This is a genomic window from Ensifer sp. GW821-FHT05G01 (genome assembly GCF_059419585.1).
Genome location: NZ_JBWKSC010000011.1, coordinates 56279 through 113949 on the forward strand (window position 1 = coordinate 56279; position 57671 = coordinate 113949).

Genomic DNA, 57671 nt, shown 5'->3' on the forward strand with positions numbered 1-57671 from the left:
AGGTGGGATGTGGAGCTGCCAATATCGATGCCGACTGTCAGAAGCTCGACCGACTCCTGCTTCCACAGCCAGTCAGCGATTTCCTGACGTTCGCTTTCAGAAATATCTTCGTGTTCGTGTTCAAAATCGAGATCGTGCACAGACCCCTCACCTCCCTTGATATCCCCGGCCCAACGCGTCGTTCAGCTCGCGGGGCCTGCAAGGACTGGCGTCTTGATGACACCAGTCAAGCTTTCCGGCGGCAGCGCCATCACCGCCTCCTCGTCGAAAAGATCCCCCATGGCAGAAGGAACACCGGTCTTCTTCAATTCCTCCAGGAACTTGCGATGAACGCGCGGATCCTGATCCTCATATTCAATCTGGCGACCACCGTCCTTGACCGACGTCGCCCCACCGCCTTCAGCGCTCTTGCGCCTCAGAGAAATGAACGGGTAGCGCCGACTACCCAGGCTGCAAGCTACATAGCGCGCAGGCTGGTCGCAGGTGTTGAAATGCTGATGATACATCCAAAATGGCGGCGTATACATGAAGCCATGTCGCCAGGGGATTTCCTTGAACTCGGAGTCACCCTCGTACCACATCAGCGAGTAACCCTCGCCATCGACGGCATGAACGTGGGTACCGGCGGCGTGGCGATGGGCCTTCTTGTAGCGACCGACCGGCATTTGCGACACGTGAGAGTGCATTGTGCCGTCGGCGAGCACGAAGTTGACGTTGAGCGATCCCTTGCCGCGCCCTTCGAACTCATAAAGCTTGAAGCTTGTGAGGTCATGGACGAAATTCGTTTCCCAGATGTTTTGCACCTTGCGGGCGGATTCCAGACCGTAGGAATAGAGCGAGCCGTCACCATCGAAGTGCTTGGTTCCGCCGACACGGTCCTGGAAGACGAAGTCGTTGGCAAAGACGAAGTCGAGGTTGTGATAGAGATTGATGGTGAGCGGCGCGTTGTTGGTGCAGGAAAGCCGCACCGTGTCGATGCCCGATCCGTTGTTGAACTGATATTTGCAGTTGAGCGGGATGGCAAACAGCGCCTTCGGCCCCCACTCGAACGTGCGGGTCTCACCGCTCGGCAGCCACACCGTTGTCGAGCCGTAGCCGGACAGAACATAGAAGAAGGCTTCATAGAGATGCTTGACCGGTCGGGTCTTCTTGCCGGGAAGAATCTCGATGACATAATTTGCCATGAAATCGCCCATGCCGTGGGTGTGGGCGAAGCATCCGCGCGCCTCGTAGCGATCCCATTCGGCGGTTTCGAGCGCCAACAAGTCGTGCCCGAGATCGAGATGGATCGGAATGCCCTCGTCATTCGACCAGTCCTTGTAGGGATCGACCAGGAACTTTCGGTTCTCCGGATCAGGCGTCACCGTCGGTTCGAGAGGTGATGTGCTGGGGATGCTGGTCATCTCGTTCACTTTCGCTATGTTGTTCGGCGCCGCGATCTTTTGGTTTGTTAGGCGATAGGACTATGGAATTTCGGGCGGGGTATCGGTAGCCCGTTTTCGGAAAAGACATTTTCCCGGAGAGAACTCCGCCGGAGCAAGGTCCCTTAGGCTAGACCGCCTTCGCTTGCCGCAAGCGGCCGCACCGTGCGGCCGAGATAGGTCGCTTCCGCGCCATAGAGCAATTCCTTCACGTCGGCCGCCTTCAAGGTCTTGATGATCTGGTCCACCTGACCGGACAGGGGCAGCATCAGCCCCGCCTTCTGGGCGAGGTCCATGGTCACGTCCATGTCCTTTTCCTGCCAGGTGAACCGCGTCGTGTCCCAGCGCGCGAGCGTGCCGTTGGTGCCGGGGCAAGCAAGCAGGATTTCGCGCATGCGCTGGGTATCGAGCCCGTAGCGCTTGGCGATCAAAAGCGCTTCGAAATTCGCGACGCAGTGGATCCAGTGCAGGAGATTGTTGCAGGATTTGGCGATCTGACCCGCGCCGAGCGGACCAACGTGCACCACGTCCCGGCTGTAGCAGGAAAGAACCGGGCGCACGCGCTCCACGTCCTCGCTGGCACCGCCGCAGAGCGAGAGCAGTGTCGCTTCACGTGCGCCCGATGCGCCGTAAACCACGGGCGCATCGACCAGATGCTGCCCACGCGCTTCGATGCGCGGTTTGAGTGCCAACATGGTCTCGGGACTGATCGTTGCAGCCACCACGATCGTCGCACCGGCAGCCTTCGAAAGCCCGTCGCAGACGTCGATTACCTGCTGGTCGTTGGCGACGACAAGCAGGAACGCGTCGGCGGAACTCGCGGCATCATCGAGACTTTCCTTCGGCAGGAGGCCTTGCTCGAACGCCTGTTGCAGACGTTCCTGGTTGATATCGAAGGCAGAAACCTCGAACCCGCCCTTCCTCCTGATGTGCCCCCCCATGGCGAGCCCCATCTCGCCCGCACCGATGATAGCAATCCTCATATTCACCTCGAAACCTCGCGGCCTAGCCGGGCGCAGTGTTTGATGCAGCCTGACCGGCAACTTCCAAAAGCAGATCGATAAAGAAGCGGCGGCCTCGCAAGAAGCCGCCGCTGTCATGAACGAAAAATCAGTCCTTCTTCAGCGTCTCCTGGAGAACGCTGACAATCTCCGGGGTTTGGTCGAGGGCAGCCTTGACCACCGTGGCGACATCGTCGCCGACCTTCGGGTCGACCGGCAAGCCGAGCGACTCCGCTTTCTTCAGGAATTCCGGATCAGTGGTCGCCTTGGCATAGGCGTCACGCAGGGCCTTGAGGCGATCTTCAGGAATGCCTGCCGGTCCGGCCGTCAGGCGCGAGATGTTGCTCTGCGAGGCAACGAGTGCGATGACTTTCTGGGCATCCGGCTTGTCACCGACGAGCGCCGAAAGCTGCGGCACGTCGGTTTCCGAGCCGCCGATCTGGGCAATGATCTTTGCGTTGCCTTCATTCACGAAGTCCTGGAACGAGGAACGCGAGGCGATGATACCCTGCACTTCGCCGCGACGCATGGCGAGCTGGTCGTCACCACCGTTGTAACCGGAGATGATTTCGACCGGCAGGTTGAGCGCCTTGACGAGCATGGTCGTCTCGATCGTGGAGGCACTGCCGACACCGGCGGATGCGAACTTCACCGGTTCCTTGCTGGCGGCAAGTTGTTCGAAACTGTCGATGCCCGAATCCTTTGTAACGACCATCACGCGTGGGTCGGACGCGACCTTGCCGATCCAGGACATGTTGCCGAGGTCGAACTTGATGGCGGGATCGCCGGCCAGCTGGCCATAAATGAGACCGGTGTTGAAAGTGCCGAAGGTCAGGCCATCCGGCTCGGAGGCGTACACGTAGTTGGCCCCGATCAAGTGGCCGGCGCCCGGCATGTTCTGGACGACGAAGGTCGAGCCGGGCAAGTATTTCTGCATGAACTCGGCCACGAGACGGGCATTGGTGTCATAGCCGCCGCCGGGCGCCGTCGCGACGATATAGTTGACCGTCTTGCCGTTGAAGAAATCGGCGCCCTCCTGCGCCATTGCCGGAGTTGCCGCGATCGCGGCGAATGTCGCTGCGCCGGCGACAGCCTTGCGGATGGAGTGCATGTTCATTGGGTTCCCTCCCTGTTGTAGTTTCGGTGAAGAGCGAGGCTCAGCCTTCGCTCAAAGCTTCTTTCAGTGCTTCGATAACGTCAGGCTTCTGGTCGAGGGCTTTCTCGACAAGCGCGCTGACATCGTTGCCGACGAGCGGATCGACCGGCAGGCCCAGAGTGCGGGCCTTTTCGATGAATTCCGGGTCGGATGTGGCGGCGACATAGGCGTCGCGGAGCGCCTTCAGGCGATCCTCCGATATACCTGCCGGGCCGGCCGTGAGCCGTGAAATCCCGCTCTGGGATTCGATCAGCGCCACGACTTGCCGGGCTGTGTCTCCGTCGATCATCGACGACAACTGCGGCACATCCGTATCGCTACCACCGACCTGGGCGAGGATTCGGCCCTTGCCCTCATCGATGAATTGCTGGAATTCCGAGCGCGAGCCGATCACGCCCTGCACCTCGCCACGCATCATGGCGAGTTGGTCTTCATTGCCATTATAGCCCGATACGACTTGGATCGGCAGTTTCAGCGCCTTCACGAACATCATCGCCTCGATCATCGAAGCGCTGCCTTTGCCGGCCGTGGCGAACTTGATCGGTTGCTGCAGCGACCGGAGCTGCTCGAAGCTTTCAATGCCCGATTCCTTGGTCACGATGAGGACCCGCGGGTCGGACGCGACCTTGCCAATCCAGGACATCTTCGTCAGGTCGAACTTGATGTTCTGATCGCCACTCAACTGGCCGTAGATCAAGCCGGTGTTGAAGGTGCCAAAGGTCAGTCCGTCCGGATCGGACGCATAAATGTAGTTGGTTCCGATCAGGTGGCCGGCGCCCGGCATGTTCTGGACGACGAACGTCGAGCCGGGCAGATGCTTCTGCATGTACTGGGCCACAAGCCGGCCATTGGTGTCGTAAACGCCACCCGGCGAAGTCGCGACGATATAGGTGACGGTCTTGCCGTCAAAAAAGGCCTTTCCATCCTCCGCCCGGAGGACCGCCGATCCCGCCATCAGAAACACGGCGGAAAGCGACAGTGCCGAAACCCGTCCCTTCATATTCATTCTCCTCCCAATTTGCTCGGCCGTCCGAATGGGCGGCAATCCCGGTTTTCCGGACAAGAGGCACACTTCACCGCTGGCCGAACCAGCCTGTGCCGCCATGCTTGCCTTTGCTTATTCTGTGGCGTCCCGGTTTTTCGGGACGCTCTTTTTTTAAAGATCAGCTTCAGACCACGCCGATGCCGACCGTCCTCAGGAGCCACGGCGTTACGAAACCGGGGAACAACTGGATGTGCAGCAGTGCGCCGAACAGCAGATAGAGGACGACGGTTGCACCGACCGCAAGCGAGAGGCTCATCCTCCACGAGCTTTCAGCCTGCCGGCGCAGGAAGGTCGCGAGCATGAACGGGATGCTCACGTAGAAGCCGAAAGCCAGTATGGCGGCCACGAAGGCCACGAAGTAGATCCACATAGTGATTTCCTGGCGCACCGTATGGGGACCGAATTCCGGCAGTTCCGGCTCCAGACCTGGCACTTCATGGGCGATGCCTGCGCGCGGCGCCCCGTGGAAGGCACTCTTTGGCGAATGGAAGAGATCGATTGCCAGCTGAACGAGACAGAGGCCAATGCCGGGGATGCCGACTACGAGCGGCATGAAACGCGCCTTTGCCGGAAATTCCATCGCCAGTCCGACCATCACGCAGAAGAAGACGAGCATGACGATGGTGAGCCAGGTGCTGAAGGAATAGTGTCTCATGTGTTGAGCTCCACGCTGGCATGGGACTTGCCCGGCCGGAAATTGCGGTAGAAGGCATAGGCCATCAGGCCGACGATCATGCTGATCAGGACAAGCGACAGCGGCCGCAGGAAGAAGGAATACCCCCAAAGCTGCAGCGCCTGATGAAGCGAAGCTTCCGCCTGTCCGCCGAGCACGAGACCGATGACGAAGGGCGAGCGGGGCCAGCCGGCGCGCTGGAAGCCATAGCCGAGGATGCTGAAGAGCACGAGGACGACCAGGTTCTGCCACTGCACGTCGCTGACGAAGCAGCCGATTGTCACGAAGATCAGAATGAACGGAACAAGGACACGGCCGTTCACGAACGTCAGCACCGCGATCCAGCGACAGGAAACCAGCAGAATGCCGACGGCGATCAGGTTGCCGACCACGAGAGCCCAGATCAAGGTCCAGACGAGGTCGAGATGCTTGGTCACCATCGTCGCGCCCGGCTGGATGCCGAGGATGAGGAAGGCGCCGAGCAGAACCGCCATGCCGGAGCTGCCGGGAATGCCAAAAAACAGGGTCGGAAGCAGCGAACCGCCTTCCTTGCCGTTGCTGGCGGTTTCAGGTGCAATGACACCTTCGATCGCGCCCTTGCCGAAGCGTTCCGGGGTCTTCGAACTCTGGACGGCGTGACCGTAGCAGAGCCAGGCCGCCGTCGAGCCGCCGAGGCCGGGGATCATGCCGATGATGGCGCCGATAACCGAGGTGCGGATAACCAGCCACCAGTGGCGCGGCACTTCCATGACACCCGACAGTAGCTGGCGATAGGAGAAAGCCTTGTCCATCGATACGGCGGAGATCGAGCCGCCCTTGGTGGCGAGCGACAGCATTTCCGGCACAGCGAACATGGCCAGCACCGCGGTCACGAGGCTGACGCCATCCCAGAGGAACAGCATGTCGCCTGCATAACGGGGCGTACCGGTGATCGGGTCCATGCCGATGGTCGACAGTATCAGGCCGTAGAAGCCGACGATGAGACCCTTCACGATCTTGCTGCCGCTGGCGAGGAAGGCGATGAAGCTGATGCCGAGCAGGGCGATCAGAAAGAATTCGGCCGGGCTGAACATCAGGATGACCGGCTCAAGCACAGGGATCATGATGGCGAAGACGACGGCACCGATGATGCCACCGACGCCCGATGCCGTGATGCTGGCGCCGAGCGCCCGGGCTGCCTGTCCTTGCTTGGCAAGAGGATATCCGTCGAGCGTCGTCGCGGCGTCATCGCCGTCGCCGGGAATGCCGAACATGATGCTGGATATCTGGCCACTGGTGCCGTTGACGGCGTGCAGGGTCAGCAGAAATACCGCACCAGCCACCATGTCCATACCGTAGACGAACGGGATTGCCATGGCGATGGAGAGCTTCCCACCGATGCCGGGCATCACGCCGACAAGCAAGCCGCACACGACCGCTATCAGCATTAGACCCATGATGTGGGGCGTGCTCACAAGATTGAAGAGCGCCCCGAACATAGTCTCGATCATTTCTGGTTCCAATCCTCCCGTAAGACGGGGAAGGCGCCGTCGGTGCGGCACCACCCATCGGGCAATCACTTGCGATCTCCTCCCGCAAGCTGGGCGATTGCCAATACTCTGCGTCGGCTCCCTGCCTTTCGCTTGTCTCAATTAGTGCCACCAGCCCGGTCTTTGTCCAAAGCAAAAAACTATGCTTAGTCCAGCAGTTTTTGCGCGGACAGACCCTTCAGGGCACTCAATGCTTACCCGCTCGCGTCATCCATCTTTTTGAATTTTCTATTATTCATGGGAGTCCGCCGGCCGATATGCATGAGTGGATTATATCGGCTTTGTTGGCCATTCCCGGCCTGATCGAACCTCGTTCTGATTCGAACTCCTGAGCACCGGCGATCTCGCATTAAGTTTTTCTTACTTCGGGGGTAAGCCGAAATGGCGTGGACTTCGTCCCTGCCCGCCCCCTAGCATCTCGCCAATTGCGCGGCGCACAGGATGCTCGCGTATTTCCGGCCACGTTCGCGCCGCTTTCGCCATCCGGCCGCGGCAGAAAGCCGTGCGCCACTCGGAGGAGAGATGGACAGCCCCATAAACAAGAACGAAACCGCCGAGATCCGACAGGTCCCGGCGCTGGACCTGCTGGCGTCCTTCCTGCGGCTCGGAGCTTCTTCGTTTGGAGGCGGCATGACTGGCTGGACGCACCGGGAGATCGTCGAGCGCCGACGCTGGCTGACGGACAGCGAATTCCTGCAGACCCTGACGATCGCGCAGATCATGCCTGGCGCAAATCCTGTCAATCTCGCTGTCTATATCGGGCTCAAGCTATCGGGTTTTCGCGGCGCAGCGCTGGCGCTGTTCGGCATGATCCTGCCTGCTTTCCTCGCCATCCTCGCACTCAGCTTCACCTACCAGCAGCTTCGCTCCTATCCGGAGGCGCAGGCAGTGCTGCGCGGCCTTGCGTGCGTCGGCATCGCTTCCAGCCTCACAATGGGCATCAAGACCGCGCGGAGGCTGAAAGCGCATGTGGTGCCGATCGGAATCGCTGCCCTGGTGTTCCTCACGGTCGGCGTGTTGCGCTGGCCGCTCGTGGCGGTGGTCATCGGGGCCATACCGCTCAGCGTCGCTGCCACCTTCTGGCTTGAAAGGAAGAAGACCCGTGGATGAAGGAAAACTCCTCAACCTGATCACGATGTGCATTCCGCTGTCGCTCGTCTCCTTTGGTGGCGGCCAGACGATCATCGCCAGCCTGCAGCACCAAACCGTCGATATCCAGCATATGCTGTCGGGTGCTCGCTTCACCGATCTCTATGCCATCTCGCGTGCCGCTCCCGGCCCCGGAACGATGATCGTCTCGCTCATCGGCTGGGAGGTGAGCGGCCTTCTCGGCGCGGTGCTGGCGACGCTGGCCATCTTCGTGCCCTCCTCCATTCTCATCTGCGCCGTCGGCAGCTACTGGCACCGCCATCGCGGTCAGCCCTGGGCGATGGCGGCAGAGAAGGGGCTGGCGCCAGTGGCGGTCGGACTGATTTTCGCCGGCGTCTTTGCCGTCGGCCGCTCCGCCCAGTTTTCGCCGATCGAACTCGCGACCACTCTTGTCGCCGGGACCATCCTACTGCGTACCAAGCTCGGCCCCTATCCGCTGCTGGCGGCGGCGGGCATGCTTTTTTACGCCTTGAGCATCACCGGGCAGGTCTGAGCGACCGCCCTCCTTTCGACGACATCGGACAAAATTGACGCGGCCTGATTGACCGCATGCCGATTCACAGTATGATACTTAAAGAAGAACATCGTTCCGTATAAAGGAACAATTTCTATCCCGGAGGAAAACGACATGGCCCACCCCTTGGTGCTGAGGACGGCGCTCGGAAAGCACGACCACGTCAAGCCGCTGAAGGACGGCCGTGTCCACTCAAGTCGGTTGGAGCTGAGGTTCGAAGAATTCGAACCCTTGCCCAAGGCGTTTCGCGCCATGGTTCGCGGCGGCGATCTCGATATCTCGGAGATGGCGATCGTCACCCATCTTTTGGCTCATCACTACCGCAAGCCGATCACCGGTCTTGCCATTCCGCTCTGGAGCCGCCTTCCCCACACCAACCTCGTCTGCCCGGTCGATTCTCCGGTCAGGGGGCCGCGCGATCTCGCGGGAACGCGGGTTGGCGTACGCGCCTATGCCCAGACCTCGGGCGTCTGGGTGCGCGGCTTCCTTCAGCATGAATACGGCCTTGATCTCGACGGCATCACGTGGGTCACCATGGAAGACGCCCATCTCAGCAAGTACCAGGACCCCGCCAATACCGAGCGCAATACGGGCGAACTGGCGCTCCGGCCCTTGATGATGTCGGGGGCGCTGTCGGCGATCATGGGCGAGCGCGAAGTTGATCCTGCGGGTATCCGCACTGTCATCTCCGATGCTCAGGCAACGGCAGAAGCCTGGATCGCCCGAACGGGCATCGTGCCGATCAATCACACGCTCACCGTCAGGACTGCGTTGATCGAGGACCATCCCTGGCTTTCAGGCGAACTCATGGAGATGTTCGAGGAGGCCCGCCGCATCGCCATCGAGGAGGACGGAGCGACGCCGCCTCCTGCGTATGGGTTGAAAGCCAATCTCGCCTCGCTGCAGCTCGCCTTCGCCTATTCGGCCGAGCAGCGCATCACGCCTGCCGTCTACGACGCCAACGAACTCTACCCCGCGATCTGAAGCCGCCGCCGGCCTTCGAGGATAAGACCATGATCATCGACATTCACGGACATTACACCACCGAGCCGCAGGCGCTGCACCAGTTCCGCGACAAGCAGCTTGCCGGCCTCGCCGATCCCATGCGCCGGCCGCTCACCACCGATCTCGGCATCACCGACGAGATGCTGCTGAAATCCGTCGAGCCGCAGCTTGCCTTCCAGAAGGAGCGCGGCAGCGACCTCACCATCTTCTCGCCGCGTGCCGCCGGCATGGCCCACCATGTCGGTACGGAAGCCGTCGGCATGCAGTGGGCGAGGATGTCCAACGACCTGATCCACCGCATCTGCACCCTGCTGCCGGACAATTTTGCCGCCGTCGGGCAATTGCCGCAGCATCCGGGCGCTCCGCCGAAGAACTGCATTCCCGAGCTCGAGCGCATCGTCAACGAACTCGGCTTCGTCGGCGTCAACCTCAATCCTGATCCGTCCGGCGGCTACTGGACCGATCCGCCGCTCACCGACCGGCAATGGTATCCGCTCTACGAAAAGCTCTGCGAGCTTGACGTGCCCGCGATGATCCACGTCACCTCGTCGTGCAATCCCTGCTTCCACCACACGGGCGCGCACTACATCAACGGCGACACCACCGCCTTCATGCAGCTGATCCAGGGTGATCTGTTCAAGGATTTCCCGACGCTGAAATTCGTCATCCCGCACGGCGGCGGCGCGGTGCCCTTTCATTGGGGCCGCTACCGGGGGCTCGCACAGGAAATGAAGAAGCCACTGCTGAGCGAGCACCTGCTCAACAACGTCTTCTTCGATACCTGCGTCTACCACTATCCCGGTATCGAGCTGATGGCCAAGGTGATCCCGGTCGACAACATCCTGTTTGCCTCGGAGATGCTCGGTGCGGTCAAGGGCATCGATCCGGAAACCGGCCATCACTACGACGACACCAAGCGCTACATCGACCAACTGACGACACTCGACGAGGGCAGCCGATACAAGGTGTTCGAGGGCAATGCCCGGCGCGTCTATCCACGTCTCGATGCGCAGCTTGCCAAGCGCGGCCGTCCCGGCCGGACAGGTCATTGATCATGCCCGCCTCAGCAGCAGGAGATATCGCCGTCCGACACGATTGCGTCCTTCATCCAGTAGGGTGGCAGGTCGTCCTCCACGACGTCGGCGACGCGCTTGAACACCTTGAACTGATGGCGGCGATCGGGGGCGGTCCAGAAGGCGACGACGGTTTCCAGCGGCGGGCATCCGGGCAGGCCGCAAGCGATCTCCGACACCATGACCGCAACGTCCTCGTCCAACGAAAAACGAGCGCGCGTAAAAGCCTTCACGCGGCGGATGGCGACGAGAGCTTCGGAACGGGCGGAGGGGGACTTGAGCATGTTTTCGATCCTGACCTGCGGGCAGCGCGGCCGGCAGCACACCAACAATTAAAGGCCGGGCGTCTGCCCTGTCAAAAACCAATTCGGAAAAACCGACCGGGCGAAAACGGCATGCCGGCACCGGCGCTTCACCACTTGAAAGGATAATGAGATGAGCCAATCGGTACTCGCGGCAGTCCGCACCGGCCCGGGCAAGATGGAAATGCGGGAGTTCCCGATGCCCGACATTCCCGAGGACGCAGCCCTCTTGAAGATGGAAGTCGCCGGCATCTGCGGCACAGACGTCAAGCTGTTCAAGAACCCGCCGAACAATGCCCCGACAATCATGGGCCACGAGAACATCGGCTACATCGCCAAGGCCGGCCGTGAATTCACGCGCCGAAAAGGCTTCAAGGAAGGCGATCTCGTCTTCGTCGAGCACTATGTCATGTGTGGCAAGTGCCAATGGTGTCACCAGGGCCAGTACCGCCATTGCGAAAACACAGACTGGCGCAACAATCCAGAAGGCATCCGCTACGGCTACACTTCGGCTGAGCGGGCGCCGCATTTGTGGGGCGGCTTCGCGCAATATGTCTACCTGCCATGGAATGCGGTTGTCCACCGCGTGCCGAAGGGTGTGTCGCCGGAGCTTGCCGGCCTCGTCACCCCCATGGCGAATGGCGTGGAATGGTCGCTGTTTGATGCAGGCGTCGGCTATAACTCCACTGTGTTGATCCAGGGGCCAGGCCAGCAGGGCCTGTCGCAGACAGTTGTCTGCAAGCAGGCCGGTGCTGCGCTCATCATCGTGACCGGCACGACCAAGGACGCCGCCCGGCTTGAAGTGGCAAAGCAACTCGGCGCCGACTATGTAATCGACGTACAGCAGGAAGACCCGCTCGCCCGGATCATGGAAATCACCGGCGGCAAGGGCGTCGATATCTCGCTCGACTGCACCGCGGGCGCGGGCACCATCCCGATCCTTCTCGGCGTGGAAGCGCTGAAGCGCAAGGCCGGCACCATTCTCGTGCAGGGTGAGATGAAGGAATTCCCGAACTTCCCGCTGGAAAGGGTCACCACCAAGGCTATCACCATCAAGAGTGCCCGGGGCCACAGTTACCTCGCCTGCGAGCTGGCACTCGAGCAAATCGCCTCCAACCGCTTCCCGCTGGAAAAGATCACCACCCACCGCTTCGGCCTTGCGGATGCCGACCTCGCCATCCGCTCCGTCGGCGGCCAGGGCGTGCCGGACGTGATCCACGCATCGCTGATGCCCTGGATGTAAGGAGGAGAGGACTGGTTATGACCCTCGGTTTCAGAATCCTCGAACGGCAGCGCAAGGTGAGCGCTGAGACGATCGAGAAATTTCGCGAGATCCCCGTCGCCAATGTCAGCGATGTCATGTCCCGCATGGTTGCGGCTGGTCCTGCGCTCCGGCCGCTGCATGCTTCCGGAGTGCTCGCGGGTGCAGCCTTCACGGTCAAGACGCGGCCAGGCGACAATCTCATGATCCACAAGGCTTTGCTGATGGCAGGCCCGGGGGACGTGATCGTCGTCGATGCCGGAGGCGATCTCACCAACGCGCTGATGGGAGAACTTATGCTCTCCCATGCCCGCGCTATCGGCACGCACGGCGTCGTCATCAACGGCGCGGTGCGGGATTACGGCTGGATCAGCAGCAATACCTTCCCGGTCTTTGCAGCCGGCGTCACCCATCGCGGCCCTTACAAGGATGGCCCCGGCGAGATCAACGTGCCGATCTCGCTCGGCGGCATGATCATCGAGCCTGGCGATCTCCTGCTCGGCGACGAGGACGGACTGGTTTGTGTGCCCTTCGAGCAGTCGGACCATATCCATGCACTCGCCAGGGCCAAGAACGCTTCCGAGGCGAAGACCTACGAAAATACGCTCGCAGGCAGGCTCGACCCGAAGCTTTGGGTCGACGAGACGCTTCGCAAGCTGGGCTGCGAAGGCGTGTGACACTCAGGCGAGGAGCTCGAAAAGCGCCCTGCCCGGCAAGGGTCGGACGGGCATAGTCGCGGCCGGGGCGGTCGCACAATGGAATGGGAGGTTTGGATGGCAACGACGAAGATCGACGGTATTGCGACGCGCTACGAGGTGCTGGGCTCGGGACCACCGCTGCTGATGTATTCGCCGGGCGGCTTCGACGCCGCCCTGGAGAAATGGCGAACACAGGGCATCTACGCCGAAATCCAGTTTCTCGACCAGTTGCCGAAGCATTTTACATGCATCACTTTCGACAGGCGCGAGACCGGGCAATCCGGCGGCCGCGTCGAGCGGGTGACCTGGTCGGACTATGTGCGCCAGGGTAAAGGCCTGCTGGATCATCTGGGTTTCGGCAAGGCCTTTCTTATGGGCGGTTGCATGGGCTGCAGCGTCGTTGCCGCCTTTGCCGTGGAGCAGCCGGAAACGACTTTGGGCAACGTGCTGTTCTGGCCGGTTGGTGGTGCGCGCTACCGGATGACAGGCCACCAGCGTTTTGCCGAACATCTGGCTTTCGTCCACCAGAATGGGCTCGAAGCCGTGGTCAGGCTTGCTGGCGAAAGCAACAAGCCCTTTGGTGCCGATCCGCGCGGGGGACCCTGGGTCTCGGTGCTGCGCCACGACAAGGAATTTGCCGATCGTTATGCGCGCCAGAATGTCGATCATTACAAGGCGATCATCGCCGGCATGCCGCGCACGCTGCTCGATCGCGACACCGCTCCGGGCGCCGAGCCCGAAGACCTGTTGCGGCTTTCAAGTCCGACCCTGATCATTCCCGGTGCGGATGCCTCGCATGCCACCTCGGCGGCACGTTATTTCCAGGAGTGCATCCCCGGCTCGCAATATTGGGATGTCCCGGTCCCTGCCCAGAATTCGGCGGACACGAACGCCCGCGTGATCGAGTTCCTGAGCAAGGTCGCTGGTACCGCCTGAGCTTGAAAGGACGCATCCGCCTCAGGCGGATGCGTCGTCCGGGCCGATGAAATCCGGCAGGAACTTCTTTCCCTCCGTAACAAGAAAATTCTCAAAGGCGGAGATCAGTGGCGTCATCGCCCGGTCCGTGCGGCTGACTGCAAACCATTGCCGCCGGATCGGCAGGCCAACGACATCAAGGATAGCAAGCTTTCCAGCCTGTACCTCTGCCGCTACGCTATGGGCAGCGAGAAAAGCGATGCCGTTGTCCGACAAAATGGCCCGCTTTATGTCCTCGATGGATTCCATTTCGGTGTTCGGCCCCTCTGCCCGCCCGGGAATGTCACTCATGAACCGATCGAAGAAGACACGCGTGCCCGAATCGGGGCTGCGCAAGTAAAAGTGCTCGCGGGCGATTTCGCTCTTGGAGATCGAATGGCGACCAACGAGCGGATGGTGCCTGGCGCAGACGGCGATGAGTGAGTGTTCACCGAAGATGGCCGCGCGAACCGAAAACTCGCGCGGGGGCCGACCGAGCAGGGCGACATCGATCGTGCGGTTACGCAAGCGCTCGACCGTTTCGGCGCGCCGCTCGATAAAGAGCTCCAGGTCGATGTTCGGGTAGAGGGCTGCGAACGCGGCTAGCATCGGCTGGGCAAAGTACTTCACCGTCGAGACAGCACCGACAGCAATGCGCCCACGCTTCACGCCTTTGAAAGCGTCGAGCTCTTCTTCGAGTTGGGCGAGCCGCTGCTCAATGTCACGTGCAGCGGACAGAACGGCGTGGCCGGCCTCGGTCGGAAACATGCCATGCGCCATTCGGTCAAACAGCGATACGCCAGCCTCTGCCTCGATCTGCTTCAGCTGCAGCGTTACCGCCGGAGCCGTCAGTCCGAGCACTTTTGCTGCGCCGACGATCTTTGCGTGCTTCTCAATCGCGAGGATGGATTTCAGCTGGCGAAAAGTGATGTTTTTCATGAGCAGAACTTAAGAAAACTTAATGCGGAGGTAAAGAGATTAAAATTTACTTTCCGGCTGCGATGGTCGATTTTCATTGTCAGCAGGTTAGCCCCACAGACAATCCGCGCCCGTATCAAGCGCTCGGCATCTGCAGAATCGTTCGAAACATTCAAGGGAATCGAGAAATGAAAGCAGCAATCAAGAGCGGTCTGCTGGCCCTGGCCGCCATCGGTATTCCGGCCGTCGCCCACGCCCATACTGGCGTCGGCGATACAGGCGGTCTTGTTCACGGCTTCATGCATCCGATCGGCGGCCTTGACCACGTCCTGGCCATGGTTGCAGTTGGCGTGTTCGCCTCCATCCTCGGCGGCCGTGCGCTCTGGCTGGTGCCGACAAGCTTTGTCGTCATGATGGCCGTTGGCGGCGTCCTCGGTATGCAAGGTGTAAGCGTCCCGTTCGTCGAGATCGGCATCGCGGCATCCGTCGTCGTGCTTGGCCTTGCCGTCGCGCTGCGCTGGAACCCGCCGACGGCTGCCGCCATGGGCGTCGTCAGCCTCTTTGCGATCTTTCACGGACACGCACACGGCGCTGAAATGCCGCTCGATGCCTCCGGGCTGCAATATGCCATCGGCTTCATGGCGGCGACCGCCCTCCTGCATATCGCCGGCGTTGGCCTCGGCGTCGTCATCGGCCGGATCAGTGCCAACTCCACGGCCGCCATGCGCTTTGGCGGCGGCGCCATGGCACTCGCCGGCGTCGGCCTTCTGACCGGCTACATCTGAGAAGGTTCACCTTCTTCGCATGATCACAAAACAGCAAAAGGCCGCCCGAGGGCGGCCTTTTTGTCATACCTAGCTTGCCGAGCCTTCCCGAGAAGACCAGGGAGCTTAGCGACGCTTGGTCGCGCGGCGGAACGCATTTTCGTCGATGCCGAGGGTCTGAAGAGCGCTTATGGAGGGAGTGCGGCGGTCGCGGGTCGCAGCAGCGCATTCCTGAGCGGCGCTGAGCAGGCTCATGCCATCCTTGAAGCCACCGAACATGCTGTTGATCCAGGTCGTATTTGCGTAGCGTGCCACCAGCGTCGTCATCTCTCATCTCTCCGTTTTATATGCCCTGCATATAATGCTGCAGTGCAACGAAGAAAAGGGCAACGCAAACAGACCTGCCATGCAGGCACCGCATGGCAGGTTGCAAGGCAGCTCGAAAGACCTCAAGCGGCGGTTATCAAACGACATCGATGAGCGTCACGACGCTCGATATTGCGGCGTCAGATAACGAAACTTTCCATGGTTTCCGGGGCGAAGATGTCTTCGGCGCACAGCTGGCGCTTCGACAAACCCTGTTCGAAGGAGTAGCGCAGGAAGGTATCAAGCGTTTGCCTGTTTTGCTTGAAGCCGTAGCTCCAGTAGTCATCTCCCATCAGCCGTTGCGCCTCTTCCACATGGGCGCTGAGCCAAGGCAGCATCACCTTCAGCGCCGCCGTTTCCTGCAGCTCGCGATAGACGCGACGTTGTGCATCGGCAAAGGCCTTGTAGAGTGATTGCGCGATCCAGCGGTGTGACTCGTAGATCTCGCGGCGGATGACAATCGTGTGCATGATGGGAAAGATATTGGTTTTGCGGAAATAGGCCCGCTCCACCTCGACGAAGCTTTCAAACAGCCGCCGTACCTGCTTGCCATCGTAGGACGAAGGCTTGCGCGCCGTATAGAGCGCATCGATGTCACCATTGCGCAGCATGGCCGACAGGGTCTTATCCGGTCCGAGCCGGTTGAGTCGGATATGGCTGGGCAGGTTAAGCGGCAGTTTTTCCGGCCGGTTCGGCTGCTCCTCACCGCCCGCATAATAGGTCACGTCGTCGACCTTTACGCCGTATTCGTCCGACAGGATGCCCCTGATCCATACCGGAGCCGTCATCTGGTACTCCGGCGTTCCGACGCGCTTGCCGATGAGGTCGCGTGGCTCGTTGATGCCGGCACCGCCATTCACATAGATCGAGGAGTGCCGGAAATAGCGCGAAGGAAACACCGGGATCGCGACGAACGGCCGCGCCTCGGAAAAGCACGACATCACATAGGAGGACAGCGACATCTCGGCGATGTCAAACTCCCGGTGGCGCAACATGCGGAAGAACGTTTCCTCCACCGGCATGTTGAGAAAGACGAGGTCTATGCCATCAGGAGTGATCGTCTTGTCCATAAGGGGGCGCATCCGGTCGTAATCCCAACAACCGAACGACAAACGTAGCAGCGAACTCAGAGTAATCTCCCTGGCATTTTCCGAGAACGGAGCGGCCAATCCGGCGGCGTCATCCCCTTCCGGGACACCACATGCACGGTTCCTCGCGGCCTTCCTGTTCCGTCCTCCCGTTTCGATATGCGCGATCATCCGACGCTGGAGGGGGAATGTCCAAGATAAAGCCTATAGGCTTGCTCAAACTAAATCAGCTTGCTCGGTCGGAAGCAGGCGGTCGATCGTGTGCGCATAAGGGCCAACTTCCGTGGTCAACCGATCGACCATTCGGTCGATAAAGCGGAGAAACGGCTTCTCATCGGCAAACCCTCGATGGCTCGGATGGGCGAGGAAAAGCGTTCTTTTGACCGCAGGCCGTGCGATGCGCCGGGCCACGAGCTTGCCCTTCTTCACCTCCTCCGCGACGATGCCGTAGGGCATGATGCTCTGGGCAACACCATGCAGTACAAGCGCCTTTATCGCCTCGTTGGACTGCACCTGGTAGGTGATCTTGACGTCAACGGAAAGCCGCGACGCCGTCTCCTGGACACGTTTCCAGATGATGTCGCGATTGGAGACGAGCGCAAGGTCTCCGACTACCGCCTGGCGGAAGGAAATATCCCCCTCCTGCTGGCTGCCGTTCGGTGCGGAGACGTGCAGAAGATCCTCCTCAAGCAACGCAATGCGGCGGATGCCAGGATTGTCCTCGATGTCGTAGGCAAGCACATAATCGAGTTCGCCCCGCTCGAGCGCATCTGTCAGCACGAAGCTCAGCTCCTCGACCACTTCCAATGCGATATTTGGCAACTGGGCATTCGCCGCCACGAGCAATTCGGTCCCGATCAGCTTCAAAATGCTCGGCGTCGCGCCGAAGCGGATGCGAACCTTCTCGCCGCCGAGCGTGATGAGATCGCGGCGTGTCTCCTCTATGCGCTGCAGGATCTCGATCGCCCGCTCGTAGAGCAGCATGCCAGCCGGTGTCGCGCTGACCCCCCGTGAATGGCGGTCGAGAAGCGGGATCTGCAGGCTGTCCTCGAGATTGCGGATCTGGATGCCGAGCGCCGTCTGGGCCAGGTTGAGCTGTTCGGCCGCTCGAGTGATGTTGCCGACTTCAACGACTTTGACGAAATAGGCGAGCTGCCGCAGCTTCATGGCATGTCCCAGCATGTGGTCCTCAGTAGAACTGATCGAAATGAACCTGGGCCGATGGTACGCCAAGGTCAACCAGCATCTTCTGGATGGCCTGCCCCATCAGCGGCGGGCCCGCAAAGTAGATTTCGCAATCGCGCAACCGTTCGGAAAACAGGCGCTCGGCCACCTCGTGCACGAAGCCGCGGTGCCCGGCCCAGCCGTCGTCGCCGCCGGCCGATATCGCCGGGTGGTAGCGTATATGGGTGCCAAATCGCGGCAGTTCGGCGAGCATATCTTCGCCGCAGATATCCTGGGCCGAGCGCCCGCCATAAACGAAATCGACAGTGCGCCCGGCAAAAAGCGGCGAGGCTGCAGCAGCCCGCGTGACCGAGATCATCGGCGAGAGACCCGAACCACCGGCAAGACAGATGATATCGCGCTCCGCATCCTCGCGGAAATAAGCCATCCCGTATGGCCCGTCGATCTTGATCCGGTCGCCGACCGAAAGCGCGCCAAACAACTTGCCCGTCGCGGCACCGTTCGGTACGCGCCGGATCTGGAAATGCCATTCGTCGGCATCGGTGTTTGCCATCGAATAGGCGCGGCTGCCCTCAACGCCCGGCAGATCGAGAAGCGCGTACTGGCCGGCAAGGAATGGTTGGGGACGATCGAGCCTGAAGCGGAATTCGCGAATGTCGTGGGTGATGTCGCGCACCGCGACAAGAACGCCCGACTGGCGAACCGGCGACACATGGCTCTCATATTGCGGCATGAACCGGAGCTTGACCGTGCAGTCTGCAAGCGGCCGGGCCTGACAGCCGAGACGGCGTCCCCTCTCCCGATCACGATCGCTCAAACCCGGCGCATTGGCGCGCAATTCCTCGATTTCGCCTTCCAGAAGATCGAAGCGGCAATTGCCGCACGAGCCGACGTTGCATTCATAGGGAAAACCCAGTCCGGCCCTAAGCGCTGATCGCATGATCGTATCGTCATCTGCGCATTGCCACCGGATGTCGCTTCCCTTGACTGCAATCGTCGGCATCTTCAGCTCCCTAGGTCATGATGGTAGGCCGCCGTGTATCCAAGGCGGGATGATATGGTTGCAACGGCCGCCAGCAGCGGCTGCGAAAAGCTCTCAAGCGTCTCCATCGTCAGCCTCTGGAGTGGCCCCGCGATACCGACCGCGCCGATCACGGCTCCGGTGGAGTCGCGCACCGGCGCGGCAATGCCGCGAATGCCGGGTTCATTCTCCTCGTCCTCAAAGGCAAAACCGCGCTCGCGCACCTCGGCAAAGATCGCTCTCAGCCGCTCGGGGTCGGTGACCGATTTTGGCGTGCGCCGCTTCAGTGGCCCCGAAAGGATGTCGTCCACCACCGACGGTGGCGCGAAAGCAAAAATCGCTCGGCCTACCGCGCTGCAATAGGCCGGCTTGCGTGCACCGAGCTCCGATTTCATCGCCAAGGCCTGCGGACTTTCGAGATCGTAGATGTGCATGACCTCGCCGTCCGAGGGGATGCCGAGGATGATCGTCTCGCCCGTAAGCTTGCGCAGATCGAACAGATGCGGTCGCGCCTCGTTCGGCAGATCCATGCGCCGGCGAACCAGCGTACCCAGCGCAAAAAGGCCGACGCCGAGGCGGTAGCGCTCCGTCTGGGGGTTCTGCTCCAGCAGTCCTTCCGCCACCAGCGTTTGGGCGAGCCGGTGCACCGTGCTCTTTGCCACCTTGAGCCTCTTTGCCAGCGCGCTGACGCCGATCTCCACTTCGCTCTCGGTAAAGGCCTTGAGGAGATGAATGGCGGTCGCCACGGACGAGAGGCGGTTGCGCGTTGCGCGGTCTTTTTCCTGCTGCTTGTTCGGTGCGTTCATGATCGGGTCATCCGTTAGTAGGCTCATGGCTCGTCCTTAACATAGTTGCGCCAGTTTCCCACAACGCCCCGATCGACCTCAGACCCTCAGCGCACTCAGCATTTCGCTGACATATTCGACACCATTCGAGATCACGAGCATGGCCGCAAAGGGCCGCATGTTGATCAGCGTGCGCGAGAGCATCTCGTAGGAAACTTCCGGCGCGCTGAGCACCAGCCCGGTCGGCAGCTTGTTGCGCACGAAACAGGCATTGCCGATAACTTCAGCCACCTCGGCCGTTGCACCCGCGGTCGCCACCATAACGATCACATCAGCATCTGCGACTTCGTCCGCGAGATTGACATGGCTGCCATCCAGGCCCTTAAGAACGGCATCGACCGGCAACATATGCAGCGTCTCGCTCGCAGGTTTGGTTTCAACAAATCCAAGGAAATGCGCGTCGCTCCATTCGCGGCCGGCCAACTCGACCAACACCTCGAAGCTTGCAGCATCGAGCGCGATGATCCGCGATTTACGTGGGCGCGAATTGGGGTAGCCGACGCGGAAGCGAGCTTCCTCCGCGGAACTGAAACGGGCGCTTTCACTCATTCCAAGCTGCATGGGATGATCTCCTCCGATCAAAGCGATTGTCTTTCGCCGCAGCGGCCGGCCCTTTGGAAGGAGGGCCGGCATCGCTTTTCGTCAGACGCTCGTCGGCGCCTTGCCTTCAATAACGACCAGCGCCTCTTCGGCGACATCGACATAGGACTTGTCGACTGGCAGCACGATCGCAGCCGAGCGGACGCGGTGATGGGCCGGGTCGACCCCGGGAGGCATGGTGCCCTTGTCGCGCAGCGCACGTGCCGCCTTCATCAGCCGATGCCGGGCCATGATGATGCCGTTGTCGGTCGAGACGAGGTTTTCCTTGGAGCGATCGACGATCGGTCCCATGCTTTCCTGCAGCGAAGCGTCCTGCATGGCTATGCCCTCGACGCCGGAGTAAGTCGTCCCCTTGCGTTGGGCCTCTCGGTCCATCAGGTAATCGTTGTCCTTGTTGGCAAGCGGCCGGTAGGTACCGGGCACATAGGCGACGTGGATGCCCTTACCATCAATCATCGCCTGACGCTCTTCCTTCGTGAGCGCTCGTTCCGGACGATAATCGAAGCTCCACGCCCAGCAGTTCTCGTCATCGATCGGGATCCAGAAGTGGCCATGGACCGGATGGTTGCCGCGGGGCGGAACCATGGTGAAGGAGGGCATGACCCAGGGAGTGACGCGCCAGTAGTAGTGGCCTTCCTCGGCATTGCGGCGCGCGCCGATGTAAAGGCCGCCCTCGCTGTCGGTCACTTCAAAGAACGGACGGGCATCGGACATATTGTACTTGTTGCCACGCGCACCTTTGAAGAGCGGGTCGCTGTTCAGGCTGCCGCTGTGCAGCCAGGAAACGTGGCTGGAATCGATGCCGCCCTCCATGGCCTGCAGCCAGTTGCACTCCTGCCAACGCTTGGACGTGAAGGTCTGCTCGGAAGGCACCAGCGAAAATTCCCATTCCGGGTGCGGTGGCTCCTTCTCCGCAGGCCCCATGTAGGTCCAGAGGATGTCGCCGATCTTGATCAGCGGATAGGACTTCAGCTTGATCTTGCCGCAATAGCCGCTTTCTTTCGGCTCGGACGGAACTTCGACGCATTGACCCGTCCGGTCGTATTTCCAGCCGTGATAGGGGCAGCGCAAACCGCCCTGCTCATTGCGGCCGAACCAAAGCGAAACGCCGCGATGGGCGCAAAACTCATCGATCAGACCATAGCGCCCTTCGCTATCACGGAAGGCGAGCAAGCGCTCTCCGAGCAACTTGACGCGCACCGGGGCACAGTCGTTGTCCGGCAGCTCCTCCGCCAGCAGCGCCGGGATCCAGTAACAGCGAAACATCTCGCCCATCGGCGTGCCGGGGCCTGTCTGCGTCAATAGATCGTTCTGGTCCTTCCTCAGCATTCTCTTTCCTCCAGATCGGGGCTGCCTGCGCAGCATTCCCGTTTGCCTTGCCGTCTCTGCTGCCGCGATGGGCAGGGGTTGACGTTCTCGAATGATCGGGTATTCTCTTGTTGTTCCTTTATACGGAACATCGTTTCTTCTTAAGGAACGTACTCGCTGAAGGAGGCGCCGTCAAGCGCCGCATCAATCTCGAAGGAGGAACCGGGAAATGGCTGAGGCAATGACCAGGATCAGGCTGTGTTCGACTGACGACGTGGATTGGGACAGTGCGATCCGCATTGAGGAGGGCGACCTCATCCTCGCCGTGTTCAACGTCAACGGCGCGTTCTACGTGACCGATGACCTGTGCACGCACGGGCCCGGCTCGCTCTCGGAAGGTTATCTCGACGGCCACACGATCGAATGCGACTTCCACAACGGCGCGTTTGACGTGCGCACCGGTGAAGTCGTTACCCCACCCTGCATGCTCCCCGTGAAGACCTACAGGGTTGTCCTCGAAAACAATGACGTGCTGATCGAGGTCTAGTCCCGCCAAGAGGCGATCCGCTTGCTACTCTTAACAATTCGTATAATGTGGGATTTATTCAAAGTGGAGGATGGAATGGCACTGCATAGACACGCGGATCATCAAGCGGAAGCAATCCCTTCTGAAGAAGCGCTAAGGCTCGACGTATCCATGAGCACACGGCTGCTCAACAGTATGAAAATCCTGGAGTATAGCGGCCATGTCTCGGCCCGTCTGTCGGGAGGGAATACGTTCCTGGTCCAGCCCCAGAACAAAAGTCGCGCCGAAGTCAGCCCCGAAGACCTGCTGGTTTGCGACCTCGACGGCACGGTGGTAGCGGGCACGCCCGGCGTGAAGCCACCGTCTGAAATATTCCTCCATTGTGAGATTTATCGCGCCCGCACGGACATCCATTCGATCGCACATTTCCATCACGACGTGACGAATGTCTTTACCCTCGTCGAGGGCGTGCCGCTGCTCCCGTTCAAGAACCATGCCATCCGCTGGAAAAGCGGCATTCCGGTGCATCCCGATCCGGCCCACGTCGACGACGCCGAACGCGGCCGGGCGATCGTAAGCACGCTCGGACCGCATCATGCGATGCAGATCCGCGCCCATGGCCAGATCGTTACGGCCGAGACGGTAAGGGGCGTGTTCATCGATTCTGTCCATCTCGTCGAGAATGCGGAAGCTGCCTATCGTGCCTGCGCGCTTGGAATGGCCAAGCCGCTGACCGCGGACGAGATCGAATCCTTCTCACACAGCTTCCGCCGTGGTCATCATATCCGCAAGCTCTGGAGCTACTACACGCTCGGTGCGATCCGCGAAGGCGTCTTCCCCGAGGCCTGGGCTGTCTGAGACTGCGCGGCCATCATTCAAAACCGCTTGATGGCCGTGCGTTGCTGACACACAATGGCCGCTGCTTTCGCCCCCGATGGCTGAAGCAGCGGCGGTTCTCGCCGCTTGCAGATCCGAGCCGAGACATATGTTGCCGCAAGACTATTCCCTTTCTGGTTCCACCGAGACCTTTCACACAACATCCTCCGCCTTCAGGAGGCATGCCGCTTGAACAGCCATGAAAAAATGCTCGGCCTTCTCGACCTGTTCGACGGCGAGGAGAATGCGGTCGCCGTCACCATCGACGAGATGCACGAACGGCTGGGTTATACCCGTTCGACCCTCTATCGATACCTGAAGACGCTGACCGATGCGGGCCTGCTCACCTCGCTTCCATCGGTCGGCTATATGTTGGGCCCCCGTATCGTCGAACTCGATTACAAGATCCGCACCGGTGATGTGCTGATCCGCGCCGCTCGCCCGGTCATGGAAGAGCTGGCCGCACAGTTTCGCGGCATTACGCTTCTTTGCCGCCGCTATCGCTTCGAGGTGCTCTGCGTCCATCAGGAAAGCGGTACGGATGCGATCCGTTCCGGCTATGAGCGCGGCCGTCGCCGTTCGCTACTGCACGGAGCTGCTTCGCTTTCGATCCTTGCCTACCTGCCCGATCACCAGCTTCGCAAATTCCACGGCGAAGCTGCGGCCCAGTTTGCCGCGGCCGGTTTCGGTGAGACCTTGAAGGATGCCAAGGCGATCCTTCGCGAGCAACGCCAGCGTGGCTGGGTCAGCACCGCAGGCGACGTCACCCCCGGCGTGACCGGCATTGCCGCCCCCGTCCTGGATGGGCGCTCGGAAATCCTTGGCAGCCTCAGCCTGACCATACCCGACGGGCAACTGCAGGCGAAATCGCTGGAGGATATCGCCGAACGTGTCGCGTTTTGCGCCGGGGTGATCTCGAAAACCATCGCGCTCAGCTGACGCGTTCTGGTCGCGTCCGGTCAGAAACAAGCCCTTTCCGAAATCGCACTACCGCCGCTTTGGGCATCTGTTAGCGTCTTTTCCAACAGGGAGAGAGGGTGCGCGGCCGTGCCGGCAGCGTCGAATGCACTCCCGCACAGGATGGATTTGAGAGGAGACGAGCGATGCACCAGGACCCACTCGGCGGCGGCACCGGCACGCACTGGCATGAGCCAGCCGGCAACAAGAAGGCTGGTTTGGGGGAGTTCAAGAAGCAACCCACCCCCTATGACCAGTTCATGGTCGACGAGGGCATTCCGATCTTCCGGGACCTCGGAATTCCGAACGTCCGCGACATACCGCTCGCCCCCTGGAAACGCACCGGCGGCCGTGGCTCCTACATCCAGCTTTACGGCACCGAGACCAAGTGGGGTCACCATGTCGTGGAGGTGCCCGCTGGTGGCGCACTCAATCCTGAAAAGCATATGTATGAGGAAATCTACATCGTGGTCGAAGGCCGCGGCTCGACCGAAGTGTGGCTGGAAGGCGAAGGCAAGAAGCATGTCTTCGAATGGCAACAGGGCTCGATGTTCTCGATCCCGATGAACGCCATGCACCGTATCGTCAACGCCACGAACAAGCCTGCCCTTTTGATGGGCGGCAACACCGCGCCGAACGTGCTGAACCAGATCAACAATGTCGAGGCGGTGTTCAACAACCCCTTCATCTTCCGCGACCGCTTCTCCGGCGCCGACGACTTCTACAAATACCGCGAAGAGATCGAGCCCGATCCGGTGCGCGGCCTTGCCATGCGCCGCACCAACTTTCTGCCGGATGCAGTCAATTGCGACCTGCCACTCGACAACCGCCGTTCGCCCGGTTACCGCCGCGTCGAACCGTTCATGACCAACAACCAGTTCTATTTCTGGATCGGCCAGCACGAGAACGGTCGCTATTCCAAGGCGCATGCCCATACATCGGCCGCGATCCTGATCTGCCTGAGCGGTTCGGGCTACACTTACACCTGGCCGGAAGAGTGCGGCGTCAACCCTTGGCGGGACGGCCATGCGCACCGCGTGCGCCGGCTCGATTACGGCCAGTTCGGCATGGTGACGGCCGCTCCTGGCGGCGCGCGCTGGTACCACCAGCATTTCAGCGTCTCGAAGGAACCCTTCAGGCTCCTCGCCTGGTTCGGGCCCCACAATCCGGGCCGCGATCCGGGCGCGCCGGGCGAAAAGCACACGGACTACACCGCCATCAATGTGAACGAGGGCGGCACCGCCATTCCTTACTGGATGGAAGACCCCCATATCCGGCAGGAATACGAGGCGCTGTTGAAGAAAAATGGCGTGGAAGTGCGCATGAAGCCGGAATGGTATGAAAAGCCGGCCGACACCTCCACCAAGATGTCCGACGTCGTCTGATCCATGGCCGACGACGAGGAACAGCAGGGCGGCCGCATATTCTTTTCAAACATCGGCCGCAGCATGGAGCTGGAGGACGAGATCGTGCTGACGAGCGTTGGCATCGATATCGGTTCCTCCACCTCCCATCTCGCCTTCTCGCGCATCGTGCTGGAGCGGCTCGACACCCGCTATATGGTGGTTGAACGCACGCTGCTGCACCAGTCAGACGTGTTGCTCACCCCCTATAGCGGCGACAATGAGATCGATGCTGAGGCACTGGGCGCTTTCATCGCCCAGCAATATGCCGCGGCCAATCTGAAGCCCGAAGCCATCGACACCGGTGCGCTCATCCTGACAGGCGTCGCGGTGCGCCGAAAAAATGCCCGTGCCATCGGCGACATCTTTTCGGCCCAGACCGGAAAGTTCGTGGTCGTCAGCGCCGGCGACGGACTGGAAACCACGCTTGCCGCCTTCGGCTCGGGCGCCGTCGCGCGCTCGGCCAAGGACGACATCCGGGTCCTCAACGTCGATATCGGCGGCGGCACGTCCAAACTTGCCCTTTGCGAAAGCGGCACTATCCGCCACATCAGCGCCATCGACATCGGCGCACGCATCATCGCCTTCGATGAAAGCCGCCGCATCACCCGCATCGAGGAAGCTGGCCATCACTTCGCCGGCCGCGCAGGGGTGCCGATCGCGTTCGGAGAGCCCCTCAGCGAGACCGATGCGCGCAAAATCGCTGAGATCATGATCGATTGCCTGTTCGAGGCCATGCAGGGTGGGAAGATGCTGCCGCAGACGGTCGCCTTGCACCGCCTGCCACCATTGCCGAATGGCTCGCCTCCCGATATCGTCACCATCTCCGGCGGCGTCTCGGAATTCTTCTATGCCAAGGACGAGCAAAGCTTCAGCGATCTTGGCCCTCTGCTTGCCGTAGCATTGCGCGAAAAGCTCGCGGGCTGGCCGCCTGCGCTGGAAGTGCCGCAGCAGGGCATCCGCGCCACCGTTGTCGGGGCCTCGCAATACACGGTCCAGGTCAGCGGCAGCACGATCTTCGTTGAGCCACTCGGACTGCTTCCGGTCCGCAACGTGCCTGTGATCAAGCCGCAGATCGTCTTTTCTGAAGACATCGACGCCGAAGCCGTTGCCGCGACAGTCCGCGATGCGCTTTCCCGCCTCGATCTCGCCAACGCAGAAAGCCCGGTCGGCCTCTGCTACGAATGGGAGGGTTCTGCCAGCTACGGACGCCTCGATGGCTTCTGCCGGGGGATCGCCGAGGGGCTTTCGCCGATCCTTGCCAAGGGTCATCCGCTGATCCTCGTCGGCGAAGGCGATATCGGCGGCCTTATCGGCATGCATTGCCAGCAGGACACGGGCGTAGCGAAGGTCATTTCGATCGACGGCATCAAGCTTGATGAGTTCGACTTCATCGATATCGGCGCCATCCTCGAAACCTCCGGCGCCGTGCCGGTGGTGATCAAGTCGCTGGTCTTTCCGAGCCTTGGTCTCGGCCATGAAGCCCTCGAGAAACAATAGCGCTTCGCCGCGGGCCGCGATCCCGACAGGAGTTCGCGGCCCTTTGCCGTCAATGGCCCGTGGCCATGGCAGCGAGCGCTGCAGCATCCTCCGGCGCCCTTTGACCACGCCAAACGACATGCATGTCAGGCCGCAGCAGGATCAGGTCGAAGCCATAGATGTCTCGCGCCTTCTGCCCGGCGATATCGAGCGTTGCAAATGGAACACCCCGCGCGCGAAAAGCCTCCGCGAGCTTGCCGTCGTCCGCGCCAGTTCCACCAATCCGCAGCAGGGTATAGCCCGACCCAATCAGGTCCTGCACTGCCATGTCGTTTTCCAGCCAGAGATGCGGCAGACGCGCTCCCGGCCAGGTCGTCGGGTGGTATTCGCGAAAAAGATGCTCCGGGCCGCCCGGCTCGTCGGTAATGACGGGCGAACCGACATAGCGGTAACCCAGTTCCGCGCCGATCATCTCATTGGTCTTGCGCTGCTCGACGTCGGCTATCCGCGCGAGATTGTCTCGGGTCGCCTGCCCTTCAGGTGTCGAATCCCGAATATCGGGGCGATATTGCGAGCGCCATCTGCGCCGTCCGAGCGAGGCATAACGCGACGCCCCGACGTTCCTGTCGCCCACCTGCCTTCGCTCTATCCCGTAAGAGCCGAGAAGTTTGGGGCCACCCCAGCCCTGCAGCACCGCCGCAAGCTTCCAGCCGAGGTCAACCGCATCGCCGACGCCTGTGTTCATGCCGAGCCCACCGGTCGGTATGACCAGATGGGCGGCGTCGCCGGCAAGAAACACCCGACCCAAGCCATACTGATCGGCAAGCAGGAGGTTCTGCTTCCACTGTCCGACATAGAGCATCGAGTAGTCGACCGGCGCACCCACAGCCTTTTCGAACTGGGCAGCCATGTCCTCGTCACGTTCGACCACGGCATGAAGCGTCCAGTGTTTCGTCGAATCCTGCATGATGAGGAAGGTCGCCTGCCCATCTGCCACATGGTAGTGCCGCCCCTTGCCGGGACCGTCCCCGAGCGGAATGCGGTCGTAGAGCGTGTCGCTGTGGTAGAGCGCCTGACGCAGATGCAGGAGGTTGCCCTCGCCACGCAGCTTGATGCCGAGTTGCTTGCGCACCGCGCTCGCACCACCATCGCAGCCGACGAGATATTTCGCCCGGATCGCGCTCCTGTTGCCCTTGCCATCCAGAACCCTGGTCGTCACGCCGCCCGGGTCCTGTTCCAAAGACAGGAACTCGCAGCCATAGCGCACCGCAACCGAGGGCAGCGCCTCGGCAACCGACTTCAGCAGCGGCTCGAGCGTGTACTGCGAGATCAACTGGTAGGCTTCGAGCGGAAGCGACGCATCCTCGCTGCAGGCAATCTCCTCAAGCGCCTGCGACACGGAGGCGTAATGCAGGCGAAGCAGTGGTGGCTCGTTCATCGCCAGCACCACATAAACATCCATCGGCACCGATGCATTGAGCCCTGCCGCTCGTATCTTCTTCGACAGGCCCATGCGGCGGAAGATTTCCATGGTGCGTGCGTTGCAACGCTCCATCTTCGGCAAGAACTCAGGGCCTTCCTTCTTCTCGATCAGGGTGCAACGTACCCCTCTCTGCCCCAGGTCGATCGCAAGTGTCAGCCCGACAGGACCTGCTCCAACGATAATGACATCAGTTTCATTCATTGTGGGATTCCATGAAGCTATGGCGATCGTTGTCGACCGGAGTTAATGCGGCAAACCTTTGTGCACATAGTAGTCATCGACTGAAATCTTCGTCAATCGTGACTATGCAAAAATCTCAAATTATAGGATTATGTAAAATTTACTAGACAAGCAAAAGCACGTGAAGCATGGTGCTGACACGGCCCCGAGGAGGCACAACGCAGGAGGAAGCATGACGAAAAAGGTGCAAATAACGCTGGCTTGCGGCGATTACGAAATCGTCCGCGCCCTCAAGGAGGGCGAGATCAGTCCTGATGGTATCGACCTCACTATCCTGACGGAGATGGATTCCACCACCCGGCACTGGCGTTTTCTACGCAACCGGGAATTCGACGTGGCGGAGGTATCGCTCTCCTCCTACATCGCCGCCAAGGGGCGCAACCTCCCTTTCGCGGCGATCCCGGTCTTCCTGCACCGGCGCTTTCGCCACGGCTTCATCTTCACCAACACGGCAAGCGGCATTCGCGAACCGACGGATCTGATCGGTCGCAAAGTCGGCGTAAAGAACTACCTCGTCACCGCAACTCTCTGGCAGCGCGGCCTCTTGGAGAGCGAGTATGGCGTACCCCACACCTCGATGGATTGGTATGCGGAGCTGGACGAGGACGTCGATTTTATCCCCCCCACCGGTTTGCGGCTCCATCGCCTTGCAGACGATAAATCAGTCGAGCAAATGCTGGTCGATGGCGAGATCGACGCCCTTCTCCACCCCGACCTGATCGAACCCGTCCTGCGAAAGGACCCCCGTGTGGGTCGCTTGTTTCCCGACTACAAACGCGATGAAATCGGCTACTTCGAGCGCACCGGCATCTTCCCGATCATGCATGTGCTCGGCATCCGCCCTGAGATCGTCGAGCGCCACCCCTGGGTACCGATCAACCTTTATCAGGCTTTCACCGAGGCCAAGCGCATCGCCATGGAACGCATGGAGAACCCGCGCATCGTGCCGCTCGCCTGGTATCGCGAAGCCTGGGAGGAACAACAGGCAATCCTCGGCGACGACCCCTGGGCCTATGGCCTTGGTGAGCAAAACCGTAAGACGCTGGAAACGGCCGTCGACTACGCCCACCAACAGGGCCTGATCGATCGCAAGCTCGACCTTTCAGATCTCTTCCTCGACCTCTCGCAGGGCCGCAAACGCGGTGACAAACACCGTGTGTAGCGCCTGCGGCACGCCCGCTGGGGTCAATCGCTTCAAGCCTGCCTGGCAGGCGGCGGATTGTAACATGCAGCCGGACCAATCAGAGGCAACAGCCATGCATGAAGACCTGAAACAGCGCATGATCGAGGCGGGCCGCATCCTTGAACAGGCAGGCCAGGGCGACTGGACCCGCGGTCACATCTCCGTTCGCGTTCCCGATTGCGCGGACCGCTTCTACATGAAGGCATCGAAGATCGGACTTGAGGAAATCACCCTCGACAACATCATCACTGTCGGCCTCGATGGCGAAAAGATTGCAGGCGACCACGGCCGCCACAACGAAGTCTACATTCATTCCGAAGTGCTGCGCGTCCGCCCCGACGTCAATGCGGTCGTCCACACCCACGCACCCTATGCCGTGAGCTTTTCCGCACTCGGCAAGCCGTTGCAGGCCGTCGGCCACCCAGGCTCGATCTTCGCCGAAGGGCTTCCGGTGTTTTCGGAAACGACCCAACTGATCACCACCGCCGAGCGTGGGCGCGCGGTTGCCGCGACGCTCGGCACGCACGACGCCATGCTACTGCAAAACCACGGCCTTGTTACCGCCGCCGCCACGATCGAGCAGGCGATCTATTTGGCTTTGTCGCTTGAAACCGCCTGCATGATGCAGCTCTGGGTGGAGGCCGCCGGCGGCGCCAAGGCGCTCGGCAATCCCGAGGACATCAGGGCCAAGCGCAAGCACATGTTTCGCGAAGAAATGTTCAAGGCGACCTTCGCCTATCTCGTGCGCCGCCTGAAGCGCGGCTGATCGCATCATCGCAAAGCTATGGAGGAGACCGCATGCACTATGTCGATGCATTCAACCACTTTTTCCCGAAGGCCCTTTGGGATCGCATCCAGAAGCTGGAGGGCGCAGGCAAGGATATCGGCCGGCGCATGCAGGGCGTTCCCTGCATTTACGATCTCGATGTCCGCTTCCGCGTTATGGACGAATTCCGCGACTATACCCAGATCCTGTCGCTCGGCATGCCGCCGCTGGAGGCGATGGGCGGCCCGGAGCTTTCGACAGAGTTTGCCCGCATCGCCAATGAGGGACTCGCCGAACTGGTGGAGAAACATCCCGAACGGTTCGCAGGCTTCGTCGCTGCCCTGCCGATGAACGCGCCGGAAAATGCCGCCAGGGAAGCCGAACGCGCTTTCACCGAGCTTGGCGCCAACGGCCTGCAGATCCACACCAACGTCAACGGCGCACCGCTTGACGAGGAGCGTTTCTTTCCGATCTTCGAAGTCGCCGCGCGCCACGGCAAACCGGTTCTCCTACATCCCTCGCGCGGCGCCTCGATGCCGGACTACGCGACCGAGGACAAATCGAAGTATGAGATCTGGTGGACCTTCGGCTGGCCTTATGAGACCAGTGCCGCCATGGCCCGCCTCGTGTTCTCGGGCATTATGGACCGGCTGCCGGACCTTCGCGTTCTCGCCCACCACATGGGCGCGATGGTGCCCTATTTTGAAGGGCGCGTCGGCCCCGGGTGGGATCAACTCGGCAAGCGCACGACAGATGAAGATCTCACTCTCGTACTGAAACGACTAAAAAAACGCCCGCTCGATTACTTCAAGGATTTCTATGCCGACACCGCGGTCTTCGGGTCCCGCGCAGCCACGCTTTGCGGACTGGAGTTCTACGGTAGCGACCGCATTCTCTTTGCTTCCGACTCGCCTTTCGACCCCGAAAAGGGCCCAGGTTACATCCGGGACACCCTGAAGATTCTGAACAGCCTGGACCTGCCGAATGAGGACATGGAAAAGATCTGCTTCAGGAACGCAGAACGCCTCTTTGGTCTGAAGACGAAGTAAAATCGCACACAAATAATACGCTAGCGCCTTGGTAGCCCGACAACTCTTGAGATTGCCGGGCGTTCTGATGTCGATTTGCGGCTCAATCAAACTCGGAGCGTTTAGATCGTCATTGGACTACGCGCTCCGCATTGCTTCAGGCAACCCGCCTCATTTCCTGAGCCATCTCGCCAGGCGAAGCTGTTGATCCGGTGCGGAACCGCTGGACCTGCCGCGCCAGGTCATCGGTCTCCCGCGCCAGCGATCGGGCGGCCGCCGTGGTTTCCTCAACCATCGCAGCATTCTGCTGGGTCACCTTGTCCATAAGATCGGCGGCGACGGAGACCTCCTTGAGGCTCGTCGCCTGTTCCCGTGACGTGCGGGCAATCTGCGAGACAACGCCGTTCACATCGGAAACCTGCACCACGATCTCGCACAACGACGTGCCCGAAGCCCTTACCAGCTTGACGCCCTCGTCGACCTGTCGGCTCGAAGTCGAGATCAGATCCTTGATCTCCTTGGCCGCTTCGGCCGACCTCTGAGCAAGACCGCGAACTTCCTGTGCGACCACGGCAAATCCGCGCCCGGCATCGCCCGCACGCGCCGCTTCGACACCGGCATTCAGCGCCAGAAGGTTGGTTTGAAAGGCAATTTCATCAATAACGCCAATGATCATCCCGATCTGGTTGGAAGAGGATTCGATCGCCGTCATCGCCTCGACGGCCATAGTGACGATCTCACCACCCCTGCGGGCGTTCTCCTGTGCGGTGGTCGCAAACTCCTGCGCACGACCCGCGCCGATGGCCGCATCGTCAACCCCACGGGAGGCGTCTGATAGGGCCGCCACTGTCTCTTCCAGGTTCGCTGCCTGCTCCTCCGTACGCTTTGCAAGATCGTTCGATGCATCGGAGATCTGGGCTAGCCCAGCACGGATCGTGCCGACCGAGGCCACGACCGAACCGATCGCCTGCTCCATTGCAGCGACAGTATCGTTGAATTTGTCGCGAATGGTCTCGAACTCCGGCGCCACGTGTTCTTTCATGCGGATGGTGAGATCGCCATTCGACAGTTCGGTAAAGCAAAACTGGACCGCATCGACGAAGCCGCGCAGGCCCTGTTGCCGAACATTGTCGACGGCGAGCTGGCGTGTACGTTGCTCTTCCTGCACGCGCCGCGCCGATACCGCATCGGCTTCCAAGCGGCGGTTTTCGTCGACTGCATCGCGAAAGACCCCGACGGCCCGTGCCATGGCGCCGATCTCGTCGCTCCGGTTGTAGCGATCGAGCGCGATATCGGTGTCGCCGCCGGCAAGCTTCAGCATCAAATTGGTCATCGCTAAGATCGGTTTGCCGATCAGCCTGTTCAATAGCCAGCCCAATAGCACCGAGGCAAAGATCAGGAAACCTATACCAGCACCAAGTGTGACTTTGGTCGCGAAGTTCGCCTTGGCCACCTCGTCGGCAGCGTTGTCCATTGCCGTGTGTTCAGCCGCACGCAGCTCCTCGATGATCGTCTGCGCAGGGTCTATGTAGCTGTCGGCCGTATCCGACATCGCGATGTCCACGGCCTGCGCAAAGGTTTTTTCCTTGAGCGCTTTGCCCATGACCGGCTCAAGGACCTTCAGCCGCCACGTGCCGACGTGGTCGAGCATGATCTTCATCTTCGCTGCAACTTCGCTGTCGCTCTCAGCTGTCTTCCTGGTGATGTCGACGTTCTTCAGCAGGCTTGCATAGTGCTTCTCGATGCTGTCGATGTAGCGCTTGTCCCTGCTGACCAAAAGGCCACGAACCGAGCTTTCAAGGCGTGCCATAGAAAGTCGGATATCGGTCGCCGCCGCGACGATGCGCCCATGAACCTCGCTTGCCCGGCCGGCTTTTTCTACGGTTACCACCTGCTGATGGACCACCGCCCCGATGCATCCGGCTGCAACGACCAGAAGGGCAAATGCCAACCCCAGTTTGCGTGCAGTCTTCAAATCCCTCATCCCCATCATCCGCATCCCCCAGTGCCATGCAGCAGTCAGATCTGCCACAACCCAGGCAAGTGCCTGCTGCCCGGGAAGATTGCTAGATATGGCCCGTAAACAGCGCCTTAATCGAATGGGCCGAGTGCGAAACGATTATTTGAGGGCAGCAAGCGCAATTTTCGCTTGCATTTCGAATCCGACCGAGCGCGCGAAAATCTGCTGTGGCAGCGCACGGTTTCGACCCGCAGAAACAGATTGAAGCGGCGACATAGGCCGGCATCTCTGCCGGTTACCTCTCCGCGGGGACAGGCTGGACAATGCATATCCGAGCCGCCGCTCGATTGAAGTGCAGCTCTTCGGCGACCGCAATGACTTGCGAAATTTGGCGTAGCTCCAGGGTCTCCACCACATTTTGTTGTCATCGAACACCACGCATCGCACATAGACCCGTGTGGTTTGCCATGAACAAAATGAGGGCATGGATACTTTTGCCCTGAACCTGAAGCGCCGCGCTGAACAACTCGGGATTTCAAACGCCGAGGTCGCTCGACGCTCCGGGTTGAGCGATCGGCGCTATGGAAACTACGTCAGCGGAGTCCGCGAACCGGACCTTTCCAGATTGGTCCGTATAGACGAAGTCCTGGGTATCAGCGTCGACGAGCTGCTGGGCGTGAATACTACCGAAAGCAAGGTCCGCACTGTCGAAGAGCAATTCCAATACCGCATCGCTGTCGCGCTCAAGGCTTTGAAAAGCGAAGACCCTCAGCGACTTGTCCTGATGATCGAAGCACTAGCATCATCGCTCCCAAGCGCCTGACCTTCGAGGAAGTTTTCCACTTCGCCTATCCGCGCAACAAGCCTGTCGTTTTGCACTTAAACCTGAGACTCGCGTCGCAACGATTTCAATAAGGGGAGCGGGAAAAAGGTGGGGGTAAGAAGTTTCGCGTAAGCAGGTGCCTTTTCTGAAGGGGCAATCGTTGGCGTCGCAATTAAAGATGATCATCTTGGTCGACCTTGTTGGCATTGACGGCTTGTCGCAGCGTTGCGAAATTGCCAAGGTCGACCGGTCTCTCGACGGGGCCCGTCTCAACGATTTTGGCCTCTCCCTCGAAGAAGCCAAGAAGATACAGCGGCGCCTACAACAGGAACTGACGCAGTTTCAGACGGATCAAGCCGCCCAGCGAGATCGGAAGTGCCAAGACTGTAACCGCCGTCGCTCAGTGCATGATAATAGGTACCGTACGATCTATTCGCTCTTTGGATCTTGCCACGTGCGTGTGCCGCGGTGGCGCAGCTGTGCATGCGGATCGACCGCGAGGTTGGGCACGGGAAGCGTCGAGACCCTGTTGAATGGCCGAGCTACCCCGGAGTTGGAGCGGATCCAGGCCGAACTCGGCTCCCGGCTGTCGTTTCGAGAAGCCGCCCGTGTGCTTGATCTCTTTGTGCCGGCCGCGCGACCACATAATCATCGGACCGTCAGCAACCGGCTCGCCAAGGTCGCCGATCAGATCGAAAAGTGGGACGTCGCCAGCCCCTATCGCATCAGCCGAGCCAGCGAATCCGCCGTTTCCGTTTTCATTGATGGTGCCTACATTCGCGCAGTTCCCGGATATCAAAGCCGGCATTTCGAGATCGCGATGGGACGCGTTGTTTCACAGGGTCGGCCACCGCGTCAATTCGCGGCTGCGCCGAATGTAGCTACCGGCAAACACGATATCGTTCGCGCAGCGATGCGCGCACAAGGATGGCTGCCTGGCCGAGACGTCACTGTCTTTAGCGATGGTGAGGTCGGGCTGCAGAGTATCGTCCTCAGCGCAACACGCCAGCCCATCACGCATATTCTCGACTGGTTTCATCTATCGATGCGGCTGCGGCATATTGAACAGGCCTGGGAGGGCATCAGGCATCTGCAAAATCTGGATGTCTATCTGCAAAACGTCGCGGTCCATGTCCCCAGGCTTCGGCATCTCCTCTGGAGCGGATATGTCCGAGAGGCAAGCGAAGCCGTAAAGCAGATGCTCGCCCAATTGGATCAGCATCTCGATTTTCGCGGCGCCCCCGGCAAAATCAGGCGCCTATACGAGCTGATCAACAATCTTGGCACCTACCTGGGGCAGAACGCAGCTTCGATCGTCAACTACTGTCGGCGATACTGGTCCGGTCAGCCGATATCCAGTTCGCCGGCTGAAAGTGCCGCCAACAGCCTCGTCAATGCCCGTATGAATAAGAAACGGCAAATGCGTTGGACACCGATCGGCGCTCATCGGGTTCTTCAAGTCCGAGCCGCCGTCGCGGACGGCCGTCTCAAACAGGCAAGGCTCAATCTCGCAGCCTAACCCCCAGCTTTTTCCCGCTCCCCGGAGGTCTTCGCAATTGCACTTAATCTGAGATTCTCAGCCCACAGAATCTCAAATTAAATGCCAACCAAGAAAGGAACGGCCGCATTCTTACTTTCAAGTGCCAAACGACATTATACCACTGGTTGTTCCGCTCTGCATCCACAATGCCCGACTGGCCCCTCGCTTTCAAGCTTTTTCAGTGCCGCCGCCCACCGACCAGCCAGGACAATTTTCATCAACGAAGCGTGAGTGCCCCGGCGCAGGCGCGAGCACATTTGCTTCGTGGTAAGCTTGCCCTCTCGCCCCATGCAGCAATGGAACATTTCACCTCGCTCATAGATCGGCGACATTGGTTTGAAGGGATAACCGAAACTCTCCGGGGCCTATTCTCTCCGCGGGTGACATCCCCAATCCCGGTCCTTTCTCACTTCCGCGCGAGTTCATACCTCTGCCTAGGCTCGCCGCATCCGACAGACGAGCGAGGAACCGGCTGCACGCAACGAAACGTCAGTGGAGTGGAGGAAGAGGGGCGTCTGGTGCTTGAAAGGGTCAAGGGGCAGCGCCAGCCCCGGTCCTCCCTTTGCGCCCGAATCTCGCGGCGTAATACGAAGGACCAGAATGCGCGCTTCATTCGCAAGCTGAACATGAAAAGCCGCGCCGCCCTGCGCTTTAAGCGCGGGTTCACCCGCTTGCATGATTGCGGGAGCCCAATTCGTTGAATGGGCTTCTGATCTGAAACTACGTTAGTTTGGTGTCAGCCGCGGGCTTTGCTAGCATTCGGATTGAAGTTCACCAGCAGAGATTTCAGCTCAATTTCGCGAACGCGCCCGGCTGCTTCGCTCGGGCTCACCCAGTCGAAAACGCGTTGCCCTCGTTCTTTGAAATCGGTGCTGATCTCTGTCACCTCAATCTGAAACATCTCCACGATGCAGGGGGCAACATTGCCATCATCGAGTTCTTTCAGGTAGGTATAACTGCCCACGGACTTCTTTTTCACCTTACCGCGCACGCCGGCTTCTTCCCATGCTTCGATAGCCGCCGCTTCATAGGGCTTCTTGCCCTTCATCGGCCATCCTTTGGGGATGATCCATCGCCGACTTTCACGCGAGGTGATGACCAGGACCTCAATCTCGGAACCACCCTCCTTGTAGCGGAAGCACAGAGCACCGCATTGCTGGCGAAATGTTGTACCGAACAGCTTGTCCGGGTTTCGAGCAAGCTGTTGGAGTAGCATCTCTGGATTGCCCGCCGTGGGCTGACTGCGTGGCTTCTCTGACTTCATGAGAATTGAAGGTCTCAAATTTCCCTTTCTATCTCAATCGGCCATGTTGTTTTATGACAGTTCTATGACAATCATCCACGCACAGGGAGAGCGTATAATGGGCGATCAACCGCCAAGCTATTCATGCTTTTGCCTCAAACACCCGTTCCTCAGCCAAAAAATAAGATAGGACTCGTGCTGGCGTGCGCCGCGACGTCCGCGGACGGTGCGTGCCTCGCACGCGACACCATGCTTGAGACCTGTCGGAAGCTCGGTCTGTCGTTCTGGCAGTATCTCGGCGACCGCATTGGTCTCGAAGGCCGGCTATTCCGCCGCTGGCTGCCCTGGCGCAGCAAGAGCCTAGGCGTCCCTCCCCTACGATCAGGTACTGGTACTTCCTCAGCCCATGGTATGATCCGCATCGCGACGCGCTTCGCCCATCAAAAGTGGCATGGCCACCAAATTTGTGGATTTAACTTTGTCGATTCAAACCGCAAAATGTCATATGCCCGTTAGCTTTAGCCGGTAGATGCGGTCTTTTTTTCCACTAACGATTTCAGTGAAACTCTGCAAGCGATTGCACAACCGAACCTCGACGGCGGCTCGCGCGATTTCGGACGAGCAATGGTCGACGGCGAGTCGTGTAGCCCGTGAACTGGACAAGATTGTCGATGGCACCGGTCCGATACAAGCTGCCGCTGACCGGGCTGCGGCCGAGCTACGGCTGTCCGTGCGGCAAGTTTACAATCTACTTGCTCGATACCGCAGCGACCGGACGGTCACTGCTTTGCTGCCGAAACCCGGCGCAAGCGTCTGCCGGACGGGATCGAGGCAATCATCAGCGCGACGCTGCGCGAGCAATGGCTTACGCTCGAGGCGCCTCCACTCGCACCCGTTGTCGCCGAAATCCGTGCGCGCTGTGAAGTAGCCGGCCTTGCCCTGCCGTCCTATGTCACCGTCGCCCGGCGCATCCCCGCACTATTTTCACCCGAAGAGATCGCCAGAAAGCGGTCGGCCAATCCAAAGCACCTGCTGCGGCTGAAGCCGCGACCAGGCTATATCCATGCGCCGCACTCGCTCGACGTCTGTCAAATCGACCATACGCCGATATCAATTTCGTCGAGGTTGTCGACGGAGGCGGACTGTTCGTTGGCCGTCCTTACCTAACGATCGTCACCGAGGTTGCGACTCGGTCCATTCTCGGCGTCTGCCTCGCACTGGAAAAACCTTCGGTCCTGTCTGTCGCACTTTGCCTTGCCCAGGCCCTGTGCCCGAAAGAGCCTTGGCTTGCGGCCCGCAACCTCGACCATGCCTGGCCGGTATTCGGCCGGCCAAAACTGCTCGTTACGGACTCGGCGAAGGAATTCAAGGGGTATGCGTTCCAACGCGGCTGCGATGACTATGGCATTCGTATCCGCTATCGCGATCGTGGCCGCGTGCATCAGGGCGGTGTGGTCGAGCCCCTGCTGGGCAAGCTCAACGCTATTCTCGCCGCATATCCCGGTTCTTCGGGGCGCTCGGTGGCAGACCGCGACGAATATCCGTCCGAGCGGCGCGCGCGCCTGCGTTTCGCGGACTTGGAGCGATGCCTCGCACTTGCGGTCATCGATCACAATCTTCAGGAAAACGCCAAGACGCTGAAGGTGCCGATCACGGAATGGCAGCGCAACAGCGCTGCTGTGCCCCGCTTCGATGACGATCCGCAACACGTCCTGTTGTCGTTTCTGCCGGGAACTGAGCGGCAATTGTCGCCGCAAGGGATCAGCATGTTTGCGTTGCACTACTATGCGCCGTGGCTTGGTAGTCTCATTCCGCAGCGCGACCGGCTCGGAAAGCTGGAGGTGCGAAACGATCCGCGGGACATCAGCCATGTCTACGTCCACGACCCGGAAGCCCGACAGTTTTGTCCCGTCGAGCGGCGCGATGGCCAGTTGACGTCACTGACGTTATGGGAGCACGAGGCCAACCGCGCCGGCCGGCGTGCCGCAAATCACCGCTCAAGCAAAGAGAAAGTGGCGCTCGCCGTGAGATTGCAGCCATTGTCGAAGCGGCGAAACCGTCAAAGCGCCAATTGCGCGATGCCGTGCGCAGCGCGCTCGCCACCGCAGCGGCAAAGCCCTATCAGGCAATGCAGCCACCAGTGTCTGGTCCCACGCAACACCCCGTGCGCCAGAAGCGCCGGTTGCCGGTGGAGGATTGGTAGCTCCGCATGTCGGATCATTTGCTTGATCATGTCCGGTCGTATCTCGACCGAGATCCCGCCGAGCGAATTGCATATGTCCGCGCCCCGCGATGGATCGCGCACCAAGTTGCGAAGGACGCCCATCGCCGGCTGGCGGATTTGCTGTCGCGACCAGCGTCGTTGCGGACGCAGGGCCTGATGCTGGTTGGGCCCTATGCCAACGGCAAGACGATGATCGCCGAGCGCTTTGCAGTCGAACATCTGCGAACCGCGTCGAAACAGAAGGCATGGATCGTTCAGCCCCGTGAAGGCGCCGGCCTCGGTCATTTCTATGCAAGCATTCTTCAAGCATTACGGGCGCCGATCGGCGACCGCAGCGTGGCTCGAAAGGTGAGCAAGTCGATCACTTGCTGGCCAGCCTCAAACCGAAGGTGCTGATCTTCGATGAGTTCCACAACGCGCTACGCGGCCGGACCCGCGACATCGAGGCGATCTTTGCGTTTCCGCGACGGATCGGCCGCCAGTACGATGTGGCATCGGTGCTGATCGGAGAGGTGGCCGTCTACGACTTTCTCAACGCCACCAGCGAGATGGCGAGCCGGTTCGATCTGCTCGCAGTTCCGCGGTGGCATTATGACGAGGATTATCTCACGCTGCTCGACAGCCTCGAGGCAGCATTGCCGCTGGCTCGCATCTCGGATCTGTCGGACGAACGGCTGGCGCGGCGGATATTCAGCCTCTCGGAGGGATTGATCGGCGAGATCGTCACCATCGTCACCAAGGCGGCGATCGCCGCCATCAGCTCCGGTGCGGAGCAGATCACGAGGGCGGGCATCGACGAGTTGCACTACGTTCCGATCTCGCACCGGCGAAATTCGGCGCTGCGCGAGAGCCTGCTATGACGATATGCGACGGGCCTGGCTTGGCGATCGGGATTGGCGAGCGGTACCGCGACGTTGTCTCGGATCGGTGGCCCAGCGTCGTCGCCCCGCAGCACGACGAGTTGCTGTCGAGCTGGGTACACCGGCTGGCGTATGCCAACGGTGTTGCGCCTCGTGCTTTCGCCCGTGTGCTCGGTTTAAGCCCAGGGATGTGGTCCGCAACCCTCGACCCCCGGCTACCCGTCTACGTCGCCCGCCTGCTCCACGCACGTACTGGCCTTTCTCTGCGAAAGCTCTCGGTGATGCCAATGAAATCGTCGCCGCTGAAGCAGCTCCTGCTGCCGCTTCGCAACGATGGCCGCCGGGGCAGTTCGACCTGGCTGCAGTTCTGCCCGCGATGCCTTGCCGATGATGCACAGCCGTATTTTCGGCAGCGCTGGCGGTTTGCGACCCAGGTTTCATGCCTGATCCACGGCTGCGGATTGCGTGACCGATGCCCTTGCTGCGCCAGTCGCATCGCACCCTTCGATCAGGTCGAGCTCGTCCCGCAACATTTCTGCGCTGGCTGTGGCTTCGATTTGCGGCGTGCGCCGAATATCGTTGTCCGTGCTCCGGCAAGGCGGCTCGATCGTTGCATCAATGATATCTGCCGCATGGAAGCGATCACTGGATCTCTGACCAGAGGCAACCCCGGCCAGCGCCGGGCAGGCCAAGCGCTCATCTACATCAGAGGGGGTCAAAATTGGGCTCTGACGCGCCGGCATTCGATCTTTGACTGGATTTCCGCCCACGGTCGGATGTAACATTAAAGTTGTAACTTGGCGTAAAATGGTAAGATCACACGCGGCTAATACAGCAGTAATCCCTAGGCTGGAATGCCTTTGCGACCCAGATCTACGCAGCAGCCAGTTGCGAGATCCGGCCGGCAAACAATTCAACAAGCTTTCTGGGTGAGAGAGAATGGATGACGGACTGAGATTACCCGGCGCAGCTTGGCGGCGCCAGTTGACCGCAATGTTGGTGGCCGCTGGTTGCATGGTGGCCTGGCCAGTATCGGCGCAAGAAGGAATAGAGCCGGAGGCGCATCGGATACTGGCTGCAATGAGCGAAGCTCTCAAATCGGCGCCGACCCTCAGTGCCGACTATGACGTCGATCAGGAAGTCGTTAATCTGCAAGGTCAGAAAATCCAGTACAGCGCCTCCGGCTCCATCGCCGTCGATCGCGAGCGAGGTTTTCGAATGAAGCGCATGGGTCCCTTTGCCCAGGCGGAGGTGATATTTGATGGCGACACGATATCACTGCACGACAAAGTGCGGAACGTTTACGCGCAGCTTCGGAGCCCCGGTCCGAGTGTTCAAGACGCGGCCGAGGAGCTTCGCGCCGCCACCGGACTTGACGCTCCGGGAGCGGATTTTCTGGCAGGCGATCCCTATACGGTCCTCACTGACGGCGTGACGGAAGGAACCGTTGTCGGATCGGCCTTTATCAACGGGGTGGAATGCGACCATCTCGCGTTCAGGACCGACATTGTCGACTGGCAAATCTGGATCAGCAGGGGCAGTAGACCTTTGCCGCTCAAATACGTCATCACAACCAAATGGACCACTGGCGCGCCGCAGTATTCGCTGCGGCTCAGCAATTGGAAGTCGGATGGCATCGACGCGGCACAGCTCAAGTTCACCCCGCCGCCAGCTGCCAAGAAGCTGGAACACGTCCATGCCGATGTCACCGGCGAGCTTTCGCTGGAGGCAGTGCAATGAGGACGCGCAAGCTGCACGCAAAGATCCTTTCAGTCGCCATCGCCGGTTTCGTTATGCTCGCGGTAGACGCTCTCGCTCCTTGGCCGTTCGGCTCGTTCGTATCCGAGGCACATGCGGTCGTGGGACGGCCGTTGACACCTGGAAGTGTCGCCGGGGTCGCTCGCCGCACCACGCGCCGAGTGATCCGCCGCTCCACCGTTTATGTTGCCGCACTGCCCACCGGCTGCGTTAGCACGAGTGTCAATGGCACGGTCGTGTGGCGCTGCGGCGGGGTCTACTACCAGCCGTACGGCGGGCGTTTCGTCGTCGTTTACATTGACTGAACTCAGAGCATTACGTGACAACTCGATTTTTCGATGGAGGTATAGAATGGATATTACGCGTCGTGACTTGACGGCCGCCGGTCTTGGAGTGTTGGCGGCAGGTTCCCTCGCAAGACCTGGTGCTGCCGCCGACGGGTTCGTGGCAGATTTGCCGGAAGGGCTCGACGAATTCGCGCTCGCGGTCGAGGCGTACACTTATGCCTATCCTCTAGTGACGATGGAACTGACCCGACGCGTGATTACCAACGTCGCGGAACCTGAAGGAACCCGTGGCCCCATGGGGCATCTGATCAAGCTGCGCCAGTATCCGGACGCCAAGTTTCGGGACGTGACCGCACCGAACGCCGATACCCTTTATACGACCGCGTTCTTCGACGTGGGCGATGAGCCCTGGGTCATCACCCTGCCCGACCTGAAGGATCGTTACGCCCTGTTCCCGATGCTGGATGGCTGGACGACCGTTTTCGACGTTCCTGGAAAGCGCACGACGGGCACCGAGGCCCAGACATTCGTGGTGACGGGACCCGGCTGGGAAGGCACGCTTCCCGAAGGCGTGACCCAATACAAATCTCCGACGAGCATCGTTTGGCTGCTTGGACGCATCTATTGCACGGGCACCCAGGAGGACTACGCCGAAGTTCATAAGCTCCAGGACGAAGTGAAGCTCTACCCTTTAAGCGCCTGGGGCAAGGACTGGACAGCGCCCAAGGGTAAAGTCGATCCGGCCATCGATATGGAGACTGCCGTCCGCGAGCAGGTCAATGGCATGGATGCCATTGAATACTTCACCCTCTTTGCCGAGCTCCTGAAACGAAACCCGCCGAGTGAGGCGGATGCACCGATGATTGCCAAGCTCGCCGAGCTTGGCATTGTCCCGGGTCAGGATTTCGATAAAAGCAAGTTCGACCCGGCGTTTGCCAAGCGCGTGCCCCAGGTCGCATTCGCGCGCATCATGATGCACTTCAAGCTCAGCGATGGCGACGTGCAGGATATCGATGGCTGGGGTTTCACGACCAAGACTGGCATCTATGGCACCAACTACATCCAGCGTGCCTTGGTCACTGCGATCGGCCTTGGGGCAAACCGGCCACAGGATGCGGTCTACCCAACGTCGATGAAGTCCGGCGGCGGTCTGATCAAGCGGGCCTATAACGGTTCAGAAAAGTACGTCATGACCTTCAAGAAAGGCCAGACGCCGCCCGTGTCCGGTTTCTGGTCCTTGACGATGTACGATGCGGGGTACTTCTTCGTCGACAATCCGCTCAATCGCTATTCGATCAGTGCACGGCAGGACCTGAAGGCAAATCCGGACGGCTCGATCGATTTGTTCATTCAGAATGAATCGCCCGGGGCAGATAAGGAGTCGAACTGGCTTCCAGCACCCAAGGGCAAGTTCATTCTCATGATGCGCCTCTACTGGCCCAACGAGAGCAATCCCTCCATCATTGACGGTTCTTGGACGATACCGCCGGTGAAGAAGGTGAGCTAATTCCACCAGCCTGCATGCAGCCGCCGCGGATCCGGTTCCTGGCGGCTGCAAACATGAAGTCTCGGCGTCCACGTCTCTTGTTGAGCACGGTGCGACCGGTCCTCAGTGAAGATGAACAAATTACATCAGCTTCGCCCCTGTCATTGGTTTTTTGGAGACCAATAATTTGACAAAGGGGATTTGATCCAGTGGACCGGGCTTTTATGTACATCCTTCGGACTTTGCTATGCAGTCTGTTCCTCTGCCTTTGTGGGCTTACGCACCTGCAGGCGCAAACGCCTGTGCCCCCCATTTCTCAGGCGTCCAAAGTGGCCGAACTGCTGCGTCTGCTTGACGATGAGGACGTGAGGGTCTGGCTGGAGCAGAAGCAAGCCGCCGCTTCCCAGTCCCGCGATAATGAGGCAGTGTGGTTCATGGAGGAACGCGAGGCGCTCTTGCGCGCCCGCCTCAACGCGTTTTTCACCGCAGTGCCGCGCGTCAGCGATGAACTTTCGCGCGCCGTGTCTGCGATTTCCCAAGACGCGCGGAACAGCGGCGCAATGCCCACGGCGCTCGTGTTGGCAATCATCGCCGGCATAGCTTTTGCTATCGAATGGATTTTTCGCCATTCAGTGCCCGCCGTGCCCTTCCCCAACCCGCACTTGAGGCAGACCTACACGGAGTTTCTGACGCTCTCAATGTTCACGGCGACCGTCGCGATCCTCTTTCTACTGTTCGCCTGGCCGCCACTCGTTCGTGTGGTCGCACTCTACTCGCTTCTCGCTTTGGTCGCCTACAAGCTCGCAACAGCGCTCTGGCGCATCGCGCTGGCCGCGTCGATAATGTCGGCCCGCTCCTATTTGCGGGCCCGGATATTCACCGCATTGCTGGCAGCGACGATGGCATTCTCGGCTTTAACCGAACGCCTTGGTGTTGCAGCCGACGTCCGGTCAGCCCTCACTATCGGACTGTCCATCCCAATTGTTGTTCTGGCAATGGCGATGATCTGGCGCGAGCGCTCCAGCGATGTCAGATCGTGGCGAGACCGCCTCTCTCGCGCTATGGGCATCTCCGGCGCGGTCGTGCTCTGGCTGCTCTGGTGCGGCGACTTCATGGCTCTATTCTGGCTCGGTATCATGATTGTCCTTGTGCCGCGCGCTTTGTCGATTGCCGACAGCCTGATGCTTTCATTCTCGCCCTCTCGCTCAAATGAGCGAGACCCATCGGACCCGAAGGCGGTCCTGCTCGTCCGCGGAACGCGCGCCATAATTCTGATTGCAGCGGTCGATTGGGTTGCCTTCGTTTGGCGAAACAATTTCCCTTTTGTGTCCGGAGAAGTGACATTGATCCGGACGCTCATCGCCGGGGCATTCAACAGCGTCGTGATCCTGCTTATGATTGACCTCGTCTGGCAATTGGCAAAAGCCTACATCACCCGCAAGCTGAGCGATGTCGATGATGAGGGAACCTCTCGATCAAACGCACTCGCTCGAGAAAGCCGGCTTCGCACTTTGCTGCCCGTCTTCCGCAACGCTTTGGCAGCGGCACTTCTCTGTGTCGCGGCGCTCACGGTCCTTTCGGAGATGGGCGTCAAAATCGGCCCGCTGGTCGCCGGCGCGGGCGTCGTCGGGGTTGCAATTGGATTCGGCTCGCAGACCTTGGTCAAGGACGTCGTCAGCGGCATTTTCTATCTACTGGACGACGCCTTTCGGGTCGGGGAATACATCGAAGCCGGAAGCTATACGGGCGTCGTTGAATCCTTCAGCCTGCGTTCGGTGAGGCTGCGGCACCACCGCGGGCCAATCTTTACCGTACCTTTTGGTTCGCTTGGCGCGATCAAGAATGCCAGCCGCGATTGGACTGTCGACAAGTTCCGCATCCGTGTCCCTTTCAAAACCGACGTTGATAAAGTCCGCAAACTCGTCAAGGAGATCGGCGCACAATTGCAGGCCGATCCGGAACTCGGCTCGCTCTTCATTGAGCCGCTCAAGCTGAAGGGCGTCGAGCAGATCGGTGAGTACGGCATTGAGCTTGGCATCGCCTTCACCTGCAAGCCCGGGGAACAGACAATGATCCGTCGCAAGGCTTACGCGATGGTCATGCGGGCCTTCCATGACAATGGGATCGACTTTGCTCAGCCCGTGGTTCAGGTCAGCGGTGACGACAAGGAGACAGCCGCAGCCACGCTCGCGGCGCGGCAGTCTCCGGATAAGACGGCCGCGCCAGGCACCGCCTTGCCAGCTTCATTGTAGAAGCATGTGAAGCCAATGAGGCAATTGCTTTGCGAGGTCCTTACTACAGCTCGCTGGTTCGTTCTGACGCTTCGCTGTCGGGATCGCCAGCAGATAGGTTTTCTTTGACGCGAAACTCGCGAGGCCCAAATCCGGTCGCCTTACGAAACGCTCGCGAAAAACCCGCCGGAGAGGAATAGCCGAGATCTTCCGATATATTGGTGATCGACACGGTTCCATCGCGCAACATTTCCGTCGCACGCTGCATCCTCACCGCGCTCGTCAGGCCTCGGAAGTCGGCGCCTGCCAGTCGAAGCTCGCGCTGCAACGTCCGAACGCTTGTGTCCATTGTTCGTGCAGCCTCCTCAATCGACACTTCCCCTGCCAGGAGTTGGGCGCGAATCTGTGCAGTGGCAATTTCCAACAAGCTCCGAGGTGCACCCCCTGGACGATCGCGAGCGACATCCTCGAGAGTCACAATCGACCGAGATGTTCGTCGCGACGCAGCCATCAGCCGATGCCGCTCAACGACGACCGTCACTGCTGGCGCATTGAATATCACCGGGCATTGAAACACGTCCTCAAAGAGTGAGGTATGGCTTGGAATGGGGATGTCAAGTTCGACGCGAAGTGGCTGCCAATGGTCAGGCAGATATGCCTTGAAGAGGCTCAGCAGTTCGCCAGCGGCGGCACATGCGACCGACTCATACCCCCGAGTCCCTGCCAAAGCGAATTTATAGCCAAAGCGTAGTTCCTCCTTCGTGGTTGTAACGGTCAAATTGTCAAAACTGCTGTGATATTGCAGCGCCACAACGCTTCGCTTGACCGCTTCGCCGAGCGTGCCTGCTTCAGTGATAAACCGGCCGAAGCTGCCATACGCGGAAACGTCCATATTCGGCACGAGCAAGAGACCGAGGTTTGTGTCGCCCGCTGCCCTCGCCACGGCTTCGACGAACCCGACCACAGATTGCTGGGGAATGTAGACATTGCGGTCCTCGATCAATTCCACGTCGAAGCCCGCGGCGCGATTGGCGCGCAGCAACGCTCGCTCCCCCAGTTCGCTTCGAATAAACGCGGGCAAGCCTTGCAAGACGTGGCTCGAGATCACGGGGATCGCTGCTATCTGAGATGTTTCCTGAATTCGGGTTTGGCGTGAAATGGATAGTTTTCACATATTCGACCGCCGGTAGAATTGGCAAGCAATATCTGCAATTCGATGTAGACGAGACATACGCCTGCATTAATCAGCTATCCTTCAATATGCCGACAGCGGCATCCAACTTACCGGGCGGCCCGCCAAGCCACAGCATTGCCCATTTTGGGGAACCGATAGCGCCTGTTGGTCGGTCAAAAAACGCAAAGCGCATCTGACGTCATTCATCCTGAGAGACCCCGTCCTGAAGATGCTACGGAAACGAAACCGGGTCTTATCCTTTCACGCCAAGTCTCATCGGCCCCGGAGCGGATGGTCAATAATTCGTGCTTTGCAAAGCAATCATAAGTGGTAGGTTGCTGCAACTGTGCGTTTCCGGGGGCTGTCTGCGATTTGGCGGGAAATGGTAAGATTGGCGAGGGCAAACATGTTATCTGAAATGCTTCGTCCTGCGGTGTTGGCCGCGGCCGGTTTGCTTGCAACGACGCTGACTGCGGCCGGCGAGGTAAAAACCCCGGGTTACAATCATAAAATCCCCGAAAAGATCGTGACCCCGGACACGGTGGAAACCCGGTTCGGGACGCTGAAGTTCTTTGACGGGATGCCGGATGAAGCAACGGTCGATAGGCTCTATGACAATCTCGACCTCATGCGCGGCGTCGAGACATTCCTCAACGGGATCCCCGCCACATCCGTCGAAGGCATTCGGCTCGGACATCTGGAAATGGGCGCGGACACGTCCAACAAGGCAATCCTTCTTGATCAGCTAATGGATTCGGCGCCGCTGTTCCTCACCGGCAACACCGATACTGTCTATGGCAGCGTCGTTCTCGACGTGGGGAAAGACGGGCCGACGGTTGTGGAGATTCCTGCCGGGTCTGGTCCCGGCACGGTTAACGATGCCTATTTCCGCTTCGTGACCGACATGGGCGGGCCGGGCCCGGATCGCGGCAAGGGTGGCAAGTATCTGATCCTGCCGCCCGACTATAAGGGAGATCTCGTTCCGCCGGTCGGTGGCATGGAGGCAGAGGTCGACGGTGAAAAGTACTTCGTCGCAAAGTCGACCAGCTATGTGAATTGGCTGATCCTGCGTGGTTTTCTGGTCGATGGAAAGCCCGACGCGGCGGTGGCTTCCTTCAAAAGCGGACTGAAGGTCTATCCGCTCAGCAAGCGTGATAACCCGCCGAAGATGGAGTTCATCAGCGGATCGCGCAAGTCCTGGAATACTATTCACGCCAATAATTATGAGTTCTACAAAGAACTTCATACAGTCATCGATCGTGAGCCGACTTCGATGCTCGATCCGGAACTGCTGGGCCTGTTTGCCTCCATCGGCATTGAAAAGGGCAAGCCCTTCGCCCCGGATGCGCGGATGAAGAAACTGCTGACCGAGGCAGTCGCTGTCGGCAACGCAACCGCCCGCGCGCTGATTTTCCGACCGCGCCTCGACGGCTTCCGTCTCTATCCGAACAGCGCATGGGGGGCGGCCTTTGTCGGCGGCAGCTATCAATGGCTTCGGGATGGCGGCAAGGGTGGCCGTTATCTGGACGCCAGGACTCTGTTCTTCTACCAGGCGACGGTCAACACGCCTGCCATGGTGGAGCAGATGATCGGCGCCGGCTCCCAGTATGCATATGCTGCGACCGACCAGAACGGCGACTATCTGGATGGTGCGAAAACATACAAGCTTCGTATTCCCGCCAATCCGCCGGCCAAGGATTTCTGGTCGGTGGTGGTCTACGATCCGCAGACGCGCTCGCAACTCCAGACCGGCCAGACCTTCCCAAGCAAGAACAACAAGCGGGACAAGCTCATCGAGAATCCCGACGGTTCGGTCGAGCTCTATTTCGGTCCGAAGGCCCCCGAAGGCAAAGAGGCTAACTGGATCCAAACCGTCGCAGGTAAAGGCTGGTACACCCTTCTTCGACTGTATGGGCCTCTCGGGCCTTGGTTCGACAAGAGCTGGCGGCCAGGCGAATTCGAACCGATCCAGTAAACAACCCGCTGTCCGAACTGCAATATGGCGTCAAATGATAAGTCCGTCGTTTGCTTCCCTTGTAGTTAGGATCGGATGAAGAGGAGCAGCGGTCCGCCGGTGGACTGCTTGCTTCGGACGATGAGGGGGCTCGCCGGTGCATTCTCGATCCGCTCACGTTAAATTGCCGGGATCTCGTCCGCGAAATAGCGGACTCCGTGTCATCGCAAGCGGAGTTGATAAATTGACGCCACATCCATTCCGCAACGCCATATTCGGCGCATGCTCCTGGTCGTTTTCGTCATCCATCGTCGCGTGTTTGCTGCTGCTCTCGGCCTGCGCGAGTCGCCCGACAGGGGTGCTTGAACCGGTCGCGGCCAACCCGTCGGCCACTCAGGTTGAAATGCTGGTCGCGACAACCAGGGGCCGGGCGAGCAAGCCAGGTGAGATGTTCAGTGGCGAGCGCGCGCAAAGCCCAACGTTCGCGGACATTACCGTGTCAATCCCACCTGAGACCGCTCGCAAGGCAGGTGACGTCGCTTGGCCGCGAAAGCTTCCGCCGAACTCGGCGACGGATTTTGCGGCAGTGAAGGCTGACGAGATCGACCGGCTGGCCGCCGAGAAATGGTTGAACAGCCATGTGCGCAAGAGCTCGGACGGCAGCGTCCTTGTCTTTATCCACGGGTTCAACAACCATTTCGAGGATGCAGTCTTCCGTTTCGCCCAGATCGTCCACGACTCCGGCGCGCGCAGTGTGCCGGTACTCGCAACGTGGCCATCGCGCGGGAGTCTGCTCGCGTACGGATATGATCGCGAAAGCACCAACTACACGCGAAACGCAGTAGAAAGTTTGTTCCAGTACCTGGCGCGTGATCCCGAGGTCAAGGAAGTGTCGATCCTGGCACATTCGATGGGCAACTGGCTGGCACTGGAATCCCTGCGACAGATGGCGATCCGCAACGACGGACTGCCGGCAAAGTTCAAGAATGTCATGCTGGCCGCGCCAGACGTCGATGTCGACGTGTTCGGTTCGCAGATCAGCGACATGGGTAAGCGGCGGCCGCGCTTCACCCTTTTCGTCTCGCGCGACGACCGCGCACTCGCTGTTTCTCGACGCGTCTGGGGCAATGTCTCTCGGTTGGGAGCGATCGATCCGGAGCAATCCCCCTACAAGGAGGAGCTGGCAGCGAACGGGATCACCGTCGTTGATCTCACCAAGATCAAGGCAGGTGACGATCTGCACCACACGAAGTTCGCGGAATCGCCAGAAATCGTGCAACTGATTGGCAGACGCCTTTCGGACAGGCAGACCTTGACTGACAGCAGAGTGGGGCTTGGCGACCATATCGTCGCGGCAACCGCCGGGGCCGCGCACACCGTCGGAACCGCCGCGGGCCTGGTCGTTTCTGCCCCGGCAGCCATCATCGATCAAAATACCCGGCAGAACTATGCGCATCACGTCGAGACACTGGTCGGACCGTCCGGCGGAGCAAAATCAACCACAACCGATCGCGAGTGCAAACGAGCGAGCGGAACGAGTTCACGCGACTGCGACCGATAGTTCGACAGTCAACAGCATCCGAAATCCGCTTGATCAAACCGCGGTCCTCAGCCCGGTTTGAACAAAGACCAAAACAGGGGTTGTCCGCAACGGCGACCGTCACGGGAGATATCATGAAGATTTGCATTATTCGTACCCTGGCGGTAATCGGAACTTGCCTCGTCGCTGGGACGGTCAAGGCTGCGGACAGCTATTCCCCGATGACGCCGGAGCTTCAACAGACGACCACCGAAAGCGGATGGACCTTTTCCTTTGCCCCCTATTTCTGGGCGGCGGGATTGTCGGGGGAGGTAGCGCAATTCGGGCTGCCGGCGGTGGATGTCGATTCCAGCTTCGGTGACATCTTCGATAACCTCGAGTTCGGTGCGATGGCGATTGGTGAAGCCCGCAACGGTCCCTACAGCATCTTCGCTGACGTCATGTATACGAAGATTTCGGGGCAGGCGGGCACGCCAAGAGGCGTCCTCGCGACTGACGTGGAACTCACGTCCGAAACGTTCGCCGGACTGCTCGGCGCGGGATACTCCATCTTCGAGAGCGATACAGTGCAATTGGATGTGGTCGGCGGCCTGCGGATATGGTCCGTCGAAAGCGAGCTTTCCTTTCACGGCGGCCTTCTCGATGGGAGATCCAGAAGCGATGAGGCAACCTGGGTGGACGGTCTGGCCGGCGTTCGTGGCACCTATTCGCTGACACCCGAGCTCTATCTGACCGGTTGGGGCCTTGTCGGTGCTGGTGGCGCCGATCTCGACTGGGACGTCGCCGCGGCGGTGGGTTACCGGTTCATGGATTCGATTTCGATGGTTGCCGGCTACCGCGCGCTGGGCGTGGACTATAGCGACAACGGGTTCGTGTTCGACGCAGTTCAGCAAGGGCCGATAATGGGCCTCGTGGTGCGATTCTAGCGAATCGCCCTGCCGACTCGACTGGTTTCAAGAGCGCCTGATTAGAATTCAGCAGACACCTGTCCAAACAAGCCAAGCCACCTCAGATCTAAAGGGAGACGAGCGTTGAAGACGAGACGTACCATAGCAACCACATTGTTAATCGGGCTTGCGTTAACGGGCGCGACGCGCGCAGAAACCCTGAGCTACGCCGACGCCGTCACGAAATTGGCGCAGGACTGCGGTGCAGACATCAAAAAGTTCTGTCATGGCCTCAATCTCGGCAACGGACGGATTGCCGATTGCCTCCAGAAAAACGCAGCCAAAATCTCACCAGTCTGCGTCGGAACGATCACGACTGTGCTCACCTCGATCAGCCAGCGGGAGCAGGCCCAGGCCGCGTACGCCGGTGTCTGCAAACACGATATCGCCCAACTCTGCTCGAGCGTGAAGGGCGACGGCTACCGCCTGGCATGCCTCATCAAGGCCGAAAAGCGCGTGGGTAAAGCGTGCAATCAGGCGATCACCGATGCCGGCTGGAGATAACCAAATGACCAAGATTTCTTCCCTGCTCCTCACACTTTTAGTCGCTGCATCGATGGCACCGGATTTCGCGGCCGCTCAGGAGGTCTCCGAACAACGGATCGTCTTAGGGCTTGGCAAGCTCGTCGGCGCGGCTCCGTTGATCGACATCGCTATTCTCCGCCAGGAAGCCATGGACGGTGGCGGAGTGGCGATGGCGTCGCTTCCGAACTGGGGCAAGATCGCCAAGCTCCCGCAAATGGTTGTCGAGATCGACTTCGAGAACGACTCGGTCATGATCAAGCCGGAGTCCTATAGGTCGCTCGGCCTGATTGCCGATGCGCTTCATCACCCGAATCTCTGGGCCTACAAGTTCCTGATTGTCGGCCACTCCAGTTCAACAGGCAGTGACAAGCATAATCTGGAACTCAGCGAGAAACGCGCTGCGGCCATCGGGGAGATTCTCTCGACGACATTCGCAGTCGATCCTGAACGGCTCTACGCCGTCGGTGTCGGCGAGTACTTCCCGATCGATGGCTCAAAGGGCGATTCAGCGAGCAACAGACGCGTCCAGCTTGTCAATTTGGGTGTCTTCACGACGCCGTAACAATGCCTCCCGCCGGCAGACCACGCGTGCGCGCAATCGGCCTGCGCTCTCACCAAAGAAGCGCAGGCACTGCGGACTACTAACTCGAGGCTCGCATGACGTGCCGAGGATCCCATCTGCTCCCACCGGACCGCTTTAAGCCGGATACCCCCAGTCAAGCTTCTCACGGACGGGATGCGGTCCTTCATGAATGAACCAGCGGCCCCTGATGGCCGAAGACAAGGAGACGTGTCATGAGAATTACTATTCGCAAGATGGCGATGGCGTCAGCCATGATGGTGCTGACGTCCGGTGCAGCCCATGCCGACCCGATCGAAGGCGATTTTAGAACCCCAAAGACCGGCGCAACGGCAAAGGTTGCGGCTTGCGGAGCAAGGTTGTGCATGACCTACACGAGCGGCGCATTCAAAGGCAAGCAGTTCGCGACTTTCACGCCCACGGGCAATGGACAGTACTCCGGAAAGCTGATCGACTTAACCAATGGCGGCAAGGAATATACCGGCAAGGCCGAGATCGCCGGCAGCGACATCAAGGTGAGCGGCTGCGTCATGGGAGGCCTGATCTGTAAGGACGAAATCTTCGAAAGACTCTGAGTTCAGGTGGAACAGCGAGGCTGAGCGCGCGCGTACAAAATCTCCTTGGAGTGAAGACAGCAGATCCAGCAGCGGGCCGCAATGTAACATGGCTTAGGCGGGATTGGGCGGCTGAGGGAGCTTTCGACAAAGGACCAACGGACGCAAAAGACGCGGCGTATCTGGGGTTCGCAAGCTTCACGATACGCCGGGCGCCCTCCCCTGCAAGGTGGGGTTTTGTGATTGCTGATGAGGTATTGAAACTTGGGCTGGAGCTTCAACCCTCGACATCGCGGCCCACGATCACACGCCGACTGTTTGCGACCCAATGTGATTTCGCTGGACGCGTCTTCGCTCAGGGATGGCACCGCCATCGCCGGCTGTTTCATTGAACGGAAAGAGGTATGGAGCAGAACAAGGCTGCTGGACCGTGATTAGTCCAACGGTCCGCTTTGTAAAATGGTTTGTAGAGGTCAACTAATGAGCAATATTGCGCAGATTACCGGAAATATTGGCCTTTATCACGTTGCCCGCGAACTATCTCTGTCAGGGTGGAACGTGATGCCGACTGTCCGAAATGCTCGGGGCGCTGATCTATATGCTGCTTCGGAGGATGAGCGCACCATGCACCCTATTCAAGTTAAAGCACATAGTGGCAAACCGCAGGACACCTCGCTTGGATTACATCCTGAGACAATCGTAACCCCGTGGTGGGTATTCGTTGTCTATACTCGAACACCTGAGATAACCTGCTATGTATTGACGCTTGGCGAAATACACGACCGAATGGGACGTGATCCGGGCACTCGGTCAAGAAAGCCAGAACAGGAAAGAATATTCTGGCTTCATCGCAAATATTACACCCCCGGCAGCGAGTCGGAGATGAAAGAAGCACGCAACGCTTGGCATCGCCTTGGCGTGCCGAGGGTCATTCTGTAGCGGATCATTGCTCCAGGACCGAACAGACACACGGTAGGAGGATCAAAGGACAAATGCCTGCACGACTGCCGCTCACCGGCCGGCAGCCGAGATGTTGTAGCATGCACTCATGTTATCCAAACTCACTAGCCACAAGTCGCACTGGTCAGCAATTACCCACCTTTTCACCGCTACCGCTCGCGTTGTATACGACCTATCGTCGCCAGCGACATATCTTGACACCGCTGAGAGCGTTTGATCTGCCCATGTGTTGTTTTGCATTTAACTGCCAGACTCCGACGGCAATAACTTCAATAAGATGAGACCGGTAACTTCTCTGGGGTCAGGCGGCACGCAGGAGTGGTGGCTTGGGTTTGAATCTCGAAGGCATGTTCGGTTCTGGCTGTCGGAACGATGTTCTCAAACGATCGCGAAGTTCGCCGTTCAGCGCGGCCGTCCGGACCTGCATGAGCATGTGAGCGCCGTGGTGCGACCATCGCATCTGCTGTTTCTTGACCATCCACTTGCCAACAAGCGAATTTACCGCCGACTCGGCGAGGGTCGTAGCGACGCGAAATCCGGCTCTGTAGCGCTTTCCATAGTTGATGATCGCACCGCGGTTGGAACGGATATAGGTGAGCAGCTGCGAGCCCAGGCTGTGAAGCCGTGAAATCGAGAATTCACCTTCTCGCTGCGATTGCTTGAGACAGACCAGGAGCCGCTCCAGGTCGCGGATCGCCCGATCGATGCGGCCTTGCCACAAACGCCACTTCACGGCCTTGATGTCCCTGCCATTGGTAACGGGTAGCTCGGCGCGGTTAGAGTTGGAGCGGATCAGGTGATCGGCGATCTGCTGCATGGGCTGGATCTTCATGGCGATGTGGAACCAGTCGATGATGTGGGCTGTCGGCTTCGGCATCGCTCGGGGCAGCCGCTTGAGGATTTCGGCGCCGTCCGAGATCACGGTGACGTCACCGAAACCGCGATACCCTTCGCTCCGAAGAGCATGAAGGGCGCAATCCCGGATTGCGGTTCGGTCGGTGCTGGTGACAAAATAGCGGCCACCTGGTTCTCCCCGACCGCCGCGGCCGCATCGGGCCACAACGAGTTCGAAGCTTCGCGCCGAATTGGGATCGGCACTGCGGACATGAGCCGTGTCGATGCGGATGACGAACTCTTTGCGTCGGTCGCCGGGAAGATGCATTTCCAGCTGGCGCCGTTCATCAGTTTCATGAGGCCTTGCGCGCCGCTCCTCCTGTGCAATCTGATCGTCTAGTCGCTCGCCGATCTTGATGGTGCGCTTGCGCACGGTGGGATGCGTCTCCGTTGGTTCGACGGGTAAGAACTCGGCCAGCACCTTCACTGCCTGCCGGTACGGCATCATGCTTCCCAGCCGCGCTGTCAGTTCCATCAATTCGGGCGTCGCTCGATCGGGGCAGATTTCTTTCAGCGGTGCGAAGGCGCCGGCAATGCCGGGGTGACAATCCCGGCACAGCATCCAGCGGGGATTGCGGACCTCGACCGTGCCGAAGACGGTTCGGATCTGGCGCGTCGTGTAATCCTTGACCGGGCGGAACGTGTGGCAATCCGGGCAGACCCGACGAAAAAGGGAATAGGTCTCCGCTTCGTGGCTTACGACCACGCTCTGCAGCGCCGCCATGATCTTCTTGCCCTCTTCGATCGACAAACCGACCTCGCCGTCGAACAGGCGCTCCCAACTCTTATCAATTCGGACCTCACGACGAGAGACGTCGCCGAACTCGTTCTTCCCCTGGATCGTGATCGTCCATTCCACCGCCACCGTCGCCTCCTCCTTGAGCAAAGCGATGGTCATGAACCACTCGGGATTAACAATCCGTGCTCAACCCCTGAGAAGTTACCGGTCTCCAGCCAGGGCTGTAATCCATCGAGCAGATTTCCTCATCTCCCTCTCCCATCGATGTTAACGTCATGTGTCGGGCAACCACCTACCGGATCACCAGCAAGTGTTTCGACCCGGCGCGAAACAGATCGAGCGCTATCGTGCCACTGGCGTTCTTTAACGCTGTCTCGAGTTCCGCCACGGTCGCGATAGGCCGGCGATTGGCAGCAACGATCACATCGCCCATGCGCAGACCGGCTCGGGCCGCAGCACTTCCATCTTCAACGCTGGAAACAACCACGTTGCCGGCCGCATCCTGGAACTCAGCGCCCTCAAGGCGAGCGGGCATGGCTCCAGGCTTGGCAATTGCCTTGTCCGGCTCGATGCGCATTGACACCGTATTGCGAACCCGATCGCGCAGAAGTTCGATTTCGACCTCCGATCCGACCTGAGCCAGGCCGACACGATTGCGGAGATCTGCCGAGCCCGTGATTTTCCGATTGTTGACGGCGATGATGACATCGCCAGCTCGAAGGCCCGCCTGTTCCGCGGGGGAATCTTTCTCAACGTTGCCGACGACGGCGCCGTAGCTTTCCTCGATGCTGAGCGCTTCGGCGAGGTCGGGCGTCAGGTCCTGGACGGAGATGCCGATCCGGCCGCGCCGCACTTCGCCATGCTCGATCAGTTGCTCCATCACCGCCGACGCCATTGCGATCGGAACCGCAAAGCCGATGCCGACATTGCCGCCGGTGGGCGCGATGATTGAGGTGTTGACGCCGACCAGCAGGCCGTCCGCGGTCACCAGTGCGCCTCCCGAGTTGCCGGGATTAATCGAAGCATCCGTCTGGATGAAATCCTCATAGCCCTCGACATTGATGCCGCCGCGGCCAAGGGCGCTGACGATACCGGAGGTGACGGTCTGGCCAAGGCCAAACGGATTGCCGATCGCAACAACGGGGTCGCCGACCCGCAGGGCGCCGGAATCGCCGAACGAGAGCGCCGTCAGCTTGTCCGCGTCGATCTTCAGCAACGCGATATCGGTTGCCTCGTCGCTGCCGACCAGTTCGGCCGTGAAGCGGCGGCGGTCCTTCAGGGTTACCGCAATCTCGCCGGCGTCCGCGACGACGTGGTGATTGGTGAGGATATAACCTTTGTTGGCATCAACGATGACGCCGGAGCCCGCACTCAGCCGTTGCTGCTGCTCAGGCGGATTGAAATAGCGGCGGAAGAAGGGATCGTTGTAAAGAGGATTGGTTTCGGCGGAAGCGCGAGACCTTACTGCAATGTTGACGACCGCCGGCGTGACGTCCTCCAAGACATCGGCGAGCGATGGCTGGGTGCTTGCCGACATCGCCGACTGCGGCTGCGCCGCCGGGAACGGCGCAGGAA

Annotated in this window: 52 protein-coding genes and 3 pseudogenes (2 of these 55 running past the window's edge); 32 read left to right on the plus strand and 23 right to left on the minus strand. The window is 60.0% G+C overall.

Annotated elements, in window-relative coordinates:
• The 7 genes from AC07UR_RS24075 to AC07UR_RS24105 all read right to left on the minus strand — a co-directional run.
• Positions 1-140, minus strand: the 5' portion of a protein-coding gene (locus AC07UR_RS24075) for an ethanolamine ammonia-lyase reactivating factor EutA (RefSeq protein ID WP_209792947.1). Its footprint begins 1366 nt before the window's first position; 140 of the gene's 1506 nt are visible here — the first part of the coding sequence; it begins with the start codon at positions 138-140; the stop codon falls past the left edge of the window.
• 42 nt (positions 141-182) lie between these two features.
• Complete coding sequence (locus tag AC07UR_RS24080) at positions 183-1403, minus strand: cupin domain-containing protein (protein ID WP_209792949.1); 1221 nt, start codon at positions 1401-1403, stop codon at positions 183-185.
• Positions 1404-1546: 143 nt separating this feature from the next.
• Positions 1547-2404 (minus strand): NAD(P)-dependent oxidoreductase, encoded by an 858-nt coding sequence (locus tag AC07UR_RS24085; protein ID WP_173422764.1) that lies wholly within the window; start codon positions 2402-2404, stop codon positions 1547-1549.
• Positions 2405-2531: 127 nt separating this feature from the next.
• Positions 2532-3539 carry a Bug family tripartite tricarboxylate transporter substrate binding protein gene (locus tag AC07UR_RS24090; RefSeq protein ID WP_173422765.1) on the minus strand — a complete coding sequence of 336 codons (1008 nt, stop codon included), beginning with the start codon at positions 3537-3539 and terminating at the stop codon, positions 2532-2534.
• Between the two features lie 40 nt (positions 3540-3579).
• Complete coding sequence (locus AC07UR_RS24095; RefSeq protein ID WP_173422766.1) at positions 3580-4578, minus strand: Bug family tripartite tricarboxylate transporter substrate binding protein; 999 nt, start codon at positions 4576-4578, stop codon at positions 3580-3582.
• Between the two features lie 169 nt (positions 4579-4747).
• Positions 4748-5278, minus strand: a complete 531-nt coding sequence (locus AC07UR_RS24100; RefSeq protein ID WP_173422767.1) for a tripartite tricarboxylate transporter TctB family protein — start codon at positions 5276-5278, stop codon at positions 4748-4750.
• Positions 5275-6786 (minus strand): tripartite tricarboxylate transporter permease, encoded by a 1512-nt coding sequence (locus AC07UR_RS24105; RefSeq protein WP_173422768.1) that lies wholly within the window; start codon positions 6784-6786, stop codon positions 5275-5277. Before AC07UR_RS24105 ends, AC07UR_RS24100 begins: the two co-directional genes overlap by 4 nt.
• Positions 6787-7347: 561 nt before the next feature.
• Between AC07UR_RS24105 and AC07UR_RS24110 the strand changes: the two genes are divergently transcribed.
• The 4 genes from AC07UR_RS24110 to AC07UR_RS24125 all read left to right on the plus strand — a co-directional run bounded on the left by AC07UR_RS24110 (position 7348) and on the right by AC07UR_RS24125 (position 10545).
• The gene (locus AC07UR_RS24110) at positions 7348-7935 is read left to right on the plus strand and encodes a chromate transporter (protein WP_173422769.1); all 588 of its coding nucleotides are present in this window, start codon (positions 7348-7350) and stop codon (positions 7933-7935) included.
• Complete coding sequence (locus tag AC07UR_RS24115; RefSeq protein ID WP_173422770.1) at positions 7928-8467, plus strand: chromate transporter; 540 nt, start codon at positions 7928-7930, stop codon at positions 8465-8467. The genes AC07UR_RS24110 and AC07UR_RS24115 overlap by 8 nt, the downstream gene beginning before the upstream one ends.
• Before the next feature lie 135 nt (positions 8468-8602).
• Positions 8603-9472, plus strand: coding sequence for a substrate-binding domain-containing protein (locus AC07UR_RS24120; protein WP_173422771.1), 870 nt, complete (start codon positions 8603-8605; stop codon positions 9470-9472).
• Positions 9473-9501: 29 nt separating this feature from the next.
• Positions 9502-10545, plus strand: a complete 1044-nt coding sequence (locus tag AC07UR_RS24125) for an amidohydrolase family protein (protein WP_173422772.1) — start codon at positions 9502-9504, stop codon at positions 10543-10545.
• A gap of 11 nt (positions 10546-10556) precedes the next feature.
• Here the strand turns inward: AC07UR_RS24125 and AC07UR_RS24130 are convergent, their stop codons facing one another.
• Positions 10557-10850, minus strand: coding sequence for a hypothetical protein (locus AC07UR_RS24130; RefSeq protein WP_173422773.1), 294 nt, complete (start codon positions 10848-10850; stop codon positions 10557-10559).
• A gap of 151 nt (positions 10851-11001) precedes the next feature.
• Here AC07UR_RS24130 and AC07UR_RS24135 point away from each other — a divergent pair, with 151 nt between their 5' ends.
• The 3 genes from AC07UR_RS24135 to AC07UR_RS24145 all read left to right on the plus strand — a co-directional run bounded on the left by AC07UR_RS24135 (position 11002) and on the right by AC07UR_RS24145 (position 13763).
• Positions 11002-12111, plus strand: a complete 1110-nt coding sequence (locus tag AC07UR_RS24135) for a zinc-dependent alcohol dehydrogenase (RefSeq protein ID WP_173422774.1) — start codon at positions 11002-11004, stop codon at positions 12109-12111.
• 17 nt (positions 12112-12128) lie between these two features.
• Positions 12129-12806 (plus strand): RraA family protein, encoded by a 678-nt coding sequence (locus tag AC07UR_RS24140; RefSeq protein WP_173422775.1) that lies wholly within the window; start codon positions 12129-12131, stop codon positions 12804-12806.
• Between the two features lie 96 nt (positions 12807-12902).
• A complete protein-coding gene (locus tag AC07UR_RS24145; RefSeq protein ID WP_173422776.1) occupies positions 12903-13763 on the plus strand; it encodes an alpha/beta fold hydrolase in 861 nt (286 codons plus the stop codon).
• A gap of 21 nt (positions 13764-13784) precedes the next feature.
• Here the strand turns inward: AC07UR_RS24145 and AC07UR_RS24150 are convergent, their stop codons facing one another.
• Positions 13785-14720, minus strand: coding sequence for a LysR family transcriptional regulator (locus tag AC07UR_RS24150; RefSeq protein WP_173422777.1), 936 nt, complete (start codon positions 14718-14720; stop codon positions 13785-13787).
• Positions 14721-14887: 167 nt separating this feature from the next.
• On the opposite strand from AC07UR_RS24150, the gene AC07UR_RS24155 reads away from it, so the two are divergent.
• A complete protein-coding gene (locus tag AC07UR_RS24155; protein WP_173422778.1) occupies positions 14888-15484 on the plus strand; it encodes a HupE/UreJ family protein in 597 nt (198 codons plus the stop codon).
• A gap of 105 nt (positions 15485-15589) precedes the next feature.
• Here AC07UR_RS24155 and AC07UR_RS24160 read toward each other — a convergent pair whose 3' ends face one another.
• The 7 genes from AC07UR_RS24160 to AC07UR_RS24190 form a co-directional block, all read right to left on the minus strand.
• Positions 15590-15790: a hypothetical protein gene (locus AC07UR_RS24160; protein ID WP_173422779.1), complete on the minus strand. Its 201-nt coding sequence runs from the start codon at positions 15788-15790 to the stop codon at positions 15590-15592.
• A 179-nt stretch (positions 15791-15969) separates the two neighbouring features.
• A complete protein-coding gene (locus AC07UR_RS24165) occupies positions 15970-16899 on the minus strand; it encodes an ABC transporter substrate-binding protein (protein ID WP_173422937.1) in 930 nt (309 codons plus the stop codon).
• A gap of 234 nt (positions 16900-17133) precedes the next feature.
• A complete protein-coding gene (locus AC07UR_RS24170) occupies positions 17134-18099 on the minus strand; it encodes a LysR family transcriptional regulator (RefSeq protein ID WP_173422780.1) in 966 nt (321 codons plus the stop codon).
• Positions 18100-18106: 7 nt separating this feature from the next.
• Entirely contained in the window at positions 18107-19105 is a 999-nt protein-coding gene (locus tag AC07UR_RS24175) for a 2Fe-2S iron-sulfur cluster-binding protein (protein WP_209792956.1), read from the minus strand.
• A gap of 2 nt (positions 19106-19107) precedes the next feature.
• Entirely contained in the window at positions 19108-19956 is an 849-nt protein-coding gene (locus AC07UR_RS24180) for an IclR family transcriptional regulator (RefSeq protein WP_234903048.1), read from the minus strand.
• 51 nt (positions 19957-20007) lie between these two features.
• On the minus strand, positions 20008-20529 hold the full coding sequence (locus AC07UR_RS24185) for a hypothetical protein (protein WP_173422782.1): 522 nt from the start codon (positions 20527-20529) through the stop codon (positions 20008-20010).
• Between the two features lie 81 nt (positions 20530-20610).
• Positions 20611-21897, minus strand: a complete 1287-nt coding sequence (locus tag AC07UR_RS24190) for an aromatic ring-hydroxylating dioxygenase subunit alpha (RefSeq protein WP_173422783.1) — start codon at positions 21895-21897, stop codon at positions 20611-20613.
• Positions 21898-22105: 208 nt separating this feature from the next.
• Here AC07UR_RS24190 and AC07UR_RS24195 point away from each other — a divergent pair, with 208 nt between their 5' ends.
• From AC07UR_RS24195 to AC07UR_RS24215, 5 genes are all read left to right on the plus strand, one after another.
• Complete coding sequence (locus tag AC07UR_RS24195; protein WP_173422784.1) at positions 22106-22423, plus strand: non-heme iron oxygenase ferredoxin subunit; 318 nt, start codon at positions 22106-22108, stop codon at positions 22421-22423.
• 75 nt (positions 22424-22498) lie between these two features.
• Complete coding sequence (locus AC07UR_RS24200) at positions 22499-23260, plus strand: class II aldolase/adducin family protein (protein WP_209792958.1); 762 nt, start codon at positions 22499-22501, stop codon at positions 23258-23260.
• Positions 23261-23467: 207 nt separating this feature from the next.
• On the plus strand, positions 23468-24217 hold the full coding sequence (locus AC07UR_RS24205) for an IclR family transcriptional regulator (RefSeq protein ID WP_173422786.1): 750 nt from the start codon (positions 23468-23470) through the stop codon (positions 24215-24217).
• A gap of 164 nt (positions 24218-24381) precedes the next feature.
• Positions 24382-25620 (plus strand): cupin domain-containing protein, encoded by a 1239-nt coding sequence (locus AC07UR_RS24210; protein ID WP_173422787.1) that lies wholly within the window; start codon positions 24382-24384, stop codon positions 25618-25620.
• A gap of 3 nt (positions 25621-25623) precedes the next feature.
• Positions 25624-27138 (plus strand): ethanolamine ammonia-lyase reactivating factor EutA, encoded by a 1515-nt coding sequence (locus AC07UR_RS24215; RefSeq protein WP_173422788.1) that lies wholly within the window; start codon positions 25624-25626, stop codon positions 27136-27138.
• A gap of 49 nt (positions 27139-27187) precedes the next feature.
• On the opposite strand, the gene AC07UR_RS24220 is transcribed toward AC07UR_RS24215, so the two are convergent.
• Positions 27188-28801, minus strand: a complete 1614-nt coding sequence (locus AC07UR_RS24220) for an FAD-dependent monooxygenase (RefSeq protein ID WP_173422789.1) — start codon at positions 28799-28801, stop codon at positions 27188-27190.
• Positions 28802-29012: 211 nt separating this feature from the next.
• Between AC07UR_RS24220 and AC07UR_RS24225 the strand changes: the two genes are divergently transcribed.
• From AC07UR_RS24225 to AC07UR_RS24235, 3 genes are all read left to right on the plus strand, one after another.
• Positions 29013-30002: a substrate-binding domain-containing protein gene (locus AC07UR_RS24225; RefSeq protein WP_173422790.1), complete on the plus strand. Its 990-nt coding sequence runs from the start codon at positions 29013-29015 to the stop codon at positions 30000-30002.
• Between the two features lie 94 nt (positions 30003-30096).
• On the plus strand, positions 30097-30789 hold the full coding sequence (locus tag AC07UR_RS24230; protein ID WP_173422791.1) for a class II aldolase/adducin family protein: 693 nt from the start codon (positions 30097-30099) through the stop codon (positions 30787-30789).
• Between the two features lie 32 nt (positions 30790-30821).
• Entirely contained in the window at positions 30822-31838 is a 1017-nt protein-coding gene (locus tag AC07UR_RS24235) for an amidohydrolase family protein (protein ID WP_173422792.1), read from the plus strand.
• 136 nt (positions 31839-31974) lie between these two features.
• Here AC07UR_RS24235 and AC07UR_RS24240 read toward each other — a convergent pair whose 3' ends face one another.
• Together AC07UR_RS24240 and AC07UR_RS24245 are read right to left on the minus strand one after the other, a co-directional pair.
• On the minus strand, positions 31975-33792 hold the full coding sequence (locus tag AC07UR_RS24240; RefSeq protein WP_173422793.1) for a methyl-accepting chemotaxis protein: 1818 nt from the start codon (positions 33790-33792) through the stop codon (positions 31975-31977).
• A gap of 298 nt (positions 33793-34090) precedes the next feature.
• Positions 34091-34180 (minus strand): annotated as a pseudogene (locus AC07UR_RS24245) (LysR family transcriptional regulator); the annotation flags it as partial.
• An 81-nt stretch (positions 34181-34261) separates the two neighbouring features.
• Between AC07UR_RS24245 and AC07UR_RS24250 the strand changes: the two are divergent.
• Positions 34262-34600: a helix-turn-helix domain-containing protein gene (locus AC07UR_RS24250; protein ID WP_173422794.1), complete on the plus strand. Its 339-nt coding sequence runs from the start codon at positions 34262-34264 to the stop codon at positions 34598-34600.
• A gap of 160 nt (positions 34601-34760) precedes the next feature.
• Positions 34761-36119: an ISKra4 family transposase gene (locus tag AC07UR_RS24255; protein ID WP_209792960.1), complete on the plus strand. Its 1359-nt coding sequence runs from the start codon at positions 34761-34763 to the stop codon at positions 36117-36119.
• Between the two features lie 757 nt (positions 36120-36876).
• On the opposite strand, the gene AC07UR_RS24260 is transcribed toward AC07UR_RS24255, so the two are convergent.
• A complete protein-coding gene (locus AC07UR_RS24260) occupies positions 36877-37404 on the minus strand; it encodes an NUDIX hydrolase (protein ID WP_173422796.1) in 528 nt (175 codons plus the stop codon).
• Between the two features lie 508 nt (positions 37405-37912).
• Here AC07UR_RS24260 and AC07UR_RS24265 point away from each other — a divergent pair.
• From AC07UR_RS24265 to AC07UR_RS24295, 7 genes and pseudogenes are all read left to right on the plus strand, one after another.
• Positions 37913-39586, plus strand: a pseudogene (locus tag AC07UR_RS24265) (transposase).
• A 6-nt stretch (positions 39587-39592) separates the two neighbouring features.
• Positions 39593-40467, plus strand: a pseudogene (locus AC07UR_RS24270) (TniB family NTP-binding protein).
• Positions 40464-41249 (plus strand): TniQ family protein, encoded by a 786-nt coding sequence (locus AC07UR_RS24275; protein WP_173422797.1) that lies wholly within the window; start codon positions 40464-40466, stop codon positions 41247-41249. Before AC07UR_RS24270 ends, AC07UR_RS24275 begins: the two are co-directional and overlap by 4 nt.
• 157 nt (positions 41250-41406) lie before the next feature.
• Complete coding sequence (locus AC07UR_RS24280; protein WP_234903050.1) at positions 41407-42207, plus strand: DUF2092 domain-containing protein; 801 nt, start codon at positions 41407-41409, stop codon at positions 42205-42207.
• 53 nt (positions 42208-42260) lie between these two features.
• A complete protein-coding gene (locus tag AC07UR_RS24285; protein WP_234942072.1) occupies positions 42261-42530 on the plus strand; it encodes a hypothetical protein in 270 nt (89 codons plus the stop codon).
• A 46-nt stretch (positions 42531-42576) separates the two neighbouring features.
• On the plus strand, positions 42577-44019 hold the full coding sequence (locus AC07UR_RS24290; RefSeq protein ID WP_173422799.1) for a DUF1254 domain-containing protein: 1443 nt from the start codon (positions 42577-42579) through the stop codon (positions 44017-44019).
• A gap of 308 nt (positions 44020-44327) precedes the next feature.
• Positions 44328-46250, plus strand: a complete 1923-nt coding sequence (locus tag AC07UR_RS24295) for a mechanosensitive ion channel family protein (protein WP_173422800.1) — start codon at positions 44328-44330, stop codon at positions 46248-46250.
• A 43-nt stretch (positions 46251-46293) separates the two neighbouring features.
• On the opposite strand, the gene AC07UR_RS24300 is transcribed toward AC07UR_RS24295, so the two are convergent.
• Positions 46294-47271, minus strand: coding sequence for an AraC family transcriptional regulator (locus tag AC07UR_RS24300; RefSeq protein ID WP_234903051.1), 978 nt, complete (start codon positions 47269-47271; stop codon positions 46294-46296).
• Between the two features lie 538 nt (positions 47272-47809).
• Between AC07UR_RS24300 and AC07UR_RS24305 the strand changes: the two genes are divergently transcribed.
• From AC07UR_RS24305 to AC07UR_RS24335, 7 genes are all read left to right on the plus strand, one after another.
• Positions 47810-49378 carry a DUF1254 domain-containing protein gene (locus AC07UR_RS24305; RefSeq protein WP_173422801.1) on the plus strand — a complete coding sequence of 523 codons (1569 nt, stop codon included), beginning with the start codon at positions 47810-47812 and terminating at the stop codon, positions 49376-49378.
• A gap of 382 nt (positions 49379-49760) precedes the next feature.
• Positions 49761-50918 carry an alpha/beta hydrolase gene (locus AC07UR_RS24310; protein WP_412728429.1) on the plus strand — a complete coding sequence of 386 codons (1158 nt, stop codon included), beginning with the start codon at positions 49761-49763 and terminating at the stop codon, positions 50916-50918.
• A gap of 113 nt (positions 50919-51031) precedes the next feature.
• Positions 51032-51823, plus strand: coding sequence for a hypothetical protein (locus AC07UR_RS24315; protein WP_173422802.1), 792 nt, complete (start codon positions 51032-51034; stop codon positions 51821-51823).
• 123 nt (positions 51824-51946) lie between these two features.
• Positions 51947-52348 carry a cysteine rich repeat-containing protein gene (locus AC07UR_RS24320; protein WP_060584733.1) on the plus strand — a complete coding sequence of 134 codons (402 nt, stop codon included), beginning with the start codon at positions 51947-51949 and terminating at the stop codon, positions 52346-52348.
• 4 nt (positions 52349-52352) lie between these two features.
• Positions 52353-52931, plus strand: coding sequence for an OmpA family protein (locus tag AC07UR_RS24325; protein WP_173422804.1), 579 nt, complete (start codon positions 52353-52355; stop codon positions 52929-52931).
• A gap of 233 nt (positions 52932-53164) precedes the next feature.
• Positions 53165-53524 carry a DUF2147 domain-containing protein gene (locus AC07UR_RS24330; protein WP_173422805.1) on the plus strand — a complete coding sequence of 120 codons (360 nt, stop codon included), beginning with the start codon at positions 53165-53167 and terminating at the stop codon, positions 53522-53524.
• Between the two features lie 459 nt (positions 53525-53983).
• Positions 53984-54442, plus strand: a complete 459-nt coding sequence (locus tag AC07UR_RS24335; RefSeq protein ID WP_173422806.1) for a hypothetical protein — start codon at positions 53984-53986, stop codon at positions 54440-54442.
• A gap of 322 nt (positions 54443-54764) precedes the next feature.
• Here AC07UR_RS24335 and AC07UR_RS24340 read toward each other — a convergent pair whose 3' ends face one another.
• Together AC07UR_RS24340 and AC07UR_RS24345 are read right to left on the minus strand one after the other, a co-directional pair.
• A complete protein-coding gene (locus AC07UR_RS24340; RefSeq protein WP_234942070.1) occupies positions 54765-56255 on the minus strand; it encodes an ISKra4 family transposase in 1491 nt (496 codons plus the stop codon).
• Positions 56256-56388: 133 nt separating this feature from the next.
• On the minus strand, positions 56389-57671 hold the 3' portion of the coding sequence (locus AC07UR_RS24345) for a Do family serine endopeptidase (RefSeq protein WP_173422807.1). 58 nt of this gene lie beyond the right edge of the window; 1283 of the gene's 1341 nt are visible here — the last part of the coding sequence; its start codon lies beyond the right edge, outside the window — the gene reads right to left on this strand; the stop codon is at positions 56389-56391.

Coding starts and splice junctions, on each gene's coding strand:
- AC07UR_RS24080 (WP_209792949.1), bottom strand. CDS start 1,403: ATGACCAGCATCCCCAGCACATCACCTCTCGAACCGACGGTGACGCCT.
- AC07UR_RS24085 (WP_173422764.1), bottom strand. CDS start 2,404: ATGAGGATTGCTATCATCGGTGCGGGCGAGATGGGGCTCGCCATGGGG.
- AC07UR_RS24090 (WP_173422765.1), bottom strand. CDS start 3,539: ATGAACATGCACTCCATCCGCAAGGCTGTCGCCGGCGCAGCGACATTC.
- AC07UR_RS24095 (WP_173422766.1), bottom strand. CDS start 4,578: ATGAAGGGACGGGTTTCGGCACTGTCGCTTTCCGCCGTGTTTCTGATG.
- AC07UR_RS24100 (WP_173422767.1), bottom strand. CDS start 5,278: ATGAGACACTATTCCTTCAGCACCTGGCTCACCATCGTCATGCTCGTC.
- AC07UR_RS24105 (WP_173422768.1), bottom strand. CDS start 6,786: ATGATCGAGACTATGTTCGGGGCGCTCTTCAATCTTGTGAGCACGCCC.
- AC07UR_RS24110 (WP_173422769.1), top strand. CDS start 7,348: ATGGACAGCCCCATAAACAAGAACGAAACCGCCGAGATCCGACAGGTC.
- AC07UR_RS24120 (WP_173422771.1), top strand. CDS start 8,603: ATGGCCCACCCCTTGGTGCTGAGGACGGCGCTCGGAAAGCACGACCAC.
- AC07UR_RS24125 (WP_173422772.1), top strand. CDS start 9,502: ATGATCATCGACATTCACGGACATTACACCACCGAGCCGCAGGCGCTG.
- AC07UR_RS24130 (WP_173422773.1), bottom strand. CDS start 10,850: ATGCTCAAGTCCCCCTCCGCCCGTTCCGAAGCTCTCGTCGCCATCCGC.
- AC07UR_RS24135 (WP_173422774.1), top strand. CDS start 11,002: ATGAGCCAATCGGTACTCGCGGCAGTCCGCACCGGCCCGGGCAAGATG.
- AC07UR_RS24140 (WP_173422775.1), top strand. CDS start 12,129: ATGACCCTCGGTTTCAGAATCCTCGAACGGCAGCGCAAGGTGAGCGCT.
- AC07UR_RS24145 (WP_173422776.1), top strand. CDS start 12,903: ATGGCAACGACGAAGATCGACGGTATTGCGACGCGCTACGAGGTGCTG.
- AC07UR_RS24150 (WP_173422777.1), bottom strand. CDS start 14,720: ATGAAAAACATCACTTTTCGCCAGCTGAAATCCATCCTCGCGATTGAG.
- AC07UR_RS24155 (WP_173422778.1), top strand. CDS start 14,888: ATGAAAGCAGCAATCAAGAGCGGTCTGCTGGCCCTGGCCGCCATCGGT.
- AC07UR_RS24160 (WP_173422779.1), bottom strand. CDS start 15,790: ATGACGACGCTGGTGGCACGCTACGCAAATACGACCTGGATCAACAGC.
- AC07UR_RS24165 (WP_173422937.1), bottom strand. CDS start 16,899: ATGGACAAGACGATCACTCCTGATGGCATAGACCTCGTCTTTCTCAAC.
- AC07UR_RS24170 (WP_173422780.1), bottom strand. CDS start 18,099: ATGCTGGGACATGCCATGAAGCTGCGGCAGCTCGCCTATTTCGTCAAA.
- AC07UR_RS24175 (WP_209792956.1), bottom strand. CDS start 19,105: ATGCCGACGATTGCAGTCAAGGGAAGCGACATCCGGTGGCAATGCGCA.
- AC07UR_RS24180 (WP_234903048.1), bottom strand. CDS start 19,956: ATGAGCCTACTAACGGATGACCCGATCATGAACGCACCGAACAAGCAG.
- AC07UR_RS24185 (WP_173422782.1), bottom strand. CDS start 20,529: ATGCAGCTTGGAATGAGTGAAAGCGCCCGTTTCAGTTCCGCGGAGGAA.
- AC07UR_RS24190 (WP_173422783.1), bottom strand. CDS start 21,897: ATGCTGAGGAAGGACCAGAACGATCTATTGACGCAGACAGGCCCCGGC.
- AC07UR_RS24195 (WP_173422784.1), top strand. CDS start 22,106: ATGGCTGAGGCAATGACCAGGATCAGGCTGTGTTCGACTGACGACGTG.
- AC07UR_RS24200 (WP_209792958.1), top strand. CDS start 22,499: ATGGCACTGCATAGACACGCGGATCATCAAGCGGAAGCAATCCCTTCT.
- AC07UR_RS24210 (WP_173422787.1), top strand. CDS start 24,382: ATGCACCAGGACCCACTCGGCGGCGGCACCGGCACGCACTGGCATGAG.
- AC07UR_RS24215 (WP_173422788.1), top strand. CDS start 25,624: ATGGCCGACGACGAGGAACAGCAGGGCGGCCGCATATTCTTTTCAAAC.
- AC07UR_RS24220 (WP_173422789.1), bottom strand. CDS start 28,801: ATGAATGAAACTGATGTCATTATCGTTGGAGCAGGTCCTGTCGGGCTG.
- AC07UR_RS24225 (WP_173422790.1), top strand. CDS start 29,013: ATGACGAAAAAGGTGCAAATAACGCTGGCTTGCGGCGATTACGAAATC.
- AC07UR_RS24230 (WP_173422791.1), top strand. CDS start 30,097: ATGCATGAAGACCTGAAACAGCGCATGATCGAGGCGGGCCGCATCCTT.
- AC07UR_RS24235 (WP_173422792.1), top strand. CDS start 30,822: ATGCACTATGTCGATGCATTCAACCACTTTTTCCCGAAGGCCCTTTGG.
- AC07UR_RS24250 (WP_173422794.1), top strand. CDS start 34,262: ATGGATACTTTTGCCCTGAACCTGAAGCGCCGCGCTGAACAACTCGGG.
- AC07UR_RS24260 (WP_173422796.1), bottom strand. CDS start 37,404: ATGAAGTCAGAGAAGCCACGCAGTCAGCCCACGGCGGGCAATCCAGAG.
- AC07UR_RS24275 (WP_173422797.1), top strand. CDS start 40,464: ATGACGATATGCGACGGGCCTGGCTTGGCGATCGGGATTGGCGAGCGG.
- AC07UR_RS24280 (WP_234903050.1), top strand. CDS start 41,407: ATGGATGACGGACTGAGATTACCCGGCGCAGCTTGGCGGCGCCAGTTG.
- AC07UR_RS24285 (WP_234942072.1), top strand. CDS start 42,261: ATGCTCGCGGTAGACGCTCTCGCTCCTTGGCCGTTCGGCTCGTTCGTA.
- AC07UR_RS24290 (WP_173422799.1), top strand. CDS start 42,577: ATGGATATTACGCGTCGTGACTTGACGGCCGCCGGTCTTGGAGTGTTG.
- AC07UR_RS24305 (WP_173422801.1), top strand. CDS start 47,810: ATGTTATCTGAAATGCTTCGTCCTGCGGTGTTGGCCGCGGCCGGTTTG.
- AC07UR_RS24310 (WP_412728429.1), top strand. CDS start 49,761: ATGCTGGTCGCGACAACCAGGGGCCGGGCGAGCAAGCCAGGTGAGATG.
- AC07UR_RS24315 (WP_173422802.1), top strand. CDS start 51,032: ATGAAGATTTGCATTATTCGTACCCTGGCGGTAATCGGAACTTGCCTC.
- AC07UR_RS24325 (WP_173422804.1), top strand. CDS start 52,353: ATGACCAAGATTTCTTCCCTGCTCCTCACACTTTTAGTCGCTGCATCG.
- AC07UR_RS24330 (WP_173422805.1), top strand. CDS start 53,165: ATGAGAATTACTATTCGCAAGATGGCGATGGCGTCAGCCATGATGGTG.
- AC07UR_RS24335 (WP_173422806.1), top strand. CDS start 53,984: ATGAGCAATATTGCGCAGATTACCGGAAATATTGGCCTTTATCACGTT.
- AC07UR_RS24340 (WP_234942070.1), bottom strand. CDS start 56,255: ATGACCATCGCTTTGCTCAAGGAGGAGGCGACGGTGGCGGTGGAATGG.